The 55,832-nt window shown below is 69.3% G+C and carries 56 protein-coding genes and 2 pseudogenes (1 of these 58 running past the window's edge); 40 read left to right on the top strand and 18 right to left on the bottom strand.

Features of this window, described 5'->3' with window-relative positions; genetic code table 11:
* Positions 1-301, top strand: the final stretch of a protein-coding gene (locus ELQ40_RS16895) for a cation acetate symporter (RefSeq protein ID WP_127794736.1). The gene continues 1,313 nt to the left of window position 1, outside the view; 301 of the gene's 1,614 nt are visible here — the last part of the coding sequence; its start codon lies beyond the left edge, outside the window; the stop codon is at positions 299-301.
* A 200-nt stretch (positions 302-501) separates the two neighbouring features.
* Here the strand turns inward: ELQ40_RS16895 and ELQ40_RS16890 are convergent, their stop codons facing one another.
* The 3 genes from ELQ40_RS16890 to ELQ40_RS16880 form a co-directional block, all read right to left on the bottom strand.
* The gene (locus tag ELQ40_RS16890) at positions 502-699 is read right to left on the bottom strand and encodes a hypothetical protein (RefSeq protein ID WP_127794735.1); all 198 of its coding nucleotides are present in this window, start codon (positions 697-699) and stop codon (positions 502-504) included.
* A gap of 33 nt (positions 700-732) precedes the next feature.
* A complete protein-coding gene (lpdA, locus tag ELQ40_RS16885; RefSeq protein ID WP_127794734.1) occupies positions 733-2,133 on the bottom strand; it encodes a dihydrolipoyl dehydrogenase in 1,401 nt (466 codons plus the stop codon).
* Between the two features lie 84 nt (positions 2,134-2,217).
* A complete protein-coding gene (locus tag ELQ40_RS16880) occupies positions 2,218-2,757 on the bottom strand; it encodes a signal peptidase II (RefSeq protein ID WP_127794733.1) in 540 nt (179 codons plus the stop codon).
* Between the two features lie 223 nt (positions 2,758-2,980).
* Here ELQ40_RS16880 and ELQ40_RS16875 point away from each other — a divergent pair, with 223 nt between their 5' ends.
* Positions 2,981-3,922 carry a DMT family transporter gene (locus tag ELQ40_RS16875; protein WP_255424730.1) on the top strand — a complete coding sequence of 314 codons (942 nt, stop codon included), beginning with the start codon at positions 2,981-2,983 and terminating at the stop codon, positions 3,920-3,922.
* 34 nt (positions 3,923-3,956) lie between these two features.
* Here ELQ40_RS16875 and ELQ40_RS16870 read toward each other — a convergent pair whose 3' ends face one another.
* Complete coding sequence (locus ELQ40_RS16870; RefSeq protein ID WP_127794731.1) at positions 3,957-6,923, bottom strand: carboxypeptidase-like regulatory domain-containing protein; 2,967 nt, start codon at positions 6,921-6,923, stop codon at positions 3,957-3,959.
* A 300-nt stretch (positions 6,924-7,223) separates the two neighbouring features.
* Between ELQ40_RS16870 and ELQ40_RS16865 the strand changes: the two genes are divergently transcribed.
* Positions 7,224-7,802 carry a hypothetical protein gene (locus ELQ40_RS16865; RefSeq protein ID WP_127794730.1) on the top strand — a complete coding sequence of 193 codons (579 nt, stop codon included), beginning with the start codon at positions 7,224-7,226 and terminating at the stop codon, positions 7,800-7,802.
* Positions 7,803-8,876: 1,074 nt separating this feature from the next.
* Here ELQ40_RS16865 and ELQ40_RS19245 read toward each other — a convergent pair.
* A pseudogene (locus ELQ40_RS19245) lies at positions 8,877-9,041 on the bottom strand (IS3 family transposase); the annotation flags it as partial.
* Between the two features lie 265 nt (positions 9,042-9,306).
* Here ELQ40_RS19245 and ELQ40_RS16855 point away from each other — a divergent pair.
* Together ELQ40_RS16855 and ELQ40_RS16850 are read left to right on the top strand one after the other, a co-directional pair.
* Entirely contained in the window at positions 9,307-10,221 is a 915-nt protein-coding gene (locus tag ELQ40_RS16855; RefSeq protein ID WP_127794728.1) for a hypothetical protein, read from the top strand.
* Positions 10,218-10,571 (top strand): GntR family transcriptional regulator, encoded by a 354-nt coding sequence (locus ELQ40_RS16850; RefSeq protein ID WP_127794727.1) that lies wholly within the window; start codon positions 10,218-10,220, stop codon positions 10,569-10,571. Before ELQ40_RS16855 ends, ELQ40_RS16850 begins: the two co-directional genes overlap by 4 nt.
* Before the next feature lie 146 nt (positions 10,572-10,717).
* Here ELQ40_RS16850 and ELQ40_RS16845 read toward each other — a convergent pair whose 3' ends face one another.
* A complete protein-coding gene (locus tag ELQ40_RS16845) occupies positions 10,718-11,572 on the bottom strand; it encodes a hypothetical protein (RefSeq protein ID WP_127794726.1) in 855 nt (284 codons plus the stop codon).
* A 340-nt stretch (positions 11,573-11,912) separates the two neighbouring features.
* Positions 11,913-12,320: a hypothetical protein gene (locus tag ELQ40_RS16840; protein ID WP_127794725.1), complete on the bottom strand. Its 408-nt coding sequence runs from the start codon at positions 12,318-12,320 to the stop codon at positions 11,913-11,915.
* Positions 12,321-12,798: 478 nt separating this feature from the next.
* Here ELQ40_RS16840 and ELQ40_RS16835 point away from each other — a divergent pair, with 478 nt between their 5' ends.
* From ELQ40_RS16835 to ELQ40_RS16810, 6 genes are all read left to right on the top strand, one after another.
* On the top strand, positions 12,799-13,386 hold the full coding sequence (locus ELQ40_RS16835) for a hypothetical protein (RefSeq protein ID WP_127794724.1): 588 nt from the start codon (positions 12,799-12,801) through the stop codon (positions 13,384-13,386).
* An 85-nt stretch (positions 13,387-13,471) separates the two neighbouring features.
* Entirely contained in the window at positions 13,472-13,777 is a 306-nt protein-coding gene (locus ELQ40_RS16830; protein WP_127794723.1) for a hypothetical protein, read from the top strand.
* Positions 13,778-14,026: 249 nt separating this feature from the next.
* Positions 14,027-14,605 (top strand): RNA polymerase sigma factor, encoded by a 579-nt coding sequence (locus ELQ40_RS16825; RefSeq protein ID WP_127794722.1) that lies wholly within the window; start codon positions 14,027-14,029, stop codon positions 14,603-14,605.
* A 23-nt stretch (positions 14,606-14,628) separates the two neighbouring features.
* Positions 14,629-15,120, top strand: coding sequence for a hypothetical protein (locus ELQ40_RS16820; protein ID WP_127794721.1), 492 nt, complete (start codon positions 14,629-14,631; stop codon positions 15,118-15,120).
* A 942-nt stretch (positions 15,121-16,062) separates the two neighbouring features.
* Positions 16,063-17,658, top strand: a complete 1,596-nt coding sequence (gene murJ, locus ELQ40_RS16815) for a murein biosynthesis integral membrane protein MurJ (RefSeq protein ID WP_127794720.1) — start codon at positions 16,063-16,065, stop codon at positions 17,656-17,658.
* Between the two features lie 138 nt (positions 17,659-17,796).
* Positions 17,797-18,162 carry a hypothetical protein gene (locus ELQ40_RS16810; RefSeq protein WP_127794719.1) on the top strand — a complete coding sequence of 122 codons (366 nt, stop codon included), beginning with the start codon at positions 17,797-17,799 and terminating at the stop codon, positions 18,160-18,162.
* Between the two features lie 19 nt (positions 18,163-18,181).
* Here ELQ40_RS16810 and ELQ40_RS16805 read toward each other — a convergent pair whose 3' ends face one another.
* Positions 18,182-18,394, bottom strand: coding sequence for a hypothetical protein (locus ELQ40_RS16805; RefSeq protein ID WP_127794518.1), 213 nt, complete (start codon positions 18,392-18,394; stop codon positions 18,182-18,184).
* A gap of 1,051 nt (positions 18,395-19,445) precedes the next feature.
* On the opposite strand from ELQ40_RS16805, the gene ELQ40_RS16795 reads away from it, so the two are divergent.
* From ELQ40_RS16795 to ELQ40_RS16730, 14 genes are all read left to right on the top strand, one after another.
* Positions 19,446-19,817, top strand: a complete 372-nt coding sequence (locus ELQ40_RS16795; RefSeq protein ID WP_127794718.1) for a GntR family transcriptional regulator — start codon at positions 19,446-19,448, stop codon at positions 19,815-19,817.
* Complete coding sequence (locus tag ELQ40_RS16790; RefSeq protein ID WP_127794717.1) at positions 19,814-20,719, top strand: ABC transporter ATP-binding protein; 906 nt, start codon at positions 19,814-19,816, stop codon at positions 20,717-20,719. The genes ELQ40_RS16795 and ELQ40_RS16790 overlap by 4 nt, the downstream gene beginning before the upstream one ends.
* Positions 20,716-21,489 (top strand): hypothetical protein, encoded by a 774-nt coding sequence (locus ELQ40_RS16785; RefSeq protein WP_127794716.1) that lies wholly within the window; start codon positions 20,716-20,718, stop codon positions 21,487-21,489. Before ELQ40_RS16790 ends, ELQ40_RS16785 begins: the two co-directional genes overlap by 4 nt.
* 203 nt (positions 21,490-21,692) lie before the next feature.
* Positions 21,693-23,084: a lytic polysaccharide monooxygenase gene (locus ELQ40_RS16780; protein WP_240665842.1), complete on the top strand. Its 1,392-nt coding sequence runs from the start codon at positions 21,693-21,695 to the stop codon at positions 23,082-23,084.
* A 107-nt stretch (positions 23,085-23,191) separates the two neighbouring features.
* The gene (locus ELQ40_RS16775; RefSeq protein ID WP_127794715.1) at positions 23,192-23,965 is read left to right on the top strand and encodes an ABC transporter ATP-binding protein; all 774 of its coding nucleotides are present in this window, start codon (positions 23,192-23,194) and stop codon (positions 23,963-23,965) included.
* Positions 23,962-25,278: a permease gene (locus ELQ40_RS16770; RefSeq protein ID WP_127794714.1), complete on the top strand. Its 1,317-nt coding sequence runs from the start codon at positions 23,962-23,964 to the stop codon at positions 25,276-25,278. Before ELQ40_RS16775 ends, ELQ40_RS16770 begins: the two co-directional genes overlap by 4 nt.
* Before the next feature lie 42 nt (positions 25,279-25,320).
* Positions 25,321-25,656 (top strand): chorismate mutase, encoded by a 336-nt coding sequence (locus tag ELQ40_RS16765; protein ID WP_127794713.1) that lies wholly within the window; start codon positions 25,321-25,323, stop codon positions 25,654-25,656.
* Entirely contained in the window at positions 25,653-26,627 is a 975-nt protein-coding gene (locus ELQ40_RS16760) for an SDR family NAD(P)-dependent oxidoreductase (RefSeq protein WP_127794712.1), read from the top strand. The genes ELQ40_RS16765 and ELQ40_RS16760 overlap by 4 nt, the downstream gene beginning before the upstream one ends.
* Before the next feature lies 1 nt (position 26,628).
* Entirely contained in the window at positions 26,629-26,820 is a 192-nt protein-coding gene (locus ELQ40_RS16755; RefSeq protein ID WP_127794711.1) for a hypothetical protein, read from the top strand.
* A 120-nt stretch (positions 26,821-26,940) separates the two neighbouring features.
* Positions 26,941-28,716 (top strand): S8 family serine peptidase, encoded by a 1,776-nt coding sequence (locus ELQ40_RS16750; protein ID WP_205649370.1) that lies wholly within the window; start codon positions 26,941-26,943, stop codon positions 28,714-28,716.
* Between the two features lie 84 nt (positions 28,717-28,800).
* Positions 28,801-29,220: a pilus assembly protein CpaE gene (locus tag ELQ40_RS16745; protein ID WP_127794710.1), complete on the top strand. Its 420-nt coding sequence runs from the start codon at positions 28,801-28,803 to the stop codon at positions 29,218-29,220.
* Entirely contained in the window at positions 29,217-29,792 is a 576-nt protein-coding gene (locus ELQ40_RS16740; protein ID WP_127794709.1) for a hypothetical protein, read from the top strand. The genes ELQ40_RS16745 and ELQ40_RS16740 overlap by 4 nt, the downstream gene beginning before the upstream one ends.
* A 42-nt stretch (positions 29,793-29,834) precedes the next feature.
* Positions 29,835-30,095: a hypothetical protein gene (locus ELQ40_RS16735; protein WP_127794708.1), complete on the top strand. Its 261-nt coding sequence runs from the start codon at positions 29,835-29,837 to the stop codon at positions 30,093-30,095.
* A 116-nt stretch (positions 30,096-30,211) separates the two neighbouring features.
* Positions 30,212-30,793 carry a hypothetical protein gene (locus ELQ40_RS16730; RefSeq protein WP_127794707.1) on the top strand — a complete coding sequence of 194 codons (582 nt, stop codon included), beginning with the start codon at positions 30,212-30,214 and terminating at the stop codon, positions 30,791-30,793.
* A 21-nt stretch (positions 30,794-30,814) separates the two neighbouring features.
* Here ELQ40_RS16730 and ELQ40_RS18975 read toward each other — a convergent pair whose 3' ends face one another.
* Positions 30,815-31,183 (bottom strand): three-helix bundle dimerization domain-containing protein, encoded by a 369-nt coding sequence (locus ELQ40_RS18975; RefSeq protein WP_205649369.1) that lies wholly within the window; start codon positions 31,181-31,183, stop codon positions 30,815-30,817.
* Between the two features lie 332 nt (positions 31,184-31,515).
* Between ELQ40_RS18975 and erm the strand changes: the two are divergent.
* Positions 31,516-32,268, top strand: a pseudogene (gene erm, locus ELQ40_RS16720) (23S ribosomal RNA methyltransferase Erm); the annotation flags it as partial.
* A 28-nt stretch (positions 32,269-32,296) separates the two neighbouring features.
* On the opposite strand, the gene ELQ40_RS16715 reads toward erm, so the two are convergent.
* A complete protein-coding gene (locus ELQ40_RS16715) occupies positions 32,297-32,848 on the bottom strand; it encodes an NUDIX domain-containing protein (protein WP_127794705.1) in 552 nt (183 codons plus the stop codon).
* 226 nt (positions 32,849-33,074) lie between these two features.
* Entirely contained in the window at positions 33,075-35,420 is a 2,346-nt protein-coding gene (gene purL, locus ELQ40_RS16710; RefSeq protein ID WP_127794704.1) for a phosphoribosylformylglycinamidine synthase subunit PurL, read from the bottom strand.
* Between the two features lie 106 nt (positions 35,421-35,526).
* Between purL and ELQ40_RS16705 the strand changes: the two genes are divergently transcribed.
* Positions 35,527-36,195: a DUF6624 domain-containing protein gene (locus ELQ40_RS16705; RefSeq protein ID WP_127794703.1), complete on the top strand. Its 669-nt coding sequence runs from the start codon at positions 35,527-35,529 to the stop codon at positions 36,193-36,195.
* 21 nt (positions 36,196-36,216) lie between these two features.
* Here the strand turns inward: ELQ40_RS16705 and ELQ40_RS16700 are convergent, their stop codons facing one another.
* Complete coding sequence (locus ELQ40_RS16700) at positions 36,217-36,678, bottom strand: DUF3817 domain-containing protein (RefSeq protein WP_240665840.1); 462 nt, start codon at positions 36,676-36,678, stop codon at positions 36,217-36,219.
* 122 nt (positions 36,679-36,800) lie between these two features.
* Here ELQ40_RS16700 and ELQ40_RS16695 point away from each other — a divergent pair, with 122 nt between their 5' ends.
* The 5 genes from ELQ40_RS16695 to ELQ40_RS16675 all read left to right on the top strand — a co-directional run bounded on the left by ELQ40_RS16695 (position 36,801) and on the right by ELQ40_RS16675 (position 41,465).
* Complete coding sequence (locus tag ELQ40_RS16695; RefSeq protein WP_127794701.1) at positions 36,801-37,364, top strand: adenine phosphoribosyltransferase; 564 nt, start codon at positions 36,801-36,803, stop codon at positions 37,362-37,364.
* Between the two features lie 279 nt (positions 37,365-37,643).
* The gene (locus ELQ40_RS16690) at positions 37,644-38,390 is read left to right on the top strand and encodes a DUF5058 family protein (RefSeq protein ID WP_127794700.1); all 747 of its coding nucleotides are present in this window, start codon (positions 37,644-37,646) and stop codon (positions 38,388-38,390) included.
* A gap of 38 nt (positions 38,391-38,428) precedes the next feature.
* Positions 38,429-39,049, top strand: a complete 621-nt coding sequence (locus ELQ40_RS16685) for a hypothetical protein (RefSeq protein ID WP_127794699.1) — start codon at positions 38,429-38,431, stop codon at positions 39,047-39,049.
* A 64-nt stretch (positions 39,050-39,113) separates the two neighbouring features.
* Entirely contained in the window at positions 39,114-40,394 is a 1,281-nt protein-coding gene (locus tag ELQ40_RS16680) for an amidohydrolase (RefSeq protein ID WP_127794698.1), read from the top strand.
* 39 nt (positions 40,395-40,433) lie between these two features.
* Complete coding sequence (locus ELQ40_RS16675) at positions 40,434-41,465, top strand: Lrp/AsnC family transcriptional regulator (RefSeq protein WP_127794697.1); 1,032 nt, start codon at positions 40,434-40,436, stop codon at positions 41,463-41,465.
* 13 nt (positions 41,466-41,478) lie between these two features.
* On the opposite strand, the gene ELQ40_RS16670 is transcribed toward ELQ40_RS16675, so the two are convergent.
* Positions 41,479-43,842 (bottom strand): arylsulfatase, encoded by a 2,364-nt coding sequence (locus tag ELQ40_RS16670; RefSeq protein WP_127794696.1) that lies wholly within the window; start codon positions 43,840-43,842, stop codon positions 41,479-41,481.
* A 155-nt stretch (positions 43,843-43,997) separates the two neighbouring features.
* Here ELQ40_RS16670 and ELQ40_RS16665 point away from each other — a divergent pair, with 155 nt between their 5' ends.
* The 3 genes from ELQ40_RS16665 (at position 43,998) to ELQ40_RS16655 (ending at position 47,586) form a co-directional block, all read left to right on the top strand.
* Positions 43,998-44,489, top strand: a complete 492-nt coding sequence (locus ELQ40_RS16665; protein ID WP_127794695.1) for a Fur family transcriptional regulator — start codon at positions 43,998-44,000, stop codon at positions 44,487-44,489.
* A 103-nt stretch (positions 44,490-44,592) separates the two neighbouring features.
* Entirely contained in the window at positions 44,593-46,092 is a 1,500-nt protein-coding gene (locus ELQ40_RS16660) for a catalase (RefSeq protein ID WP_127794694.1), read from the top strand.
* A 147-nt stretch (positions 46,093-46,239) separates the two neighbouring features.
* Entirely contained in the window at positions 46,240-47,586 is a 1,347-nt protein-coding gene (locus ELQ40_RS16655; protein WP_127794693.1) for a mechanosensitive ion channel family protein, read from the top strand.
* A 57-nt stretch (positions 47,587-47,643) separates the two neighbouring features.
* Here the strand turns inward: ELQ40_RS16655 and ELQ40_RS16650 are convergent, their stop codons facing one another.
* The 3 genes from ELQ40_RS16650 to purS all read right to left on the bottom strand — a co-directional run bounded on the left by ELQ40_RS16650 (position 47,644) and on the right by purS (position 49,504).
* Positions 47,644-48,375 (bottom strand): DUF1345 domain-containing protein, encoded by a 732-nt coding sequence (locus ELQ40_RS16650; RefSeq protein ID WP_127794692.1) that lies wholly within the window; start codon positions 48,373-48,375, stop codon positions 47,644-47,646.
* A 92-nt stretch (positions 48,376-48,467) separates the two neighbouring features.
* Positions 48,468-49,166: a phosphoribosylformylglycinamidine synthase subunit PurQ gene (purQ, locus tag ELQ40_RS16645; RefSeq protein ID WP_127794691.1), complete on the bottom strand. Its 699-nt coding sequence runs from the start codon at positions 49,164-49,166 to the stop codon at positions 48,468-48,470.
* Between the two features lie 8 nt (positions 49,167-49,174).
* Positions 49,175-49,504 carry a phosphoribosylformylglycinamidine synthase subunit PurS gene (gene purS / locus ELQ40_RS16640; protein WP_164863678.1) on the bottom strand — a complete coding sequence of 110 codons (330 nt, stop codon included), beginning with the start codon at positions 49,502-49,504 and terminating at the stop codon, positions 49,175-49,177.
* A 213-nt stretch (positions 49,505-49,717) separates the two neighbouring features.
* Here purS and ELQ40_RS16635 point away from each other — a divergent pair, with 213 nt between their 5' ends.
* Both ELQ40_RS16635 and ELQ40_RS16630 read left to right on the top strand, forming a co-directional pair.
* Positions 49,718-50,332, top strand: coding sequence for a PadR family transcriptional regulator (locus ELQ40_RS16635; protein ID WP_127794690.1), 615 nt, complete (start codon positions 49,718-49,720; stop codon positions 50,330-50,332).
* The gene (locus ELQ40_RS16630; protein WP_127794689.1) at positions 50,329-51,891 is read left to right on the top strand and encodes a DHA2 family efflux MFS transporter permease subunit; all 1,563 of its coding nucleotides are present in this window, start codon (positions 50,329-50,331) and stop codon (positions 51,889-51,891) included. Before ELQ40_RS16635 ends, ELQ40_RS16630 begins: the two co-directional genes overlap by 4 nt.
* Here ELQ40_RS16630 and ELQ40_RS16625 read toward each other — a convergent pair.
* Entirely contained in the window at positions 51,881-52,516 is a 636-nt protein-coding gene (locus ELQ40_RS16625) for a hypothetical protein (protein ID WP_127794688.1), read from the bottom strand. The two genes, ELQ40_RS16630 and ELQ40_RS16625, sit on opposite strands and share 11 nt — an antisense overlap.
* A gap of 327 nt (positions 52,517-52,843) precedes the next feature.
* Complete coding sequence (locus tag ELQ40_RS16620; RefSeq protein ID WP_127794687.1) at positions 52,844-54,304, bottom strand: HNH endonuclease signature motif containing protein; 1,461 nt, start codon at positions 54,302-54,304, stop codon at positions 52,844-52,846.
* A gap of 44 nt (positions 54,305-54,348) precedes the next feature.
* On the opposite strand from ELQ40_RS16620, the gene ELQ40_RS16615 reads away from it, so the two are divergent.
* The 3 genes from ELQ40_RS16615 (at position 54,349) to ELQ40_RS16605 (ending at position 55,506) form a co-directional block, all read left to right on the top strand.
* The gene (locus ELQ40_RS16615; protein WP_127794686.1) at positions 54,349-54,948 is read left to right on the top strand and encodes a DUF2975 domain-containing protein; all 600 of its coding nucleotides are present in this window, start codon (positions 54,349-54,351) and stop codon (positions 54,946-54,948) included.
* Positions 54,948-55,151: a helix-turn-helix transcriptional regulator gene (locus ELQ40_RS16610; protein ID WP_127794685.1), complete on the top strand. Its 204-nt coding sequence runs from the start codon at positions 54,948-54,950 to the stop codon at positions 55,149-55,151. The genes ELQ40_RS16615 and ELQ40_RS16610 overlap by 1 nt, the downstream gene beginning before the upstream one ends.
* A gap of 76 nt (positions 55,152-55,227) precedes the next feature.
* Positions 55,228-55,506 (top strand): hypothetical protein, encoded by a 279-nt coding sequence (locus ELQ40_RS16605; protein WP_127794684.1) that lies wholly within the window; start codon positions 55,228-55,230, stop codon positions 55,504-55,506.
* The last annotated feature ends 326 nt before the right edge of the window (positions 55,507-55,832 follow it).

Genomic DNA, 55,832 nt, shown 5'->3' with positions numbered 1-55,832 from the left:
GAAGCGCTTCACCACGAAGGGCGCCCTCTGGAGCATGTACGGCGGCCTGATCTCGGCGATCGTCCTCATCATCTTCTCGCCGGTCGTCTCGGGCTCCGAGACGAGCATGCTGAAGACCGAGACGATCGACTTCGCGATCTTCCCGCTGTCCAACCCCGGCATCATCTCGATCCCGCTCGCGTTCTTCCTGGGCTGGCTCGGCACGGTGCTCGACAAGGGCACGGAGGACCCGCTCAAGCAGTCCGAGATGGAGGTGCGTTCGCTCACCGGTGTCGGAGCCGAGAAGGCGGTCGACCACTAGGACCGGACCGGCCGGGCAGCCCGAGGGGGCGGGCGCCCGTCCGGTCGAAGACCCCGGCGGCGGGTGGGGAGAACCCGCCGCCGGCAACCGGATCGATGCGGCAGGACATCGCCTGCCCAGCCGTGTCGAAACCTCGGAAGGGGGCGGATGCTTCGGCATCCGCCCCCTTCGCGCGGAGCCGTACCAGAGGAACAGGACGGTTATCGGCGGATGCGCCGGCGCCGGGCGACGCCCCAGAGGAGGAGGGCGATGCCGACCACGGCCACGATCGGCCCGACGATCGCCCAGAGCGTGACGCCGCTCATGGCGGAGCCGGGCAGGACGCCCAGTCCCTGGAACGTCCAGACCACGCCTGAGGCCGTCAGCAGTGCGCCGAGCACGATCAGCACCCAGTTCATGTTCGACCCGCCTTCCTCCCGGGGCATCCGCCCCTACATGTTGATCATGTGCCCGACGAGCCCGTGGAACGCCTCCTGCAGCGCCTCCGACAGCGTCGGGTGGGTGTGCACGTTGCGGGCGAGCTCGAGGGCGCCGAGGTCCCATTTCTGCGCGAGGGTGAGCTCGGGCAGCAGCTCAGAGGCATCCGGCCCGATGAGGTGGCCGCCGAGCAGCTCGAAGTGGGTCCTGTCGGCGACGAGCTTCACGAAGCCGACCGGGTCGCCGAGGCCGTTCGCCTTGCCGTTGGCGGTGAACGGGAACTTGGCGACGACCACGTCGTAGCCCTCGTCGCGGGCCTGCTGCTCGGTGAGGCCGAAGCTCGCGACCTGCGGCGAGCAGAACGTGGCACGCGGCATCATCCGGTAGTCGCCGAGCTCCATGGTCTCGGCATCGGCGATGGTCTCGGCGGCGACGACGCCCTGCGCCTCGGCGACGTGCGCGAGCATGAGCTTCGCGGTCGCGTCTCCGATCGCGTAGATGTGCGGCACGTTCGTGCGCATCCGCTCGTCGATGCCGATCGCACCGCGCTCGGTGAGCTGCACGCCGGTCGTCTCGAGGCCGAAGCCCTCGACGTTCGGCGCGAAGCCGACGGCCATGAGCACCTTGTCGACGACGAGCTGCCCCGGCTGCCCCTCGGCGCCGGTGTACGACACCGTGACGGATGCCCCCTGGTCGACGACCTGCTCGACCTTCGTCGAGGTGAGGATGGGCACGCCGAGGTTGCGGTACTGGCGCGTGATCTCCTTCGAGACCTCGACGTCCTCGTTCGGCAGCGCGCGGTCGAGGAACTCGATGACCGTCACTTCGACGCCGTAGTTGCGCAGGATGTAGGCGAACTCCATGCCGATCGCGCCGGCGCCGACGATCGCGATCGAGCGCGGCAGGTCACGGGTGAGAATCTGCGATTCGTACGTCACGACGTTCGGCGAGAGCTCGACGCCGGGCAGCAGGCGCACCCTCGACCCCGTCGCGATGATCGCGTTCGCGAACGTCAGCTGCTCGACCGAACCGTCGGCGCGGCGCACGTCGATCGAGTTGGGGCCGGTGAACGACCCGCGTCCGTCGAACTCGGTGATCCCGTTCTTCTTCATCAGGAAGTGCACGCCCTTGACGTGCTTCTCCGACACCTGCCGGCTGCGGTCGTACGCCGCGCCGAAGTCGAAGTGCACGTCGCCCGAGATGCCGAACGTGGATGCCTGGGCGTGGAAGATGTGCGCGAGCTCCGCGTTGCGCAGCAGCGCCTTCGAGGGGATGCAGCCGACGTTGAGGCAGACCCCTCCCCAGTACTTCTCCTCGATGACGGCGACCGTGAGGCCGAGCTGGGCGGCGCGGATGGCGGCGACGTACCCGCCGGGACCCGCGCCGAGGATGACGACGTCGAAGTGGTTGGCCATGCGGGCCAGCCTAGGCGCGTGGCGCGCGGAGCGGGAGGGTCTCGACGCGGCGCTCCGCGCGGGCGTCTCGATAGGGCTGCGCGCCTACTCGACGACCGGGGCCGTCTCCTCCGCCGGGGCCTCGTCGTCGTGCGGGCGCTGCTCGATGCCGAGAGCGAACAGCACGACGAGCATCACCGCTCCGGCGAACAACGCGATGTCGGCGACGTTGCCGATGAACCAGTTCAGGTAGGCGATGAAGTCGACGACGTGGCCCTGCCCGAACGAGGGCTGCCGCAGCAGCCGGTCGAGGAAGTGCGTGGTCGCGCCGCCCAGCAGCAGCCCGAGGCAGATCGCCCACGCGCGCGAGCGCGTACGCCAGGCGAACCACGCCGCGACGACGACACCGACCCCCGAGAGGATCGTGAAGATCCACGTCGAGCCCTCGCCGATCGAGAACGCGGCGCCGGGGTTGTACGCGAGCTGCAGGCCGAGCAGGTCGCCGACCAGCTCGATGCGCTCGGTCGTCGTCAGGGATGCCTCGGCCCAGATCTTCGTGAGCTGGTCGACGACGATCACGACCACCGCGATCGCGATGGCGATCCAGGGCGCGGCGGTCGTCCACTTCGGGGTTCTGGCGGGCATGCCTCCATCTTCGCAGGCGCGCCCGGGGCCGCCGAACTCCCCGGAGGCTGCAGAACTCCGCCTGGCCTCCCGGATTCCACCGCGGCTGCCGACCTTCGGCGGATTCCGGACAGCGTGCTCGGGCGGGGATGCCGTCGCCCCCGGGCCGCCGTACGCTCGACCGGTGAGCGTTCGCACCACCCCCGAGGTCTCGGCCGAGGCATCCGTCACCCGCACCGGACCGGTGTCGGCGTGGCTCCAGTTCATCGCCATGGGCATCGTGTGGGGGTCGAGCTTCCTCTTCATGAAGGTCGCGCTCGAGGGGGTCTCGTTCGGGCAGGTCGCGTGGTCGCGCACCGTGCTCGGCGGCATCGCGCTCGCCGTGATCGTGGCGGTCATGCGTCCGCGGATCGCGGGTGCCGACGGGCGGCCGGGGCCCCTGCTGCCGCGTGAGCCGATCGTGTGGCTGCACTTCCTCGTGGTGTCGTTCACGACGTGCGTGATCCCGTACCTGTGCTTCGCGTGGGCCGAGCAGTACGTGTCGTCGAGCCTCGCGTCGATCTACAACGCGACCACCCCGATCATGACCGCGCTCATGGCGACGCTCGTGTTCCGGGTCGAACGGCTGGGCGGCAGCCGGTGGTTCGGTGTCGGCCTCGGGATCCTCGGCGTGCTCGTCGTCATCGCACCGTGGCAGCTCGCCGGGCTCACCGGCAGCCTCGCCGGTCAGCTCGCGTGCCTCGTCGCGACCCTCTGCTACGGGTTCACGTTCGGGTATCAGCGCCGGTTCCTGAGCCACCGGCCGATCGCGCCCGCGACGTTCGCGTTCCTGTCGATCGGGGTGTCGGCGGTCGTGATGCTCCTGCTCACGCCGTGGCTCGCGCTCGAGCCGGTCGAGCTCGACTGGGCGGTGGTGGGCTCGCTCCTCGCGCTCGGCATCCTCGGCACCGGGCTCGCGTACATCTGGAACATCAACGTGCTGCGCGCCTGGGGGCCGACGGGCACGTCGACGGTGACGTACATCACGCCCGTCGTCGGCGTCGCATTGGGCCTGCTCCTGCTCGGCGAGCGGCTGAGCTGGCACGAACCGGCCGGCGCGGTGCTCGTGCTCGTCGGCATCCTGTTCGCGCAGGGGCGGCTGCGCCTGGGTCGGCGCCGTGCGCCGGTCGAGGCATCCGCCGGCTGATTCGTACTGCGGCCGCGGAGCGCGCAGGGTCGACTCAACCCGGCCGAGTGAGGGAACGGAGTCGGTCGTTGATGGTGGCGGCGATGCTGGCGGGGCTGCCGAGGATGATGATCTGCTTCGGCTCGAGGCGGGTGAGTTCGGTTCGGACGCTGTCCGGGAGCGAGCCGTCTGCGGGGACGAGGAGGACGGGCGAGTCGGAGGATCCGGCCGCTGCGGCGCCGGCGAGGGCGTCGGGGAAATTGGCGCCGGAAGCGATGTACGCGGTTTCCACCCCTGGGGCGAACGCGGCCGCGGAGATCGCGGCTGCCGTCGCGAACCGGTCGGGGCCTGCCAATCGGACGACTTCGCCGGAGGTGAGGGAACGGAGTCGGTCGTTGATGGTGGCGGCGATGCTGGCGGGGCTGCCGAGGATGATGATCTGCTTCGGCTCGAGGCGGGTGAGTTCGGTTCGGACGTTGTCCGGGAGCGAGCCGTCTGCGGGGACGAGGAGGACGGGCGAGTCGGAGGATCCGGCCGCTGCGGCGCCGGCGAGGGCGTCGGGGAAATTGGCGCCGGAAGCGATGTACGCGGTTTCCACCCCTGGGGCGAACGCGGCCGCGGAGATCGCGGCTGCCGTCGCGAACCGGTCGGGGCCTGCCAATCGGACGACTTCGCCGGAGGTGAGGGAACGGAGTCGGTCGTTGATGGTGGCGGCGATGCTGGCGGGGCTGCCGAGGATGATGATCTGCTTCGGCTCGAGGCGGGTGAGTTCGGTTCGGACGTTGTCCGGGAGCGAGCCGTCTGCGGGGACGAGGAGGACGGGCGAGTCGGAGGATCCGGCCGCTGCGGCGCCAGCGAGGGCGTCGGGGAAATTGGCGCCGGAAGCGATGTACGCGGTTTCCACCCCTGGGGCGAACGCGGCCGCGGAGATCGCGGCTGCCGTCGCGAACCGGTCGGGGCCTGCCAATCGGACGACAGGCTCCTTCGGTTCCGGTTCCGGTTCCGGTTCCGGTTCGATCGGGTAGGTGCGATCGATGTGCGGGATCTCAACCGCGGCCCGGACCTCGAGGATGACGGCTTCCGCCGATGAGCCGCCGCCGTGGTAGTGCTCTACGACGAACGATGACCCCTCGCCGACCCCGAACGCGACCCGATACGCACCGGGCTGCAGGTCGATCGACCACGCGCCATCGGCATCGACCGTCGAGTAGCCGGCATCAGACGACGTCGGCGACGAGTGTGCTGGGTACACGGCGATCACTCGGTCCGTGAGTGGCTTCGATCCACCGCCCGGAGCCGCAGTTCGAATCGCACCGCTGATTCTGCCGCGAGCCGCCAAGGTCTGGTGATCCAGTTCGACGGCGGCACCCCCGGCGACGGTCACGGGTGTTGCGCCGTGCAGGCTCGCGGAGTTCCGGTACCACCTCACGTCGAGACCGAATGGAGCTCGGTCGAGGTCGGGCGACGGATGGTCGAACGAGATCCGGTAGTCGCCGTCGGGGATGTCGCGGAAGGTGTACGCAAGATCCACCCCCTCAGTCCAGGTCTGTGCGATGACGTCACCGGTCGGCGTGGTCAGCGTCGCGCGAACCGACTTCCCCTGGTCCCATCCGGCCGTGACGGTGCCTTCGATGGATCCCGAACCGAGGCGAAACGGGAGCCGGTCTCGGAGGGTGATCCCCTCGCCGCCACCCGCACGGATCCAGATCGGCAGCGGCACTGCGCCGGTGGTATCGGGCACGAACCCGGAGGTCGTGTACACCCAGGTTTCGCGGCGGTGCTCGATCCGCAGTTCCGCGAGCGTGGGCAGGTAAGGGGCGGCGTGGAACGACGACCACCCGCCCTGATCGGATGCTGATCGGAAGGACTCGCCGCTCATGACGGGCGTGACGACGGTGACGGCGCCGGGCACCCGCCTGCCGTCGCGGTCCGCGATCACGATCGACGAGTGGACCGGCCCGACGGTGAGCGGTTCCGTGTCGGGATATACGGCATCGATCCCGGTCGCCCCGATCCCGGCTTCCACCGACACCACCGTCGCCTTGGACGCAGACTGCCCCACGGAGTAGTACTGATCGGGTACGAAGACCTTGTTCGCCGCGCCCAGTGGTGTCAGATAGCGGCCGAAGACGACCTGGTACCGACCCGGTTCCAGGTGTTGCGACCAGGAGCCGTCCGGCGCGGAGAGCACCTTGTACGACGCGAACTGCTTCGTCGGCGCGAATCCCTCCCGGTACACGACGACCGCGCGCGTTGGATCGACGACCGGAGAACGACTTCCCTCTGCGTTCTCGCGCACGAGCGATCCGCTGATGCGCCCTTTGGCCCGGAGCTGCACATCGGTGCCGAGAAGCTGCTCTCCCTCCACGAGGGTGACGGTGATCGGCGACGATGGCAGCGCGCCGAACGGGGCTCCGGTCACCTCACAGGTGCAGCTCGCCGTGACCTGGAATGTGCCCGGTGGGACATGCGGCACTAGGAAGGCGCCGGCTGAATTCGCCGTCACGAAACCTGATCCCCGCCCACGGACCTCGACGTGTGCTCCCGGGACCGCGTTCCCATCAGGCGCGGTCACCGTGCCGGAGACGCTCCCGGTGCCGAGCCGCACTGGGATTCGTGCCTCCAGCCGGTGATCACCCTGGCTCGAGCTGATGACCACCGTCGCAGGGGTTCCCCCGTCGGCGGAGAAGCCGTCGGCGACGCGGTACCACAGGCCCGATTGGTCGATCCATGTCCAATTCACGCGCATGCGGTACTCAGTCGGTTCCTGCGGCGCGTCCGTGAACGTCGCGATCCCGTCCGTATCGGTCTTCGCGACGACCTGGCCGCCCCCAGCGACCGGATCGAGCAGGACGTAGGCGTCGACGAGGGGGGTGCCGGCGGTGTCCATCACGGCGGTAGAGCCATACACGGATTGTTCGGGAGCGGAGGCGGACGCGGACGGCACGGGAGCCGTGAGCACGAGGAGGGAGGCGATTGCGATGACGATCGAGATCCATCGTGCGCTACGGGTGGGTGGCATCCGGGTCCTTCGAGACGGGCGGGCGGTGCGACGGCGACATGTCGGTCGGAGCCGAGCATATCCAGGGCGGGCACAGGGCGTCCTCCGGGCTCCACACCGTCCATTCGTCCTCGTCCAGCCGGCATGGGCGCCGCGCAACGATGCCAGCGCGGCAAGCTGAACTACGGCGAACGCGATCACCAGTAGCGCCGCGGTGTAGGCCCACCCGACGAGTACTCGGACTGATCTGGGCGAAATAATGCGGCACGAACACCGCGAGCATCGAGCGCTACCATCGGCGGCCGGCGATAGATTCGCCGCGTGATGAAGACTCGAACCGGCCGTGTCGCCCTCACCGCGCTGCTGATGCTTCCCCTGCTCACCGGCTGTGCAAGCGTGGACGGTTCGTTCTTGCCCTCCGCCGAAGCGATCCCGAGCGCGGCCGCCACGGCGGCGCCCGCGCCGATCGATGGGGACTCGGACGGGGACGGTGAGCTCTCCGAGCACGAGAAGCAAGTGATCGCGAGGCACGCCTCTCGCGACATCACGCTTCACGATGGCACGGTCGTCATCGTGACACCCGGTCAACCCCTCCCGCAGCCGGTCATCGACCAGATCGTCGCCGACGCAGCCGCTGGTGTGGCCCTAGCCCAGGCCGACGATGAGTTTGCGCCTACGGCGGGCGAACGAAGCATCCGCGAGGTAGCAACCTCGTACGCGGACGCGATTGGGCGCGCCGTTGTCATCGTCTACTGGGGTTGGGGTGCATGGATCACGATCTCCTCCGTCGACGAATCCGGAGGGACCGGACTGATCGGCACCAGCGATCGAGACGCGATGGTCGCCGCAGCAACCGACTGGGCCGAAGCGCACGACGCCTACATCGTGGTTGTCGAGTAGTCGCTTCAGGGAGACATGTTGCGACCGACGCGGCTGCAGCGATCACGAGTTCACGGACATGCCCTAGGTGTACCGGGCGCCAGAAGAACGGCCGACTTCCACTGTCAACCTCAACGACGATGGGGTTCGCCCATCAGAGACCGCCAACGACACGCAGCTGTTCTCCGGCTTCGCAAACTTCAACGGCCTGACGGGCGAAGTGTTCGAGGGCGAAACGAACAGAAAGTCGATCGCGTTCTCCATCCGATGGAACGACGGAAGACCGGCCGCTACACCGGATTCGTCCACGATGACGGTCGCCTACGCGGTGTAACGCGGGCGGTCGAATCTTGGTACGACTGGTGGAACCATGACCCCAAGGTGTCCTGGGGGTCATGACCTAGCGATCTCTGCCGCGACGACGTCAGGCAGTCCACCAAAGGCTAGGGCCACCCTCGAATGCTTATTGCAACCGCGCTTGACCACACGCAAGGGCCGCTGGGGGTACGTCGTCCATCTCTGACGGGCCTACGTACGAAGGTGTCAATGGCGGTGCATACGAAATCGTGGCGGTCGAGCTGCCCACGGTCACGAGATCCCCAGAAAAGTCCGTCGTAGTCGGGTTCGAAGCGGATGCCCAAACAACGAAGTATCCGCCCTCGCTCCCGCTCGTTGGCAGCACACCGGTGAGTAGCCATCGGCCGAGTTCTGGATCGGGATGCGCCGTGATCCACTCGACCTGGTTCGCGCCACCTGGCATGGAGTTGTCGATCGTGTCGTTGATCGCGGCGACCACTGCGGCCGAAGCGTCCTGACAATCAGGGGTGCTCTCCGACGCGCCATCCGGCCACACGACGGCAGCGGGTGGCTCCGTCTGTGTCGAACCAGATCCGGATGCGTTGGTCACGTCAGCGTCGAGGTCGGCGCTCGAGTTGCAGGCAGAGAACGCGAGCACAATCAGAATCGCCATTCCGAGGGGCGCTACATGGCTTCGGACCACACTGGGATCGTAGCCGCGTGAGTCGGCGTTCAACGCGCTGGGGACTGCCGAAGGTGTAGGTGACTCCTCAACCTGCCCCATGGTTTGGTTATCGGTCAGCGTGTAGCGGTCAGGCATGGGATGAATGGTTGATCCATCCGTAGTTCGTTTTCGATCGGGCTGAGGTAGCCGACGGCCGGGTGGCGTCGGCGGCGGTTGTAGAAGATCTCTATGTACTCGAAGATCGCGTTCGCGAGCTCGACGCGGGCGCTCAGTTCTTTCGGACAACCGGCACGCACGAGCGTGACCGCACGTGCCCGAAACTCCGCAGGAAAGCCTTCGGCATGATCAGAGCCTCTCAGTGAGAGCCAGATCGCCACAGCAACGCTCGTAAGTGTCCTACGGGGCAGGTCAAGCAGTCACCCACGCCTTCAGTCGTCCCGACCGGCTGTTTCTGCTGCTCCTTCCGTTCGGATATCGTGTCACCATACTAATACGATGTGTACTATCTCACTAGTACACATCAAAACAGAGAGGCGGAGGCAAGTGACCATCCCGCTCATGCAATACGGGCCCGTCGTCGTTGGATTGGCTTTCGCTTCGCTTGTATGGCTCCTTCGGCGGCGTTCGTGGCCGCTGCTGTCGCCATGGTGTCGGGGCTGGACGGCTGTTGGTCTGCTTGTCGTTCTGGTATTCGCGATCGTGTGGAACGCTTGGGTGACGTTTCCAGCCGGGAACCTGAGTGTTGCCGCGGTGTCGACCCTGTTCGATCTTCGATTCGCATTCCCATTGGTGCTCTGCTTGGTGGCGTTGGCGTTGCTGTTGCCGACCGCGCGCAATAACGACCAACGGGGCGGGGTCGAGCTTTCGCGCCGCACATTGGCAACCTTCGTGCCGCTTCCCTGGGCGATATTCACGATCGCCGCGCTCACCGCAGTGCTCGCGGTCACAGTTCTCGCCGGGACGATGTCGCGTCCAGACGAGGACGGCAGGTACTTGATCTACGAAGTCGACGCAGCCACCGGCGCGAGCGGGAGTACGACCATCTACGGGTGGTTCTACTCCGTGCTCTGCTTGGTATTGATCGCGGTGATCGTCGCCCTGGTTCTCGTCCAGCTCGAGCTAATCTCCCGTCCGGCACTCGCCATCGATCGCGACGCGGATATAACCCAGAGAACGGCGAGAGCGCGGAACCTCCTGTCAGTGAGTGCCGGCGGCCTCTTGCTCCATCTTGGAGCGGTGCTGCTTTCGCTGTACGGCACTTCCACGGTCCGTATCGGATTCGACGCCGGCACCGCAGGGTGGGCCGAGGTAGGTGCGTCCTTCGCTGACCTCGGCCCCCTGCTGCTGGTCGCCAGCTACATTTCTGTCGCGACCGGCTTCACCTTGTGGTGTTTGGTCCTGTTGAGTGTCGTCGCACCTGCCTCGAAGAGGCACATGGCCGAGATGGCGACTGCATGATCATCACCCTCACCGAAACGGGGGGGCCGATCGTCGATCAGATTCGGGACCAGATTCGGGGACTCATAGCGACGGGTCTCCTGTCCGGCGACCAGAGACTCCCGTCCGTACGACAGCTAGCGAACGATCTGCAGATCGCTCCAGGAACGGTGGCGAAGGCGTACCACTCGCTTGAGGCCGAAGGATTGCTCGTCACAAGGATCGGAAGCGGCACCCGGGTCAGCGTCGATGCCTCCGCGACACCACGAAGGTTCCTCGAAGCGGCCAGCCGCCTCGCTGGTGTCGGCAGGCGTGAAGGTATCGACCTCGACGAAGCGATTCGAGTGCTACGCGCAGTATGGCGCGGTTAGCGTGACCGCGAGCTCTCCGCGATCGCTTGGTGGGGCGTCGAGCTTCTGTGGAAAGGGTCGGGCTTGAAGAGGACGCATGGGAATTCAGGCAGGATCGGAGAGCCCGCCACGATAGCGGCAGGCTCTCCGATCCTGATCACGAACGACTACTTGGTTCCAGGAATATCGATCCAACCAGTCGTGAGATCGGGGAACGCAAATGTCTTGCCCGAGGCTCCAATGATGTTCACGGTTGCAGCGGCTCCTCGCTCCGCCCCTGACCCAGCGTCGACAACCAGGCGATTGTTGGTAGTGGCCAGCACGCCTTCCGCCCCACCGACACCAACCGCCTCTGGCAGCACGTACGCGGCCTTGACCTCGCCGGAAGCCAGCCGAAGACCTACTGCTACACCGCGCTGCAGAAAATTGGTCGCCTCGGTGCATGCCTGAGCCGTCAGGTCGCCTTCGCTGACGCTCACGCAATGCCCGCCGTCCTTTGCCACCCAGTCCCGATAGCTCGCCTCACCTGCAGTTGCCAGTTGCGTGCCCACACCAATGTCAGATGCTGCTTGGGACGCGGAACTGCTCGCGAAGTCTTCGCTGGAGCCAACTCGTGACGGAATGGGCGGGAGGCCCGTGTCTCCCTCGTAATTCTTCACGCCGCAAGTTTGGAGCGTGGTGCCACTGATCTGAGCGTTGGAATTCCAGTAGCAGTACGCGGTGACGAGGTTCTGGGACGGGTGCACGAAGTCGACCACATCGCCCGCGGCGCCAGTCCCGCCGCCGATTCGTGACCCTGCCCGGTAGTGATCAACGTACGTCTTCATGACACCACCCGTGCTGAAGGTGCGTGCTCGGCCGCCGGCCGCCGGACTGATCTGCGACGAACTGCTGATCTGCGCTTGCGCAGACTGGCTGTTCTTGTACCACTGCATTGCGGCCTGAGCAGTCGTTGGAATTGCCAAGACGATGACGGCTGCGATCGCTCCCGCAGCGAGAATTTTCTTAATGATGATGTCCAATTCTGTTCGTGTGCGATGAGAGGAGGGCTGGAACGTAGCCTGGCGTTCCTCCTCTTGTCTGGGCGCGTCCATCGCGTCCAATAGGGAATGTCCGATCGGCGATCCAGGTTCCATCTCCGTGCGAGCTCCGTGCGAGCTCCGTGCGAGCATGGGATCAACTGAGTTCCATCTGACCACGGCCTCGTTACTCGGCCGAACTCGCGCTTCGTCGGGACAGCCGACCGGGCAGGTACCGATGTCCGAGCAGGTCAGTGTCGGCAAGCTGCTTGATGGACAGGCGGTGCATGGGGTCCGGTGCGGCGCATCGCCGCCTCTAGAGCTTGCGGCGGGATCCATCGGGTCAATCGTCGGCGGGCCCAGATAGCTGTCCTGTATATGGTTCGTGACATGGATGGGCGCCTTCGCGCCGTAGCCGGGGGTTTCGGATCGTGCGAACCACGACTGTGATCGCGACGATTGCCCAGAGCACGTAAACGATCCACGTCACGAACGGCCACACAAATGCGGCGGCGAGAATCCAAGCTAGAAATCCACCAATGGCAAGGCTGATTGTCGGCGCGCTCAGTTGATCCCTCCGTGTTGAACATGCGTCTGGCTGTCCGCCCCAGATCGCGAGCATGCCGTCGATGCCTGCCTTGGCAAAGTCGCTGATGCGAGTCTGCGCCTCCCATCGAGACTTGCGATCTCCTAGACCGTGCCGATGCAGTTGGCGCGGCACCATGAGCGCGCGGTCGTTGTCACGAAGCATGATTGGGAACCAATCCTCAGTGCCGGACATCAATGAGTAGACGCGGGGTCGCGTGGAAGAGGAAGGGCAGCAGTGAGTGAGGGTTCGCAGGTGAGCAAGTCGATTTCGATGAAGGGTACGCCGAAGACGGTATTGACTTGGGGTGTGGCAGTTACGGTCGCCGCTGGAGTGGTGATTGTCCTCCTCCCAGCCGTCGCGGACCGGGCGGCAATGGGTGCGACACCGCAAGGTCAGGACGCGCGTGTCGCGCTAGAACTCGTTGTTCGACTGATCCGAGAGGTGGCGGCGCCCATTGGCGCCGCTCTAGTCGGGGCAAGTCTGGTGATGGGCTTCGTTCAAGGTCGCGCGAAGATGGAACCGAGATAGCCGATCGGACATTCCCATATAGGACTCGACGGACGAGCCCCTTGAAGGGATGAAAATGCGACGATCCATAGCTCGAGCTACTCATATCGCCCTACTCAGCAGTATCGCGGTTGTGGCCGCGATCGGTATCGCGCCGGCGGCGAACGCAGCACCGGTCTCCTCGGCTCCGACCTTGTTGCAGGCAAGCCGTCCTGCCGCAGATCGTCTGGCTTCGGTGTCCGCGGCGGTTCCTTCTGACTTCTCGAGCGCAGAGCTGTTCCCGAACGAAGGCATCGTGGAGGTGTGCGAAGGGATCACCGTCGACCTCAGCGACGAGGATGGCGTGCCGCTGCCACTCGACCTGCAGCAGAGAATGATCGACGTCCTCGAGCTCGACTGCACCGAGGGCCCGAGCGCGCAAGATTTCGGCGCGCTCGCGCAGGACTACGCGTATGCGCATCTGAACATCAAGCCCGGTTGGATCACCTACACGACGACTGCCAACGGGATGCCGTACGGACCGTACAAGACACTGGACTGCATGATCCGCTTCGGATCCGGGCCGTACCAGGCTTGCGGTTCCGCCGATGGCCACGGAACTTCCCTCTCGACCAGAAGCAACGGGTTCTGCCCAGTGCCCGGTCAGGCGGTGAACCTGAAGGCGCACCTACACATGAACGGCGTAACTTACGTAGACGACGCATTCGGCGTCACTCAGTAGAGCTCGTAACGGGCCGCCATGGGGATCATGGCGGCCCGCCCCGCTCCAAGCAGCCGTCATAGATTGAGCCCGAACGGAGAACGACTTGACGCTCATCAACCGGCGAGTACGTATTGCGTCGATCGACGCGGTAGTGCTCTTCGTGGAACGACTTCCCGACAGCACGGTGCTGTACATCAGAGCCGCGAATGAAGCTGACGCCAGGAAGCTGTTCGAAAGCCGCCCCACCCTTACCAACCATTCCGGCGAACTCGTCAGCCATATTGCAAGTCATGCCGGCGGTACCGGCCTCGAATCACTGGTGACCTACGTGTTTGACGGAACCGACTCCCCAACGCTTTGCCTGCACGCCGCAGGCCGCGAAGTATTTCGAACCCACGAGGCTGAGTAGTTCGCGCCAGAGCTCCCGTGAGGACTCGCGAGCCGCGGCGTTCGATCGGAGCGTTGGGCCGATCGCGGCGGCGGCTGCGTCGCCGCTCCGGTCGTCGCGAGGTTTCCGATGTCGATCCTGTCCCCGAGCTGACCGGGGCGTTCGCCTGGCGGACGTGAGATCAGCGGCTGCTGCACTGAGGGGGACCGCGTGCAGCAGCCGCGCACCTGATTCGGTGAACTGAGATCGCCGTGTTTTCATTGTCGTGTCATGGAGAACCGGTCAGATTCGTCCCTCTGGCTCGAGGCCATTGGGGGCACCGAGTCGTCGTTCGGCGTGATCTACGACCGCTACAAGCACATCATCTACCGCGCGGCGTTGGCCCGAGTGGCGAACACCTCCGACGCGGAGGATGTGGTGGCCATCGTCTTCCTTGAGGCGTGGCGTAAACGCGCGGACGTACGTTTCGTCGATGGGTCGCTCCGACCGTGGCTGCTGGTCGTCATGGTCAACGTCACGTTGAGCCGTCGACGCTCCACCCGCCGGCACCGGCGAGTCCTCGCAAAGATTCCGGCTGCGGATCCGGCGCCGGACCATTCGCATCGCCTCGTAGATCGGATGCATGCCCAGAGCGCAGCTGGTGCGATTCGGACTGCAATAGGGAACCTGAATGGTCGGGATCGGCAGATCGTGGAGCTCTGCCTTGTGGAAGAACTGTCGATGGCGGAGGCCGCGACGGCACTCAACGTGCCCGTTGGGACGGTCAAGTCACGGCTTTCACGGATCCGGCGACGTCTTCAAGTCGACCTCGGGGCATACGCACCAGGTCTGGAGGGGGCAACCTCTTGAACGAGCAAACGAACTCTCCGACGATGGATCCGGGCCGCGACGCAGCCATTCGAGCCTTGCTGCTCGAAGAGATTCGTCAAGAGCCCACGCGCCACAGCGTGCGGAGGCGTCGCAATTGGTGGATCGCCGGAGGTATCGCCTTCGCAGTAGCTGGGGTCGGAGCGACAGCCGGCGGGATCGTATTGGAAGCGCAGCGAGCCTCGAATGCGAAGTACGTCTTCTGCCTGAAGTCCGATACCAGGGCAGCGGATGGCAGCTATCCAGGCGCCGTTGGCGGCACCATCGCGTCCGATGATGGGCGCGGCAGAGTCGAAAACGCCGTCGAGCTGTGCAGTCAGATGTGGGTCGACGGGCTATTCGAACCCGACTACGACCCGGTCGCGACGAGCAACCCGCCGGGACGAGTGCCTGCACAACTGGAAGTCTGCGTGATGCCAGACGGCGCCGCCGCAGTCGTTCCATCAGATACACCGACCATCTGCAACCGACTTGGGATGGCGCCGCTCGAGGCGTGAGCGCGCCTTACCGGGCTACGACCGATCGCACCTGGTCATTCACCTGTGCTGGGAGCGAGCTGCATCCCACTCCGCAGTTCCACGTCGTTCCTCCGTAATTCGTGGCGGTGTAGAGCGAAAGCGAGCACCCGTTCAAGCCGCGAGCTGAGCTCACTCGGGAGTCCCACCCGCCGCCAAGCGATGCGAAACCATAGCTGGCACCCGTGCAACCACCGGTGCCATAGAGAGTGAAGGTAGACCCTCCGTAGGCCTCGTGCTCGAACAGCGTTCCCAACGCGACCGACGCAGCAAGAGCGGCCCCGGACCGGGCCGAGCGCCCATCCATGAACGTGTCGAGCGCAGCCAAGGAATCGAAACAGACTGTGTCGGTGGACTGCTCGGCAGAGCCGAGCGGGCCAACGAGCATCCCGCAATGGGTGTCGTCTGTGCCGGGGGCGGCGGTACCACCCCCCAGGGCCAAGCTCGCTGCGAGAACGGCTGTCGCAATCGTGTTCATCGGGTCTCCCTCATACTTGGCACTGACTTGCACGAGGAGATGTCCGGATATCGCCGCCGGTTCCAAATTCGGCAGAGCGCTGATCAAGGACAGGTTGACTCCATCGATTGCGTTTCAGATGAGGATCGTCACCTGAGACGTCCGCCTCTGGGCAGGGCCCTCGCGGCTCCACCGAGAGTGGTGGAGTGCCTCGAGGGTGCGATCGCCGAGAACCCATACCTTGACGGCGTAGAGGACGGTGATGATGATCGCGACCACGAGGAGCGCGACGAGTTGCGCGGGCGGCCAGTCACCGGCCCTACTGAAGGTCTTGGTGGCAGGTCAGACTGGTAACTATCCCGTGGGCAGGTCAAGCAGTCACCTAAACCTTCAGCGGTCCCGGTTTTCCCGGCGGCTTGGACGTGTCGTGGTGTGGTGGCGTGCTGCGGTGTGGTCGACTGTGGGTCGTGCCGGACGACAGGGTGATTGCGAGACGGTCGGTCGGTGGGATGGCTGCGGCGACAACGGCGTCCCGCGTGCTGGGGTTCGTGAAGGCGACGTTCTTGGTCTACGCGATCGGTGGGACGAGCGCGGCGGTCGGCGGTCAAGCGTTCGAGGTGGCGAGCTCGGCGCCGATCAACTTGTTCAACCTCCTTGCTGGCGGGGTGTTGAGCGCGATTCTGGTGCCGCAGATCGTCCGGTCCTTGCGGTTGGGGAATGCCGGTCGTGAGCAGATCGACCGGTTGGTCACGGTCGCTTTGGTCGGCGGCGCGGTCATCGCGGCCGTCTTGACGTTGGCGGCACCGTTCATCGTGTGGGTGTACGCGGCGAGCTGGTCGGCGGCGTGGTTGGATCTGGCGACGGCGATGGCGTACTGGTGCCTCCCGCAGGTGTTCTTCCTCGTCGTGTTCGCCGTGTTCTCCCAGTTGCTGAACGCGCAGGAACGGTTCTCTGCCGCAGCTTGGGCGCCCGCGTTGTCGAACGTGATCGGCATCGTCGGGATCATCGTGTTCCTCGTGCTCCTGCCGTCGGGTCTTGGGCCGGCGTCGAGTTGGTCGCCCGTGATGGTGGCGGTGTTGTGCGGTTCCGCAACGCTCGGGATCGTCGCGCAAGCAGCCCTGGTCGTGGTCGCGGCGGCCCGAAGCGGCACGCGGATCCGGTTCCGGCGCGGGTTCGGTGGGTTGGGGCATCTTGGCGGGGTCGCGGTATGGACGCTGTTCAGTGTCGCGGCAGGGCAGGGCGCGTACGTGATCGTTTCGAACGTCGCAGCAGCGGCCGGTGAGCGGTTGTACGACGAGGGGATCGTCGGCGCGAGCCTGAACTCGTTGTCGTTGGCGTATCTGATCGTGCTGGTGCCGCACGGCGTCTTCGTTGTCGCGATCGCGACGGCCGTGTACGCACGGATCAGTCACGCGGCCGCGGGTGATGATCACGAGTCATTCGGTGCGCTCACGCAGCGGACCGCCGTCAGCGTGACCTGGGTCATCGTGCTCACGACCGCAGGGATGGTCGTCCTCGGCCCGACCCTGAGCGAACTAATCTGGGACTCCCCGGTGATCGGTCAAGTCGTCGCGGTCCTCGCGGCCGGGTCGCTCGGGTTCAGCCAAGCGTTCCTCGTGAACCGGGCATCATTCGCCCTGGGCGACGGCCGCGGACCGTTCTACACCCAGCTCACCATCGCCGCGGTCACGGCGACAGGAGCGTTGCTCGCCGCATCCCTACTGCCGGCGAAGTTCGTCGTCATCGGGATCGCCTGTGGGATCTCGATCGCCAACTACCTCGGATGGGCGGTCGCTGCACGCTTCGCGTATACGCGGCTCAGGCAGGCAGGCCACCCACCGGCACCGTGGAGGACCACCGTCATCGCGAACGGACGATTGATCGTGGCCGGCCTCCTCGCAGGCGGCGCCGGGCTGTTGGCCCTCTACTTCCTCCCCGCCGGCGACTGGCTCGAGCTCCTCGTCGCGCTCTTCGTAGTCGCGATCATCATCACCGTCCTCTACGCCACCACCGCATGGGTTCTCGCTGACCGCACCCTCGAAACACTCCGCCGCTCACGATGAGGCCGATACCAGCGTCACGTCCCGGCGGGCCGGGTACCGCCCGGTGAGGGACCGGCTAGCGGGCATTCGCGGGCTGCGTCGAACGCGTCGGCTATGGTCGTTGCCATGCCGACCGCGAGGACTGACTCAGGGGCGTCAATGTTCGACGAGACGGTCGGCGAATTGTCGTGGGACGGTGAGGTCCGGGGATACGTGCTGTTCCACGTTTCGGGTCGCGGCGGTCTTTCCTGGAGTAGCGACCGGCCCTGGCGCATCACCCGCGAAACAACTGGGTGGGTCGACGTTGAACAATGGATGGTGGATGACTCCGGAGCGTTCACCTACAACCGCGATCTTTCGGGCCCCGAGTCGGCCTTCTTGTGCACTGCCACAGGAAAGATTTGGCTGGCTGCGGCGCAGGTGGGCGAGAAGACACCAGGTGCCGAGGATGAGGTCGAGGTGGATTTCCGCTGGCTAATCGGAGACGAAGCGCGACGCACGCTTGCAAAGCTTGCGGGCCAGTAAACGGCTGTTCAGGATCCCTTTAGGACGCGGGCCCGTCCTTGCGGTTGCTTCGGCGTAGGGAAAGCAAGCCACCAATCGAGGCCAAGACCAAGCAGGCCATCGCGAATACGGTGAGCCACAACGCTTCACCGGCGATGCCGACCAGGACTGAGATCGCACTGACCAGGCCGATTGCGGCTCCGATGCCAAGCAAAACCCACCAGAAGGCGAAAGAACGCGTCAGTCGGTTCATACTCGGATGGTCGCACGCCGTGGGTGCGGCGGCAATCGCACCACACCGTGTTCGATACGGGATCCCCCTGCGGGCGGCGCGAGGACGATGGACGCACGCGTGCCGTTCGGCGCGAGCTATGCCTCGAGCCGGCTTCGGACCACCGCTACGTCATGATTACGATCGCGAACGATTCGGTCGCGCCGCACGTCGAACTCGCTTTTGTGGACTACCGCAAGTCGAAGTCCGTGAGCGGGAATCAGTTCCGCCTTGCGCTGGTCATAGAGCCTCCGCTGCTCCCCGCGAGGACTGCTGGACACCGTCACTCGCCGATCGAAGATGGGGACCGCCTCGGTGTGCTGCTTCTCCTGGAACTCCACAGTCAGCGCGTTCGCCGGCCGGCAACCATCGACAGGTAGTCGGGCTGAACGCCCCAATGAAGGCGACACGTCACCACGGGCCAATCGAACCCTGCTCTCCGGAGCCCGGTCGTCCCGAGGCTTTCATCGCATCGGTCAAGCACGTAGTGTTCGTCGCTCTCGGCCTCTTCGCCACCATGTCACCGAGCAAACGCGACGTAGATGGAAGCTCGCTCGCTCGGCCGAGGTGTGTCGACTTACCGCTGCCAGGAACGCCTGTCACGACCAGTGCACCGGCCACACCATTCCGGGCGCCCGGGATCAGCGCATGCGGGCGGCCGAGTTCCCTCCACGCGGCCCAGAAATGGTGAGGACTGTATGTCGATGCGCTCAACGTAGAGCACCCGGTCCACTCCGGCACCGCCAACAACTCTCGCCGCGTCGCCATTCAAGAACGCAATAGGTGGCGAATCACTCGATCAACATGGCTTAGCTGTCTTTCGCAGTCCCAAGTAACTTGCGAAAAGTCTCAACAAGCTTGCTGATTCACAGAAACCTTTTCGCGAATCGATGCTTGACAGATCCGCGCGCGCATGGTTGGTTAGTTAGTGAAGTAATGAACCCACCAAGGTTCGCACACCGGATGCCACGCCGGCGACGTCGGCACCAGGCATCCGGAACCCCGAGCACGAGCACCGAACGAAAGGGGCGGTATGGACGAATCGCGTCCGATCTTCATCCAGATCGCCGAACAGGTCGAGAACGACATCATCGACGGCGCACTGCCGGAAGGCAGCCAGATCCCGTCGACGAACGAGTTCGCGGCGTTCTACCGCATCAATCCGGCAACCGCACTGAAGGGAGTGACCCGCCTTGTCGACGACGGCATCGTGGTCAAGCGAAGGGGCATCGGCATGTTCGTGACCGACGGCGCCCGGGACCGTCTCATCGAACGGCGGCGGGCCGACTTCGCAGCCCAGTACCTCAAGCCCCTCATCGTCGAAGCCGAGAAACTCGGCATCGGCGTCGACGAACTCGCGGCACTGCTCCGCGCGCAGACCACCTCCGAAAGGATCCCCTCATGACCCGCACCGTCGTCCGTGCGAGCGGACTCACCAAGCAGTACGGCACCTTCACCGCCCTCGACCGCGTCGACTTCACGCTGGAGGAGAACCGCATCTACGGCCTCCTCGGCCGCAACGGGGCCGGCAAGACGACCATCATGCAGCTGCTCACCGGCCAGCTCTTCCCCAACGGCGGGGAGCTGGAGGTGTTCGGCCGGACGCCGGCCGAGCACGCCGAGGTCCTGCGGCAGATGGCGTTCATCGCGGAGTCGCAGCGCTACCCCGAGGACTTCATGCCCGCGCACGTCTTCAAGACCGCGCCGTGGTTCTTCGAGAACTGGGACGCCGAGTTCGCCGAGCAGCTCATCGCAGACTTCCGCCTCCCGGTGAAGCGCCGCATCAAGAAGCTCTCGCGCGGACAGTTGAGCGCCGTCGGCGTCATCGTCGGCCTCGCGAGCCGTGCGCCGCTGACGTTCTTCGACGAGCCGTACCTCGGCCTCGACGCGGTCGCCCGGCACATCTTCTACGACCGCCTGCTCGAGGACTACGCGGAGAACCCGCGCACGATCGTGCTCTCGACGCACCTGATCGACGAGGTCGCGAACCTCCTCGAGCACGTGATCCTGATCGACCAGGGCCGGATCCTGCTCGACCGCGACGCCGACGAGGTCCGCGGCAGCGCGACCACCGTGGCCGGAGCGGCGAGCGTCGTCGACGGGTTCGTCGCCGACCGGCCCGTCATCGGGCGCCAGGTGCTCGGCGGCCTCGCCTCGGTCACCATCGACGGCCGGCTCGACCAGGCCGAACGCGTCAAGGCGGCCGAACTCGGCCTCGAGCTCGCCCCCGTCTCGCTCCAGCAGCTCATCGTCCACCTCACCGGCACCGACCTCGCCGGCTCCGCAGATCAGGAGGCCGCAGCATGACCGCCATCACCGCCACCGTCGCCGACGCCGAAGCGACCACGAGTCGATTCCGCGCGCACGACCTCTGGCGCATCATCCGGCTCCAGGCCGTCAACCCGTACGTGTTCTTCGGCGTGCCGTGGCTGATCCTCGGCACGGCATGGCTCATCTCGATCATCATCGGGCTCATCATCGTCGGCGCCGGCGGCCCGCAGGAGGAGATGGCGAAGGGCATGCGGTACAGCTGGGCGGTGCTCTCGCCCCAGTGGTACCTCGTCGTGGTCGGCGTGCAGGCGATCACGTACACCTTCCCGTTCGCCCTCGGGTTCGGGGCGACCCGCCGGGACTACTGGCTGGGCACCTCGCTCATGTTCCTGCTCGTCTCCGCCGAGATGGCGGTCGCGATCGCGACGCTCGTGCAGCTCGAGCAGCTCACGAACGGCTGGTGGATCGGCATCTCGATGTTCGACGCGCTCTGGTACGGGCAGCAGGGTTGGCTCTTCGACTTCTACTCGACGTTCGCCCTGCAGTTGCTCGTGCTGTTCATCGGCGCGGCGGTCGCGACGATCTACATGCGGTGGCGCATGAAGGGCTCGCTGAGCTTCTTCATCGGGCTGGCCGCCCTGCTGCTCGGCGCGATCGCGCTCTTCAGCTTCACCGAGACCTGGCCGGCGGTGTTCCAGTGGTTCGGCGCCATCGGGCTCACGGGCACGTTCACGCTCGTCCTCGGGATCGCCGCCGGGTTCGCGCTGACCGGCTACCTCGTGATCCGCAGGGCGACGGTGAGGTGATCGCCGCCGGTGCGACTCGCACCGGTGCATGAGACCGCGGCGCGGCATCCGTTGGGGGACGGGATGCCGCGCCGCACTCGTGCGCCCGGCCCGAACTACGTGGAACCGCGTACGACCCCTGCGGGATCCCCGGACGACCGCGCGATGGGGCGTCCGTAGCGTGTCGCCTGGAGCGGCGGCCACGTCGCGGAAGGGTGGCGAAGATGCGCACGACGACGAGGGCCCGGACGACGAGGCGGCGGCGCGGGCCGACGCTGGCGGTGGCGATGGCCGTCGCGACGGGCCTGGCGATGCTCGGGATCGCGGGCCCCGCGTTCGCGCACGGCTGGATCGGCGGGTCGGGGTCCGACCTGATCGCCAGGCAGGCCATGCCGGGCAACAGCGACATCGGACTCGTCAAGTGGGAGCCGCAGAGCCTCGAGGCGACCGGCGGGTTCCCCGAGACCGGCCCGGCCGACGGGAAGATCGCGTCGGCCGGCATCGCGCAGTTCTCCGAGCTCGACGTGCAGTCCGCGACGCGGTGGGCGAAGAACGAGGTGAGCCCGGGTCCCCACCGGTTCGGCTGGACCTACACGGCGCCGCATCGCACCGCGGAGTGGCGGTACTTCATCACGAAGCGCGGGTGGGATCCGAACCGGCCGCTCGAGCGCTCGTCGTTCGAACTGCTCCAGGTCGTCGCGCACGACCACAGCGCCGCGAACACGAACCCGGTGCACACCATCACGATCCCCGGCGACCGGAGCGGGTACCACATCGTGCTCGCCGTGTGGGAGGTCTACGACACCCCGAACGCCTTCTACAACGTGGTCGACCTGGACATCTCGGGCGGGCCGTCGACCCCCGACACGACCGCGCCGACCGCGCCGTCGGCCGTGCACAGCATGGCGACCACGGCGTCGAGCGTCGAGCTGATGTGGGATGCCTCGACCGACGACGTCGGGGTCACCGGATACCGCGTGGAGCGCGCGACCGGCTCCGGCGCGTTCGCGCAGCTGAAGGCCGTGCCCGGCACGTCGACGCTCGACACCGGCCTCGCAGCGTCGACGACGTACCGGTACCGCGTCGCGGCACTGGATGCCGCGGGCAACGCGTCGGCATGGAGCCCGGTGTTCCAGGTCACGACCGGCAGCGCGGACCTGCCCGACACGAGTTCGCCGACCGTGCCGGCCGACCTGCACAGCATGTCGACGACCGCTTCGGGCGTCGAGCTCATGTGGTCGCCCGCGATGGACGACCGCGACGTCGTCGCCTACCGGGTCGAGCGCGCGACGGGTTCGGGCGCGTTCGGGCAGGTCGCGCAGGTCGCCGTCGCCCGCCACGTCGATACGGGCCTGAGCGCCGCGACCGCGTACCGGTACCGGGTCGCCGCGGTGGATGCCGCGGGCAACGTCTCCGCGTGGAGCGCCGTGTTCTCGGTGACGACGGCGAACGGCGGCGGGACCGGTTCCCCGCCGGCCTGGAACCCGAGCGCGGCCTACGCCAAGGGCGATCGGGTGAGCCACGGCGGCGCCGTCTACGAGGCGGTGCAGGCGCACCAGGGCGTGGGCGACCCCTCGTGGATCTCGGCGCGTTCACTGTGGGCACCGGTGGGGTGAGCCGCGATGGCGTCGCGGGCGCACGTCAGCCTTCGGAATGACGGAACGCCGCGAACGTCAGCCGCCCGGGCGACGCGTCCGCCCGCGGCGCCGACGAGGCTCGGAGCATGGGTACCTTCGTGCTCGAGGCCACCGGCCTCGTCAAGACCTTCGGCCAGGCCCACGCGCTCGCCGGTGTCGACCTCGCGGTCCGCACCGGCGAGGCGGTGGCGATCATGGGGTCGTCCGGCTCCGGCAAGACGACGCTGCTGCACTGCCTCGCGGGCATCATCGCCCCGGACTCCGGGAGCGTGGTGTTCCGCTCGGGTGCGGGCGGCGTCGACGTCACCGGCCTGGGCGAGGGCGAGCGCTCGCGATTGCGTCGCGAGGCGTTCGGCTTCGTCTTCCAGGAGGGACTGCTGATCCCGGAGCTCACGGCATCCGAGAACGTCGCGCTCGCCCTGATGCTCAACGGGATGCCCCGCCCGCGGGCCGAGGAGCACGCCCGCGGCTGGCTCGCCGCGCTCGGGCTGGCCGGCTTCGAACAGCGTCGCATCGGCCAGCTGTCGGGCGGGCAGGCGCAGCGGGTCGCGATCGCCCGGGCGCAGGTGACCGGGGCATCCGTGGTCTTCGCCGACGAGCCGACCGGTGCGCTCGACTCGGCCACCTCCGCCGAGGTGATGACCGCGCTCCTGCATTCTACCGTCGGCCAGGGTCGCACGCTCGTGCTGGTGACCCACGACGCGGGCGTCGCGGAGCGGTGCGGACGCATGGTCGAGATGCGCGACGGCCGGATCATCGGCGAGCGGGCGGGGGCGTCCGCTCCGGCGCCGTCTGCTCCGACGTCGGCCGCGCCCGCGGCGACCGTTCCGGCGACGCCCGCCCCCGAGGCCGGCGCATGATCGCGCGGATCGCCTGGCTGCTCGCGCGCCCGGGTCGCTCGGGTGCCGCGACCCTCGTCCTGCCGATCGTCGCGTTCGCGATCGTCACCGCGTTGCTCCTCACCGTGCTGGGTGGGGCGCAGTCGTTCTGGACCTGGACCGACGACACGGCCTTCACGTACCAGCTCCTCGCGGTCGTGGCGCTCGTGCTGCTCGTCGTGCCCCTCGGCTCGCTCGGTGGTGCGGCGGCGCGCCTCTCCGCGCGACGGCGCGACGATCGCCTCGCGACGCTCAGGCTCCTCGGCGCGACCCCGGCGACCGTGTCGGCGCTCGCCGTGATCGAGGCCGCCGCGCTCGCCGCATCGGGCGCGCTCGTCGGCGTGGCCGGGTACTTCGCGCTCGTCCCGGCGATCGGGCTGATCCCGTTCCGCGGCGAGCCGCTGGGCGCGGCCGGGGCGCTGCTGGGGTGGCCGGCGCTCGTCGGGGTGCCCGTCGGCGTGGTCGCACTCGCGGTCGTCAGCGCCGTGGTCGGGCTGCGCGGCGTGGCGATCTCGCCGCTCGGCGTGCGCACGAAGCAGGAGGCGCCGCGCATCCACTGGATCCGGTTCGCGATCGGCGCCGTCGTCGTGGTGGTCGGGTTCGCGCTCATGAGCGCGCTGCAGGTCGCCGGGTCGACGCTGCTGATCGCCGGGTTCTTCGTCGCCGCGTTCGGCGGAACCCTCGCCGTGCTGAACCTCGTCGGCCCGTGGGTGATCCGGCTGGTCGCGACGGGGCAGGCTCGGCGAGCCCGGACCCCGGCCAAGCTGATCGCGGCCCGGTTCGTGCTGGAGTCGCCGAAGGCTGCGTGGCGGCAGGTGTCGGGCGTCGCGATGACGAGCTTCATGGCGGTGTTCGCGGGCACCGGCGTCGCGCTGATGGAAGCCGCGGGCACGGCGGGCGACGCGGAGGCCGCGCAGCTGATCGCCGACATCCGCACGGGCATCCTGATCACCGTCGTGGGGTCGTTCCTGATGGTCGCCTGCTCGGTGGGCGTCAACCAGGCGGCGGGGGTGCTCGACCGGGCCGACCTGTACCGCTCGCTCGGGATGCTGGGGATGCCGCTGTCGACGATGGATGCCGCGCGGCGACGCGCCGTGATGTCGCCGCTGCTGCTCACGGCGATCGGTTCGGCCGCGTGCGCCGTGGTCGTGGTGCTCCCGCTCGCCGGCCTCGCGCTGATCTTCGCGCCGCTGTCGCACCTCGTGATCGCGGCGGTGCTCGTCGCCGGGATCGGCATCGTGCGTGCCGGGCTGGCGGCGACCCGGCCGGTGTTGCAACGCGTCGCTGTGGTCTGAGGGCGCTGTCGTCGAGGTGCACTGTCGCCTAGGGTCGAAGGCATGAGTGCCATCGACGACCGCGACGCGGCGATGTCGGAGCTGCTGGGCATCCGCTCCAGCATCGACAACATCGACGCCGCCCTGATCCACCTGCTCGCCGAGCGCTTCAAGTTCACGCAGCAGGTCGGTCGGCTGAAGGCCGTGCACGGGCTCCCGCCGAGCGATCCCGACCGTGAGCAGCGGCAGATCCAGCGGTTGCGCTCGCTCGCCGAGGACGCGCACCTCGACCCGGCGTTCGCCGAGAAGTGGTTCAACTTCGTGGTCGCCGAGGTGATCCAGCACCACGAGGAGCTGGCAGGAAACGCCGCGGCCGCCGACGACACCTCCGCACGGTGAGCTGGTATCCGGCGCCGCTGCCCGACCTGACCGGCCGCTGCTACGCCGTCACCGGAGCGAACTCGGGCCTCGGGTTCTTCACCGCGGCGCGGCTCGTGGGCGCCGGTGCGCGGGTCGTGATGACGGGGCGGAGCCCCGAGCGACTGGATGCCGCGGCCTCCGTGATCCGCGAGCGCGTGGCCGCAGGCGCCTCGCTCGGCGAGGTCGGCGGCTCGGTCGAGACCCTCGTGATGGACCAGTCCTCGCTCGAGTCGGTCGCGGAGGGCGCGGCGCGGCTCGCATCCGGCGCCGCGACCGATGGTGCACCGCTCGACGGGCTCGTGCTCAACGCCGGCGTCGTGCACACGCCGAGGCGCCGCGAGGTGAGCGTCGACGGGCATGAGCTGGTGCTCGCGACGAACGTGCTCGGGCACTTCGCGCTGCTGGGGCACCTGCTGGGCGACGACGGCCGCGACACCTCCGTCGTCGCCGACGATGCGCGCATCGTGACGCTCGGGTCGCTGTCGACGCTGCTCACCACGTTCCGCGTCGACGACCTCGAACTCGAGCGCGGCTACGACTTCTGGCGGGCGTACGCGCAGTCGAAGATCGCGTCGGCGTCGATCGCGTTCGAGCTCGATCGGCAGCTGCGTGCGTCGGGCTCGTCGATCCTGAGCCTCGTCGCCCACCCCGGCTATGCGATCTCGGGGCGGAGCCCGTTCGTGCCCGGGGTGAACGAGCCGTCGCGCGGCTCGCGCTTCGCCGACGAGCTGCAGGGGCTGTGGGCGCAGGGCAAGCACCGCGGCGCCGAACCGATCCTGCACGCGCTCACGGCCGTCGGCGTCGAGGGCGGGCAGTTCTGGGGACCGAGCGGTCTGACGAAGGGCCGGCCGACGCTGCAGCATCCGGCGAGGGTCTGTACCGATCCGGCGATCGCGGCCCCGGTGTGGGCGTTCGCCGAGGCGGCGACCGGCGTGGACGTGGCGATCTGAGATGAGCGTCGTGCGGCGATGGTGGCGGACCCCTCGCGTGCGTCGCGCCGTCGCACGTGCGGTCGTCGTCATCGGCGTCGTGATCGTCATCCTCGCCATCGCCACCGCGCGATGGGGGTGGCTGTTCGCCGGGATCGTGATCGTCGGACTGGGTGCGGCGGCGGGGCCGACGCGCATCCGGGGCGACCGCTGACCCCGCCCGGCTAGCCCAACTCGGCGACCTACGCAAGTCTTGACCCCCGTTCGGGGGGCATGGAAGGATCGCGCCCATCATCCGTCCACGAGGCGGATCCGTCCAGGAGATGGGAATCCCATGAAGACACGCACGATGCGACGCGCCGCCGGCATGGCCGGCGCCTGCGCGGCCGCACTGGTCGTCACGACGCTGGCCGCCACCCCGGTCAGCGCGACGACCCAGGACGAAGCAGGGGCGCTCGAGTACGTCGTCCTCTTCACCGAGGGCACGTCGGAGGCCGACGCGGCGGCCGCGGTCGAGGCAGCCGGCGGCACCGTCGTCAGCCAGAACACCGATGTCGGCGTCGCCACCGTGACCGCGCCCGACGCCGCATTCGCGGAGGCTGCGGCCGCGCAGGGCGTCATCGAGGGCACCGCGCAGAACCGGATCATCGCCGACGTTCCCGAGCTGCGCAAGGCCAACGGCGAAGCGCTCAAGGAAGACCAGGCAGAGGCCGACCTCAAGGCCGACGCCGACGCCACCGCGGCGACCGAGGCCGGCGCGAACGGCCGCGGCAAGGGCCACTCCCCGGCGGCCGATCCGCTCGCACCGCTGCAGTGGGACATGGAGGCGATCAGCGCGACCGCCGACGGCTCGTACAAGGTCGAGCAGGGCGACGGCGTCGTCGTCGGCATCCTCGACACCGGCGTCGACGGGTCGCACCCCGACATCGCCCCCAACTTCGACGCTGAGAAGAGCCGCAACTTCACCGTCGACATCCCGCTCGACGCGAACGGCGCGGTCGTCGACGGCCTCTGCGAGGAGGACCCCGACGGATCCTGCGAGGACCCGGCCGATGTCGACGAGAACGGCCACGGCACCCACGTGGCCTCCACGATCGCCTCGCCGCTCAACGGGCTCGGCATCGGCGGCGTCGCCCCCGAGGCGACGATCGTCAACCTCCGCGCCGGCCAGGACTCGGGCTACTTCTTCCTCCAGCCCTCGGTCGACGCGCTGACCTACGCCGGCAAGCAGGGCGTCGACGTCGTCAACATGAGCTACTACGTCGACCCGTGGCTGTTCAACTGCGCGAGCCACCCGGCGGACTCGCCCGAGGACCAGCAGGAGCAGCAGACGATCGTGAAGGCGATGCAGCGTGCGCTCGACTTCGCCCGCATCCGCGGCGTCACCCTCGTCGCAGCCGCCGGCAACGGGGCATCCGACTACACGAAGGTGCTGTCCGACGCGTCGAGCCCGGACTTCGCCGACGTCCCCGGTGAGGTGGCGTACGCGCGAGACCTGCTCGACCCGGCCTCGTGCGTCTCGATGCCCTCCGAGGGTCGCGGCGTGATCTCGGTGTCGAGCACCGGTCCGAGCGACCGCAAGTCGTACTACTCGAACTACGGCAACGGCTACGTCGACGTCGCGGCGCCCGGCGGTGACACCTACGACACCGCCGACGGCACGCGCGACTACGGCGCAGGTATCCTCGCGGCCTACCCGACGGTGGTCGCCGAGGCCGAGGGCGCGATCGACGAGAACGGCGACGTGGTCGTGCCGTGGGCGCTGGAGAGTTGCGACGCGAACGGCGAGAACTGCGCGTACTACCAGTACCTGCAGGGCACGTCGATGGCCTCGCCGCACGCGGCGGGCGTCTCGGCGCTGATCGTCGGCAAGTACGGTGTCCGCGACTTCATCCGCGGCGGCACGTACCTGCCGCCGGCACTCACGCAGGCCCGCCTTGAGCAGAGCGCGGTCGACACGGCCTGCCCGGTCCCCGCGGACTTCACCTACACCCGCACGCTGCCGACCGGCCAGGTCGTGACCTCCACGCACACGTGCGAGGGCTCGACCGGGTCGAACGGCTTCTTCGGCAAGGGCATCGTGAACGCCCTCAAGGCGGTCGGCCGCTGACCGGGACACCAGCGCGCTGATCCGTCGGGGTCGGTTCCTCCGGGAACCGGCCCCGTCGCCGTGCCGGTAGGCGATGATGGATCGATGATCAGCCGCCAGCTCGCCGTCGAGCTGAAGGCCGCCGGGCTCACGTGGCATCCCGAGTCGGGGGACCGGTTCCAGCTCGACCTACCCGACGACGTCGAGCTCGAGGTGGAGGCCGATGTCTACACCGTCAGCGAGATGACGATCGAGTCGCATCGCACGCCGACCGGCACGATCCTCGGATTCAACGGCACCACCGAGTGGGCGCTCGACTCGCTGACGCTCGGCGACGCGGTCTGGCTCCCCCGCGAGGACCAGCTCCGCGACCTGCTGCGCAACACGTTCCGCGCGCTCCGCCGGGTCGGCGACACGCACGAGGTCGAGATCGAGATCGCGGGCGCGCGCATGCGGTTCGAGCACCCGGACGCCGCCGAGGCCTACGGCCTCGCGCTGCTCGAGCTGATCGGCAGGTCGCGATGACGGATGCCCCGGGCACGGATTCCCCGGGCGGCGCCGAGCCGTCGGATGCCGCGATCGCGCGCGCCCGCGAACTGCTCGCCGATGCCGCGTCCGCGCTGCGGGAGGCATCCGCTCGTCAGGAGTTCCTCGCCGAGTACGTGCCGGAGCGACGCGTGCTCGGCATCCCGAGAGCGGCCCGCATGGCGGCGACGGGGCGGGTGTGGCGGCTCGGAGCGCTCGTCGTCGACGAGGCCGGTGTCGCGTACACGACCGGTCGGGTGGTGCGCGCCGAGCGGCCCGCGCGGAAGAGCATCACCGCCGAGTCCGTCGCGGAGCAGCGCGCCCTGCAGGCTGCAGCGGTCAAGGGCGGGATCCCCGAGGGGGCGACCGTCGTGTTCGACGCGCCGGAGATCGACCTCGACGCGCTCGGTCGGCAGGAGGTCGGTCTCGAGGTCGCATCCGGGCCGCTGGTGCTGCGCGACGGCGTCGTTCACGTGCGCTGGAGTCCGTCGATGCCCGACGCGCTCATGCCGCTCGACGCGTACCTGCGCGACCGGGTCGACCTGCTCGTGCACCCTCCCCAGGGTGCGTAGCCGCGTCGATCCCGGCAATGGCCGGGCAGGTAGGCTTCCGGGGTGAACTCGAAGCTCTCCTGGCCGCCCCTGCTCTCCGCCCGCTCCATGTTCTGGATCGGCCTCGCGCTGATCGCGGTGTGGCTGCTGGTGCAGGTGCTGTCGGCGATGATCTCGTTCGCGATGGCGAACATCCCGTGGGTGCACGGGGTGCCGGCCGGCTTCCCGTTCTTCAGCACCATCGGCGAACTCGCCCTCGTGCTCGGCGCGATGCTCGTCGGTGCGGGCCTCGTCACGCGTCACCTGGAGCGCCCGGCCGCCTGAGAACCGGGGCGCCCGTGCGCATGATGGCTTGAAGCGGGTGATGCCGCAACCCGTTGCCGTGGGGCGCCCGGGCGCGGTGGACTTCTCGCAACCCCGCCGAGGAGGCTCGATATCCCATGGACAGCACCACAGTCATCTGGATCGTGATCGCCGTCGTCGTCGTGCTGGCGATCATCGCGGTCGTCGTCGCCCTGAACTCGCGACGTGCGCGCGCAGCCCGCGAGGCGCAGCAGCGTCGACGCGCCGAGGAGGTCAGGTCGGAAGCGCAGCGGACCCAGGAGCGGGCCGCCGAGCACGAGGTCGCCGCCGCTCAGGCATCCGCCGCCGCCGCGCAGGCGCAGGCCGACGCTCGCGCGGCGCAGGTCGAGGCGGACCGGCTCGCGAGAGCCGGCGCCGAGCGGCAGGAGGAGGCCGCGTCGCTGCGCTCCGAGACCGAGGAGCAGCTCCGCAAGGCGGACAAGCTCGACCCCGACGTGAACGCGGATCGACGCGCCGTCGCAGACGATCGCCGACGTCCCGGCGACCCCGACTCCGACCCCGACCGCGATGGTGAGCCGGACGTCGCACGCCGCGGCCCGGAGCGGAACCAGGACGACCGACCGATCGACGACCGCCCGATCGACGACCGCCCGATCGACGACCGTGCGACCCGACGCGCTGCAGACGACCCCCGCAGCGGCGATCGCCCCCGCACCTGAGCGTCATCCGGAGGACCGGCGTCAGTCGATCGCGCTCTCCTGCACGCGCTCCGGGAGCAGCGAGACCGGATCCTCGTGCTGGAGCTCGGCCGCCCGCTCGACCTCGTACGGATCGGGGGCGGCGTGGGCGGTGGCCGCAGGCCCGGCGGACTCGTCGGCCGTGACCGCACGCGTCGCGACCTGGAACCCCTCGTCGCGCAGCCGCTCACGGGCCTCGTGCTCGACGAGCACCGGCACGAAGTCCTGGATCGGGTTGCCCTCGAGTCGGTCGTGCTCCTCGCCGACGATGCGCTCGATCTCGGTCCGGTTCGCATCGGGGAAGTGATCCTGCAGTCGCACGACCACCTGGTCGAAGAGCTGTTCCTGGTCGATGCCCGTCTCGTTGCCCATCGCCCCAGTCTCCGCCTCGGGGTGTCGGCCCGCTGTCCCCCGCAGGGTGACCATCAGGTGAACGCGCCGAGCGGGCACCGCTGCACTCGGGTACACTCGACGACCGTGTCCTGCATGGAATTCGCGATGATCATTCGGCCCCGCACCGCCTGAGGCGGAGCGTCCGGCCCACTTCCGCGACCCCTCCGCCTCGGCCCCGACCCATGGCCGGTGCGCGTTCGGCGTGCCCGGCTGCCAGGTTTCTCGCCAGCGGAGCAGCAGTGCGCACCCATCGAACACGTCCATCGTCCACGCCCGACCACCGTCGCCATCAACTCCGACCGCAGGTCGGCGGCCGGCATGAACTCGGGCAGAACTTCCTCGTCGACCGCAGGGTGATCTCCCGCGTGGTCGACCTCGTCCGGTCCGCCCCCGGTCCCGTCGTCGAGATCGGCGCCGGCGGCGGCGCCCTCACGAGACCCCTCGCCGCGCTCGGGCGCCCGTTGACCGCGGTCGAGCTCGATCCGCGCCGCGTCGCGCACCTCAGGAGCGACCTCGGCGAGTCGGTGCGGGTCGTCCGGGCCGACGCGCTCGCGTGGCGGCATCCGGAAGCCCCGCACGTCGTCGTCTCGAACGTGCCCTTCCACCTGACCACCGCGATCCTGCGGAAGCTCCTCGGCGAGCGTTCCTGGACCGACGCCGTGCTGCTCACGCAGTGGGAGGCCGCCCGTCGTCGCTGCGGCGTCGGCGGGACGAGCCTGCTCACCGTGCAGTGGACGCCCTGGTACGAGTTCGCCCTCGACCGGCGGGTGCCGGCGTCGGCGTTCCGCCCTTCGCCGTCGGTGGACGGTGGGCTGTTCACCGTGCACCGCCGTGCGACGCCGCTCGTGCCCGATCGCGAACGGACCGCCTACCAGCGCTGGGCCGCGGAGGTGTTCGGCGGGCGGGGGAGCGGGCTCGCGCAGGTGCTCGCGCGCACGGGGCATCCGATGCCGACCGCGCGGGCCCGGCGCTGGCTCGCCGCGCGCGGCATCGCGGGCGACGCGGTGCCGAAGCGGCTCAGCCCCGAAGACTGGGGCGCGCTCTGGCGAGAGGTGCGGCGGTGACGCGGTGCGGAGCGTCAGCGCGGGCGCATCAGGTCGCGGTCGACGCCGGGCCGGATGCCTCGCCGAGCGGAGCGTCGTTCGGGTCGTGCCCGCCGAACCCGTACGCCGTGATGGGCGGGAGGTCGCCCGCGGCGAACCGCTCGAGCACCCACCGCTCGTGGTGCACGACCAACTCCGGCAGGTCGTCGAGGTCGAACCAGCGCAGGTCGTCGGCCTTCGTCTCGCGCAGGTGCGGCGTGCCGCTCCACGAGCGTGTGCAGAAGAAGAAGTCGACCCGTTGCTCGACGGCCGCCGATGTCGGGCCGGTGCGGTGCATCGCCGTGAGCGGGGCGAGGTCGGCCGGCGCGATGACGACGCCGATCTCCTCGTCGGCCTCGCGGACGGTGCCGTCCACGACGGACTCGCCCGCGTCGACGTGTCCGGCGGCCGATGCGCCCCACCATCCGTCGTAGTACCCGGTGCCCGCTCGTCGCTGCAGCAGCACCCTGCGGTCGTCGAAGAGGAACACGTACCCGGCGGGGATCACCGAGAACCGGCCGTGGGCCGACGCGTACTCGTCGGAGTAGGACTGGCGTGGCATCCGTTCAGTCTCGCACCGATGCGCAGGCGCACCCGCGCCAGCCCACCCGCGCCAGCCCACCCGCGCCAGCCCACCCGCCCGCCGGCCAGCCCATCTGCCTGCGCGCCTTCCACTCGAAATGTTCAGGAGAAGTGCGAAGATGGCGGCGCCACGGGTGCCGTCGGCACGCATCTCCTGAATTTCTGCGGTTGGGCGCGACGGGAGCAGGCCGCAGGCGCGCCCTGGATCAGTACCCGAGCACCGGGCCGAACGCGTCGGCGAGCGGGGCACGGTTCACGCCGCGGAGCTCGTCGATCGAGACGGTGAACGCGTCCTGCACCTCGAGTGCGCCCGACTCCGCGTCGGTGACGCCGATGCGGCGCACGGGGTAGCCTCGACCCTCGCAGAGTCCGCGGAACTTCACGTCGTCCTCGCGCGGCACGGTCACGATGACGCGGCCTGACGACTCCGAGAAGAGCGCGGTCGCGAGGTCGATGCCGGCGTCCTGCGTGACCTCGCCGAGGAACACTCGCGCGCCGATGCCGAAGCGCGACACCGCCTCGCCGAGCGCGATCGCGAGACCGCCGTCGCTGAGATCGTGCGCCGAGTCGATGAGGCCCTCGAGCGAGGCGGCCCGCAGCAGTTCGGCCAGGCGCTGTTCGGCGCCCAGGTCGACGGCCGGCGGGCGTCCGCCGAGGTGGCCGTGCACGACGCCGGCCCAGGCCGACCCGTCGAGCTCGGCCGCGGTGTCGCCCAGCAGGTAGATGTTGTGGCCCTCGTCCTGCCACCCCGACGGGATGCGCCGCGCGACGTCGTCGATCACGCCGAGCACGGCGATGACGGGCGTCGGGTGGATCGGCACGTCACCGGTCTGGTTGTAGAACGAGACGTTGCCGCCCGTCACGGGGATGCCGAGCTCGAGGCATCCGTCGCTCAGCCCCTCGATCGTCTCGGAGAACTGCCACATGACCTCGGGGTTCTCGGGCGAGCCGAAGTTGAGGCAGTCGCTGACGCCCATCGGCACGGCGCCGGTGACGGCGACGTTGCGGTAGGCCTCGGCCAGGGCGAGCTTCGCACCCTGGCGCGGGTCGAGCTGCGAGTAGCGGCCGTTCGCGTCGGTCGCGACGGCGACGCCGAGGCCCGACTCCTCGTCGACGCGCACCATGCCGGCGTCGTCGGGGTAGCTGAGCGCGGTGTTGCCGAGCACGTACTTGTCGTACTGGTTCGTGACCCACGCGGCATCCGCCTGGTTCGCCGAGCCGACGAGCTGCAGGAACTGCTCGCGGAGCTCGTCGGCCGTCTGCGGCCGGGCGAGCGTCGCGGCCGTGTCGGCCTGCAGTGCGTCCTGGAACGAGGGATACGCGACGGGGCGCTCGTAGACCGGGCCGTCGACCGCGACGGTACGGGGGTCGACGTTGACGATCTCCTGGCCGTGCCACGAGATCGAGAGGCGGCCGGTGTCGGTGACCTCGCCGAGCACGCTGGTCTCGACGTCCCACTTCTTGACGACCTCGAGGAAGCCGTCGAGCTTCTCGGGGCGCACGATCGCCATCATGCGCTCCTGGCTCTCGCTCATGAGGATCTCCTCGGGCGTGAGCGTGGGGTCGCGCAGCAGCACGTCGTCGAGCACGATCGACATGCCGCCGTCGCCGTTCGACGCGAGCTCGCTGGTCGCGCACGAGATGCCGGCGGCCCCCAGGTCTTGGATGCCCTCGACCAGGTCGCCCCGGAAGAGCTCGAGGCAGCACTCGATGAGCACCTTCTCGGCGAACGGGTCGCCGACCTGCACCGCGGGGCGCTTGGTCGGGCCGCCCTCGGCGAACGTGTCGGACGCGAGGATGGAGGCGCCGCCGATGCCGTCGCCGCCGGTGCGGGCGCCGAACAGCACGACCTTGTTGCCCTGGCCCTTCGCGTTCGCGAGGTGCAGGTCTTCGTGGCGCAGCACGCCGACCGCGAGCGCGTTGACGAGCGGGTTCGCCTGGTACACCGGGTCGAACCAGGTCTCGCCGCCGATGTTCGGCAGCCCGAGGCAGTTGCCGTAGAAGCTGATGCCCGAGACCACGCCGTGCACGACGCGCGCGGTGTCGGGGTGGTCGATCGCGCCGAAGCGCAGCGCGTCCATGACGGCGACCGGGCGTGCGCCCATCGAGATGATGTCGCGGACGATGCCGCCGACGCCGGTCGCGGCGCCCTGGAACGGCTCGATGTAGCTCGGGTGGTTGTGCGACTCGATCTTGAAGGTGACGGCCCAGCCCTCGCCGATGTCGAGCACGCCGGCGTTCTCGCCCATGCCCACCATCAGGTGCTGCTTCATCTCGGGCGTGACCTTCTTGCCGAACTGGCGCAGGTAGATCTTCGACGACTTGTAGGAGCAGTGCTCGCTCCACATGACCGAGTACATCGCGAGCTCGGCGCTCGTCGGGCGACGGCCGAGGATGTTGCGGATGCGCTCGTACTCGTCGGGCTTGAGGCCGAGCGCCGCGTACGGCTGCTCCTTCTCGGGCGTGGCGGCGGCGACCTCGACGGTGTCGAGCACGGGCCCTGCGGGGGCCTCGTCGTGGGCAGCGGTCGTGGCGGTGGATTCGGTGGTCACGAGTGGCGAGCTCCAGGAAGGGCGGTACGGATGCCGCGGGCGGATGCCTGACCCGAGAAGTCTACCCGCGGTGGCGGCCGGACCTTCGCTCTGCCAAGCTGCGCGCGTGCGGGCGCGAATCGGAGGGACGACGTGCGGGGCGGCGGTCGTGCTGCTGCTGGTGCTGCTGGGAGGATGCGTCTCCGGCGGTGAGGTCGGCGGCGAACCCGGCGGCGGTCGCGCCGATGGCCCCGGCACGGCGCAGCCCTCGGAGGCGCCGGTGCTCATGCTCGCCGATGCCGACCCCGACGGCGAACTGCGCGACGAACTGCTCGCCATGCTCGAACGCGACCAGGCGGGACGCACGGGCGGGGTCGACGAGGAGGGCGACGCCGCGCGCACCGAGCGACTCGGCGAGATCATCGACACGTTCGGCTGGCCGACCGCCTCGGCCGTCGGCGAGGAGGCGGCGACCGCTGCGTGGGCCATCGCGCAGCATTCCGACCTCGACCCCGCGTTCCAGGAGCGCGCGCTCGGACTGCTCGAGATCGCCGTGGCTGAGGGAGAGGGATCGCCCGGCGACCTCGCGTACCTCACCGATCGGGTCGCGGCCGGCGCCGGAGATCCGCAGACGTACGGAACCCAGATCGGATGCTCACCCCAGGGCGCCGCACCGTCGGTTCCGATCGTCGACGAGGCGAACGTCGACGCGCGCCGGGCCGAGGCCGGGCTGCCGCCGCTGGCGGACTACCTCGCCGAACTCGACGCCGTCTGCGCCGAGGAGGCGACGGGCTGAGCCCGTCCGGGAGTCAGGCGGTCACGCCTTGTCGCCGCCGGGCGGGCCGATGACCAGCAGTGCGGTGAAGACCGCGGCGATGCCGACCGCGGCGATCACGGTCAGCAGCACGGGCCGGGCGAGGAACCAGCGCAGCATCCGGTTCACGACGCCGCCGTCGGCCGGGTGGTCGGATGCCTCGCGCCGCCACTCGCCGTCGAGTCGTCCGCGGCGGTGCATGACGATCTCGAACGGGATCGTCGCGTACGGGATCACGGCGGTGACCACGCCGAGCGCGATCGTGCCGACGGTCCAGCGCTGGTTGACGCCGACGAGCAGCACGGTGAATGCGTAGGCGAGGAAGACGAAGCCGTGGATGCCGCCGCCGATCGTGACCGCGAGGCCGAGGCCGGCGGCGTACTTCAGCACCATCGCCGTGATCAGGATCGTCCAGGTGATCGCCTCGGCGATCGCGAGCGTGCGGAACAGGCGCAGCGGTGACACGGGTGGGCTCCTGGGGTCGGTGCGGGGCGGGGCGGTGCCGGGCGGGGTGCCGGGCGGGATGCCCCTCATCCTCGCCGATCTCGCTGAGGGTCCGCATCAGGTGCACGCGGTAGCCTGTCGCGGTGAACGCCCCCGCCGTCGACGACCTCGCACCCGACGCCCGCTCCCTCGTCGAGTCCCGCCTCGCGGTGATCCCCGACTTCCCCGAGCCGGGCATCGTGTTCCGCGACCTCACGCCGGTGTTCGCCGACCCCGAGGCGTTCCATGCGCTCGCCGAGTCGTTGACCGAGCCGTTCGCGGGCCGCTTCGACGTGCTCGCCGGCCTCGAAGCGCGCGGGTTCCTGTTGGCCGCGGCGGCCTCGGCGCTGTGCGGAGCGGGCGTGCTCACGGTGCGCAAGGCGGGCAAGCTGCCGCGCGCGGTGCTTCGCGAGGAGTACGCGCTCGAGTACGGCACGGCCGCGCTCGAGGTGCACGAGGGCGAGTTGCCGCCCGGCACCCGCGTGCTCGTCGTGGACGACGTGCTCGCGACGGGCGGTACGGTCGGGGCATCCGCTCGGCTGATCCGCCGCGCCGGGTGGGAGGTCGCCGGCGTCTCGGTCGCGATCGAGCTCGACGGTCTCGGCGGGCGCGAAGCGCTCGCGAGCGAGTTCCCGGGCCTCGAGGTCCGCACGCTGCTGACGTACTGAGCGACCTGACGCTGACGTCCTGACGTCGTGAAGTCCTGACGCTGACGTACTGACGTCTGCGCCGCCGAGGCGGGCCCGACCGGTCTCGGCGCACCTCCGGTGCGCCCCGCGCCGCCGGCCGGCACGGGTGGCCCGTAACGCGGAATTTACGCGTCCACGCGTCCTCCGAAACATCCAGACCATTGAATATCGGCCAAGTAGTGCTTTCTAAATCACACTTCTGGCCGTAGCATCCCTCATACTTCGGATTATCGGTCAATGGAGATCGGAGCAGCATCCATGTCGTCCACCATCGTCGTCGCCGCCAGCGGCGAACTCACCGCAGTCGCCTTCCACCCCGTCATGTGGGCGATGGTCGTCGGCGTCTTCGGCGTGATCATCCTGCAGTCGGTGATCTACCTGCGGGCCATCCGCCGGTCGGCCACCGCGGCCGAACTCAGCCAGGGCGAGGTCACGCAGGCCGTGAAGACCGGAGCCGTCGCCGCGATCGGCCCGTCGCTCGCGGTCGCGCTCGTCGCGCTGTCGCTGCTGCCGTTGTTCGGAACGCCCGCCGTGCTCACCCGCGTGGGCCTCGTCGGATCCGCGACCTACGACGTCGCGTCCGCAGGGATCGCCGCGGCAACGCAGGGGGCATCGCTGGGCGGTGAGACCTACACGCCGAAGGTGTTCGCGATCGCGTTCGCCGCGATGACCATGGGCGGCCTCGTGTGGATGCTGACCGCCCTCATCCTGACGCCCATCCTCAGCAAGGGCGGCTCCGCGATCCGGAAGATGCCCAAGGTCAACCCCAAGGTGCTCGCCGCGGTGCCGATGGTGATCCTGCCCCTCGCGTTCGTCTTCCTCATCGTCAGCGAGCTCGGCAAGTCGCCGTTCAACGGCATCGTCCTCCTCGTCAGCGCTGTCGTCGGCACGCTCTGCGCGCTCGCCGCGAAGTTCTGGAACCTGCAGTGGCTCCGCGAATGGGGGCTCGGCATCTCGATCTTCGCGTCGCTGATCGTCGGCTACCTCATCTCGACCGCGCTCTGAACCGAACCCGACCAGAAGACCAAGGACAGGTACCCATCATGGCGAACCCCACGCTCACCCGTTCCGCGTCGGCCGGAACCGGCACCATCGCCGACTTCGACCGCACCACCTCGATCTGGGGACCGATCACCCTCGGCCTCGGATTCCTCGTCAGCCTCCTCGCCGCGCTGTTCATGGCATTCGGCACGGGGCTCGGCATCACCGCCGGCGAGTTCTGGACCGCGGTCCTCGCCGTCGTCGCCGTCTTCGGCGCAGTCGCCGTCTTCGAGCCGATCATGTACTACCCGATCCTCGGGAAGTCGGCGATGTACCAGGCCTTCATGATCGGGAACATCGGCAACAAGCTGCTGCCCGCGAGCATCATCGCCCAGAACCGCATCGGTGCGCAGCCGGGTACCAAGCGCGGCGAATTCGTCGCAGGCTCCGCCATCATCGGCGCGGTGGGCGTGCACATCGTCAGCCTCGTCGTGATCGTCGGCCTGCTCGGCACGTGGCTGCTCAGCCTCCTGCCGGCCGAGGTGATCGAGACCGTGCAGGCGTTCATCCTCCCCGCCGTGTTCGGCGCGATGGTGCCCCAGCTCGCGTCGCTGCTCATCAAGCCGAAGAAGACCGCCGAGGCCGAGGTCCAGGCGACCGCGGACGCCGGCGTGACCGACTGAAGGGGCCACCCGACGCCACGAACACCCACCGCACCGCCACGTCGACCTTCAGGAAGATACATCCATGAGCAACATCATCGAGACCATCGCCGCCGCGGCCGCCCAGGGCGTCACCGGCACCACGCCGACCGACCTCTCCGAGGAGTTCGTCGCCGAGCACGTCGAGATCTACCGCTACCTGCACGCGCACCCCGAGCTCTCGTCGAGCGAGGTCGAGACGGCGGCGACGATCACGCGCCGGCTCGAGGAGCTCGGACTCGAGCCGTTCGCGTGCGGGGGCACCGGCGTCGTCGCCGTGCTCCGCAACGGCGACGGGCCCGTGATCGCGTTCCGCGCCGACACCGACGGGCTGCCGATCCTCGAGCAGACCGGTCTGGAGTACGCGAGCACGGCGACGGGCATCCTGCCCTCCGGTGACGTCGCGCCCGTCATGCACGGCTGCGGCCACGACACGCATGTGACGGCCGCGCTCGGTGCTGCGCAGCTCCTGCTCGAGCGACGCGACGCGTGGAGCGGCACGGTCGTGTTCGTCTTCCAGCCGGCCGAGGAGACGGCCGCCGGCGCCCGGGCGATGCTCGCCGACGGGCTGTGGGAGCGGGCGCCGAAGCCCAGCGTCGTCCTCGCGCAGCACGTCGGCCCGATGCCCGAGAACCTGACGGCCCTCTCGGCGGGCCCGATGGCGATGCTCGCCGACTCCTGGCGCATCACCGTGCACGGCCGCGGGTCGCACGGCTCCATGCCCGAGACCTCGATCGACCCGATCGTCGCGGCGTCGGCGATGGTGCTGCGCCTGCAGACGATCGTCGCGCGCGAGCTGTCGCCCCGCACGCCCGCCGTCGTCACGGTGGGCACGTTCCACGCCGGCCTGAAGGAGAACATCATCCCGGCGTCCGCGGAGTTCACGGTGAACGTGCGCACCCCCGATGAGCAGACTCGCGACCAGGTGCTCTCCGCCATCCGCCGGATCGTGTCGGCCGAGGCCGTCGCCTCGAACGCGCCCGAGCCGACGATCGAGGAGATCAACAGCTTCCCGCGCCTCTACAACGATCCGGCGATGACCGCCCGGGTCGCCGCGGCGCTCGAGGCCGAGTTCGGCGTCGGGATGGTACTCGACGAGAAGCTCGGCATGGGGTCGGAGGACGCGGGCCTGCTCGGCGACGCGATCGACGTGCCGGTGGTGTTCTGGGGTTTCGGCAGCCTTCCGCTCACCGAGTTCGCGACGGGCGAACTGCCGGCCGCGAACCACTCGCCGTTCTTCAGGCCGAACGATCGCAGCGCCGTCGTCACGGGCACCCGCGCCGCGATGGCGGGCATCCTGTGCTTCGTCGGCAACCCGGCCGACTGACGGGACGACGTCCACGGCGGCGCATGGGACGATGAGCCCATGACCGACGTGCCCACGATCGACGCGCTCGACGAACTCGATCGTCGCATCGCCGCAGCCCTCGTGCAGGACGGACGCGCGCCGTGGCGGCGGATCGCCGCAGCCCTCGGCGAGCCGGAGCGCAGCGTCGCCCGGCGCGGCGCCCGCCTGCTCGACGACGGCATCGTGCGCGTGCTCGCGATCCCGAACCCGGTCTCGACGCTCGGCGCGCTGCCGCACACCCTCCGGGTCGCAGCCGCGCCGAACGACCTCGCCGAGGTGGCCGAGGCGCTGGCAGGCCGCGACGACGTGCCGTGGGTGTCGGTGCTGGCGACTTCCAGCGAGTGCATCGGCGAGGCGTACCTGCCGATCGGCGGCATGCCGGGATTCCTCGACGCCGTGCGCGGAATCCCGGGTGTGACCGGGTACCAGCTGGAGCCGATCACCCGCTACCGCCAGACCTCGTCGGGATGGCGGCCCGGTGTGCTGACCGCGGCCGAGCAGGCGTCGCTCCACGATCCCGGCGAGCACGCGGCGCTCTTCACCTCGGGCGAGGTCGATGTGGACGAGGGGGCGCTCGAACTCCTGCGGGCGCTGGCGCACGACGGTCGCGCCACCGCGGAGTCGGTCGCCCGTGCGCTGTCGATCACGAAGGCGACGGCCGGCAGCCGGATCGAGCGCGCCCGTACGCACGGGCAGATCTTCATCCGCGGGCTGGTCAGCCCGTTCATGCTCGGCTACCCCGTCGAGGCGCACATCCGGATCGAGCCCGGCCTGGCCGAACTCGATGCCGTCGCCGACGGTTTGACGGGGATGCCGCACACCCGGGTCTGCGCCGTCGCAGGGACCGGGGTGATCGCCAACCTCGTCGCGACGGATCCCGCCGACCTCGAGCGCATCCTGCGGGAGCTCGTCGACGCGCACCCGAGCGCAGAGCCCCTGCACGTCGATCTCGTCGCGCGGAGCCTGAAGCGCTCGGCAGTCAGGTTCTCGGACGAGCGCCCGGAGGCGGCGATGGGCGACGCATTGACCGAGCGCCTGCGTTCGGCCTGACGCGGGTCGCGTCCTACGACCCCGTGCCCGTGTAGGCCACGTGCACGGCGTCGATCCGTCCGTCGAGGGCGAACGGCATGCGGTCGGCGTAGGCGCGCGAGACCGCGCCGCCGTAGGCGCGGCCGATGTCGAGGCAGTCGTTCGCCGTGAACAGCAGCGGTGCGCTCACCGGCACGACGCCCGAGGCGATCTCGGTGCCGTCGGCGAGGATCGAGATCGCCAGCGGCCCGGCGGGTCTGGGCTCGACGAGCGTCGTGCGCACCTCCAGTTCGACGGAACCGGCGGGCAGCGGGGCATCCGCGGCGATGATGGTGCGCTGCACGAGGAACAGGTTGTATTCGTAGTGCATTACGCCGTCGACGAGGTAGGCGGTGAGCCCGCCGCCCGCTCCGCCGAGCTTGTAGAGCACGCCGTTCGCCTGCGCGTGCAGGTCGAGTCGCATGGTGACCGAGTTCGGCCGGTTGCCGAGGGCCGGGGCGCAGAATTCGGGGATGCGCACCGTCTCGCCCGTGAAGTCCCACGCGGTGTAGACCGGGCCCAACCGGTATTCCGGATGGAAGGCGGGGACCCAGAGCCCGCCGCCGACGGGCAGCACGTCGTTGCGCGCCGCCTCGATCGCGAAGAGCTCCTTCAGCTGGGCGACCTTCTCGGGGTGCTCGGCCGCGAGGTCGTGCGCCTGGCTCCAGTCCTCGTCGAGGTGGTAGAGCTCCCACCGGTCGGCGTCGGGCGTCCACGTCGCGAGGCCTGCGGGTGCGCCGGGCACCCACGGCAGCCGGGGCCCCGTCGCGCTCGCGATCCATCCGTCCTGGTAGATCGACCGGCTCCCCATGATCTCGAAGTACTGCACCCGGTGGCGGCCGTCGGCGGCCGCGTCGTCGATCGCGTAGGCGAAGCTCGTGCCGTCGATCGGATCCTGGGGGATGCCGTTCACGACCTCGGGATGCGGGATGCCGAGGATCTCGTAGACCGTCGGCGCGAGGTCGATGACGTGGTGGAACTGCGTGCGCGGCACCGGGTCGTGCGCGATCCTGCCCGGCCACTGCACGAACATCGGGTTCCGCGTGCCGCCGAGGTGGGAGGCGAGCAGCTTCATGCCCTGGTACGGGCTCGAGCCGGCCCACGCCCAGGCTGCGTGGTACTGGTTGTCGGTCGCGGGGGTGCCGAGCGCGTCGAGGCCGCCGAGCTCCTCGAGCGCCGCGAGGTGCTGGTCGACCGTGGTGGGGATCTGGTTCTGCGCGAGCAACTCGCTGATCGTGCCGTTCTGGCCCTCGCCCGACGACCCGTTGTCACCCCAGATGTAGACGATGATCGTGTCGTCGGCGTACCCGAGGCGGTCGAGCTCGTCGACGACCCGCCCGGCCTGCACGTCGGCGTGCTCGCCGAAGCCCGCGCACACCTCCATCAGTCGGCGCTGGAACGGGCGCTGGTGCTCCGGGATGTCGTCCCACGCCGCGAGGCTGTCGGGGCGCGTGGTGAGCTCGGCCGATTCCGGGATCCATCCGGCCGACTTGGCGCCGGCGAACGCCTGCTCGCGGTAGGCGTCCCAGCCGTCGTCGAATGCGCCGGAGTACCGGTCGGCCCACTCCTTCATGATGTGGTGGGGGCCGTGGATCGCGCCGGTGGCCCAGTACATCAGGAACGGCTTGTCGGGGGCGTTGGCGCGGTGTTCGCGGAGCCATCGGATAGCGTCGTCGGCGAGGTCCTCGCTGAGGTGGTAGCCCTCCTCAGGAGACTTGGGCGGGAGCACCGTGGTCGTGTTCCGGACCAGGTTCGGTTCGTACTGCGACGCCTCGCCGGCGAGGAACCCGTAGAAGTACTCGAACCCGTAGCCGGTGGGCCAGCGGTCGAACGGCCCGGCGGCGGTCGTCTCCTCTGCCGGGGTGTTGTGCCACTTGCCCCACGCGCCGGTCGAGTACCCGTACTGCCTGAGGACCTCGGCCATGGTGGCGCTCGAGGCGGGGATGTGGCCGGAGTAGCCGTCCCAGTCGTTCGCGAGTTCGGCGATCTGGCCGTTGCCGACTCGGTGGTGGTTGCGCCCCGTGAGCAGTGAGGCGCGCGTGGGCGAGCACATCGCGGTGGTGTGGAACCGGTTGAAGCCGATCCCGTTGGAGCGGATGCGGTCGAGCGTGGGCGTCTCGACGAGGCCGCCGAGCGGTTTCGGGAGCGCCGGCCCGGCGTCGTCGATGAGGATGACCAGGATGTTCGGGGCATGCTCGCCGAGGTGCTTCGTCGGCGGCAGCGGGGAGTACGTCGATTCGGCGAGCGTGCGACCGGCGAAGCTGCCCGACCGCTTCGGTGCGAACGGCAGGGTCCGCGCCGGCGGGAGCGGTTCGCCGATCACGGACTGCGACGGCTTCGATGCTTCGGCTGCAGGCATGTGCCGGATCCCCCAATCCACGGCCGCGGTGCGAGCGGCGGCCGCATTCAGCCTTTCGCCGCGGTCACGTGCCCGCCAACCCCCCGAACGGGTGACGTTGCTGACGGCGGCTCAGTTGTTTTGAGTGGTTCAAAACAACTGCTAGCGTGGATGCCATGAGCCAGAGGGATGCCGCAGCGCCCGCCGCCGCGGCCACGGCGCAGCCCGGCGAGCGCCTCCGGGCGGCCGGGCTCAAGGTCACGGCGCCGCGGGTGGCCGTACTCCACGCCGTGCACGACGGGCACCTCGACGCCGAGACCGTGCACGAACGCGTGGTCTCCGAGCAGCCCGGCGTCTCGCTCCAGTCGATCTACAACGTGCTCGGCGCCCTGACCGACGCAGGCCTGCTGCGTCGTATCGAACCCGCCGGCTCGCCGGCGCTCTACGAGAACCGCATCGGCGACAACCACCACCACGTCGTGTGCACCCGCTGCCGCGCGGTCGCCGACGTCGACTGCGTCGTCGGCCAGCCGCCGTGCCTCGCGCCGAGCGAAGCGAACGGCTTCGCCATCCACACCGCCGAGGTCACGTTCTGGGGCCTCTGCGGCGAGTGCAGATCCGCCGTCGAGGCATCCGACCTCGACGCCGCGACCCGGGCGACCGCCTGACCTGAACCGGTCGCGACGTTCGTCGCGACCGCCGCGAACGACCGCCCACCCGGGCGGTAATCGGCGTGCCCGCACGCCACTCCACCACGAAGGAAGAGGACGTATGACCGACTTCACGACGACGCAGACCGGCACCCCGGTCGCCAGCGACGCGCACTCCCTCACCGTGGGCGCCGACGGCGCCACCGTGCTCCACGATCGCTACCTGGTGGAGAAGCTCGCGCAGTTCAACCGCGAGCGCATTCCGGAGCGCATCGTGCACGCCAAGGGCGGCGGCGCGTTCGGCGAGCTCGTGATCACCGAGGACGTCTCGGCATACACCCGCGCGGCCGTGTTCCAGCCCGGCGCCACGAGCGAGACGCTGCTGCGGTTCTCGTCGGTCGCCGGCGAGATGGGCTCGCCCGACACGTGGCGCGACGTGCGCGGCTTCGCGCTGAAGTTCTACACGACCGAGGGCAACCTCGACATCGTCGGCAACAACACCCCCGTGTTCTTCATCCGCGACGCGATCAAGTTCCCCGACTTCATCCACTCGCAGAAGCGCCTCCCGGGCTCCGGCCTGCGCGACGCCGACATGCAGTGGGACTTCTGGACCCTCTCGCCCGAGTCGGCCCACCAGGTCACCTACCTGCTCGGCGACCGCGGCCTGCCGAAGTCGTGGCGGCACGTCAACGGCTACGGCTCGCACACCTACCAGTGGATCAACGCCGAAGGTTCGCGCTTCTGGGTGAAGTACCACTTCATCGCCCGCCAGGGCGTCGAGAACATCGAGGCGGCGGAGGCCGAGGCGATCGCCGGCGCCGACGCCGACTTCTACCGTCGCGACCTGTACGAGGCGATCGAGCGCGGCGAGTACCCGACGTGGGACGTCAAGGTGCAGGTCATGCCGTACGAGGAGGCGAAGACGTACCGCCACAACCCGTTCGACCTCACCAAGGTGTGGCCGCACGCGGACTACCCGCTGATCCCGGTCGGCCACTTCACGCTGAACCGCAACCCGCAGAACCACTTCGCCGAGATCGAGCAGGCCGCGTTCTCGCCGGCGAACCAGGTGCCCGGCACCGACATCAGCCCCGACAAGATGCTGATGGCCCGCGTGTTCAGCTACCCCGACGCCCAGCGGTACCGCGTCGGCACCAACTACAACCAGATCCCGGTGAACGCGCCGCACGCCGCACCGGTGCACAACTACTCGCAGGACGGCGCGCAGCGCCATGGCTTCAACTCGCCGTCGACGCCCGTGTACGCGCCGAACAGCTTCGGCGGCCCGCAGGCCGACGCCGCGCGCACGGCCGAGGGCTCGTGGGAGAACGACGGGGCGCTCGTGCGCGCCGCCGCGACCCTGCACGCCGACGACAGCGACTTCGGCCAGGCCGGCACGCTGTACCGCGACGTGTTCGACGCCTCGGCGAAGGCGCGGTTCCTCGAGACCCTGTCGGGTCAGGCGAACGCGATCACGATCGACGACATCCGCGAGCGCTTCTTCCAGTACTGGACGAACGTCGACGCACAGCTCGGCGCGTCGGTGCGCGAGGCGTACGCGGCCGGCGTGAACGCGGATGCCCCGCAGCAGCCCGAGGCCCAGGAGGACGCCGCCGCGTAAGCGCGTCCCCGCTGCACTCGATCGGATGCCCCGGGCGCGAGCCCGGGGCATCCGGCATCTGGGGATGCCCTGCGGAAGCCGGGCATCCGCTGTCAACCCGTCCGCCTCGTCTTGCGTCGCCGTGCGCGCTGCCGTGAACCTGAGGTGATGACACCGACCTGGCAGTCCTGGATCTCGTTCGCGGTCGCCGTCCTCGTGGTCGCCGCCGCCGTGGTCGCCGTCTCGGCGATCGTCTCGCTCATCGTCCGCAGCATCGCGCGCCGGAAGGAGTGGGCGGGCATCCTCATCCGGCGCACGCGATGGCCGTTCCGGTCGTTCCTGCTCGTGCTCGGCGTGTGGGCGGCGTTCACGGCGACCTTCCCGGAGTCGAGCTGGCTCCCCACGATGAACCACGTGTTCCTGATCGCGTCGATCGTCACCGGGGTATGGCTCGTCGCGCAGGGATTCCTGTTCCTCACCGACCTCGGGATGCGCCGCTACCGCATCGACGTCGCCGACAACCGCGACGCGCGGCGTGCCCGCACCCAGCTCGCGATCGTGCGACGGCTGGTCGTCGTGGCCCTCGTGATTCTCGCGATGGGACTCATCCTGTTCTCGTTCCCCGAGGTGCGCGCGCTCGGGGCATCCCTGCTCGCCTCGGCCGGCGTGGTCTCGATCATCGCGGGCCTGGCGGCGCAGTCGGTGCTCGGCAACCTCTTCGCGGGCGTGCAGCTCGCCTTCAGCGACGCGATCCGCGTCGACGACGTCGTGATCGTCGAGGAGGAGTGGGGCCGCATCGAGGAGATCACCCTGAACTACGTGGTCGTCGGGCTGTGGGACGACCGGCGGCTCGTGCTGCCGTGCACGTACTTCACGACGAAGCCGTTCCAGAACTGGACGCGCACGTCGAGCCATCTGCTCGGCTCGATCGAACTGGACCTCGACTGGCGCGTGTCGCCTGCCGAGCTGCGCGAGCACCTCGACGTCGTGCTCGAACGCACCGACCGGTGGGACGGCCGCGCCAAGGTGCTGCAGGTCACCGACGCGGTCGGCGGGTTCGTGCGCGTGCGGATCCTCGTGACCGCGGTCGACGCGCCCACGCTGTTCGACCTGCGCTGCGAGGTGCGCGAGGAGATGGTGCACTGGATCCAGCAGCACCAGCCCGATGCACAGCCGGCGCAGCGCGTGCTGCTGCCGGTGGGGGCGTCGGCCGGGCCGGGTGGACGCGCGGTGACGACCGAGGCAGGCGACTCGTCGGTCGCGCCCTCGAGGCGGCGCCCGGCGGCGAAGCAGCCCGCGCGATCGGATGCCTCGGCCGGCGGTGACGGCGCACGCGCGGGGCTGTTCACCGGAACCCCCGAGGCGGAGGAGCGTGCGCTGCAGTTCACCCAGGCGATCCCGATCGTGCGCGAGGACGAGGACGACGACGACCCGTACGGCGCCGAGGACGGTGTCGGCCGGCCACGGCGCGACGAGCGGTCGCGGATCGGGGACGCGAGCCCGGACGGGTCCTGACGCACGCTCCGGCATGGGCGCCCGTCAGCCGGCCGGCCGCGGTGGCAGGGGCGCCCGTCAGCCGGCCGCGGCGGGTTCCAGCTCGAAGCCGAGGATCGTGTTGATCGCGAGCACGATGAGCAGCGCATTGAAGAAGAAGCTCAGCGTGGTGTGCCAGATCACCGTCCAGCGCATGCGGCTGCTGGTGACCACGACATCCGACACCGAGAACGCGGTCGCGTTCGTGAACGCGAAGTACACGAAGTCGATGAGCGTCGGCTCCGGCGTCCGCGGGAACTCGAGCGGTGGCTCGCCGGCCGCCCGGTGGAATCTCGCGAAGTAGATCCGTGCCCACCCCCAGTGGAACAGGCACCAGGACACGAGCATCGCCCACACGGCGAAGAACTGGATGTAGCCGCCCCACTCGGGATCGTTGCGGAAGAGGAGGAGCTCGGTCGCCGCGAACACGCCGACGGCGGTCGACGAGAACGTGAGCACGCTCGCCGAGATCCTGATGACGGGATTGGAGAGGAACCGTCGGGCGCCCTGCCGGCCGGCGAGCCGCGGATGCCGCGCCACGACGTTGAGTGCGAGCATCGTGAGGACGAGGTAGCCGGTTCCGACGAGACACCAGGTCGCGAGCAACTCGGACTCGTCCTCGGTGAGGATGAACGCGATGCCGATGGCCACCAGCCAGAGCTGGAGCAACACGCCGACGGACTCGACGACGATCGCGCCGATCTCCGCCCCGCGCCGACGCGGGATCGCCTGGGTGCGCTCGTCGGTGCGCTGGTCCGTGCGCTCGTCCATCCCGCCTCCCCTCGGCCTTCGCGCGTCGCCGAGATCACGGCGCGGATTCCAGCCTGCCGCAGCGGGCGGGCGGAGGGGAAGGACGCGCCGGGCTACGCCTCGACGAGGCTGCGGCGGATGACGCTCGTGAAGAACGCGAGGCCGTCGACGCCCGAGCGCATCGCGGCGGGGGTGTCGGGACCGAAGCCGGGCTCGACCGCGTGCTCGGGGTGCGGCATGAGGCCGACGACGTTGCCACGCGCGTTGGTGATGCCGGCGATGTCGCGGAGGGACCCGTTCGGGTTCACGTCGACGTAGCGGAACGCCACGCGCCCCTCGCCCTCGAGCCGGTCGAGCGTCTCCTCGTCGGCGATGAAGCCGCCCTCGCCGTTCTTGAGGGGGATCGTGATCTCCTGGCCGGCCTCGAAACCGCTCGTCCAGGCCGTCTCGGCGTTCTCGACGCGCAGGACCTGGTCGCGGCAGATGAACGCGCCGTGGTCGTTGCGGATCAGGCCGCCCTCGAGCAGGTGCGCCTCGACGAGCATCTGGAACCCGTTGCAGATGCCGAGCACCGGCATCCCGGAGTTCGCCGCATCGACGACCTCGGTCATGATCGGGCTGAGCGAGGCGATCGCGCCGCAGCGCAGGTAGTCGCCGTAGCTGAAACCACCGGGCAGGATCAGCGCGTCGACGCCGTCGAGGTCGTGCGAGCCGTGCCAGAGCGCGACGGGCTCGCCGCCCGCGAGCCGCACGGCGCGCTGCGCGTCGCGGTCGTCGAGCGAGCCGGGGAAGGTGATGACGCCGATGCGCACGGCGGGCCTCAGTGGGTCTCGCCGGCGGGGGCCGGGAAGCCGTCGGATGCCTCGGCGGAGGCCGCGGTCTCCTCGACCAGCTCGGCGTTCGTGACCTCGTAGTGGATGCCCACGACGTCCTCGATGACCTGGTTGGAGAGGATGTCCTCCGCGATCTCGCGCACCTGCGCGCGGAGCGCGTCGTCGACCGGCCCGTCGACGGTCAGCTCGAACCGCTTGCCGACGCGGACGGCGCTGATGCCGCTCCGGCCGGTGCGGGCCAGCGCGCCGGCGACCGCCTTTCCCTGGGGGTCGAGCAGCTCGGCCTTGGGCATCACGTCGACGACGATGGTGGGCACCGCGGTTTCTCCGTCCGGTGTCGAGGGGATGGGGATGCCTCGATTCTATCCGGCGTCGGAGGGTCGGCGTACCGTGCGCCTCCGGCGTCCTCCTCGACGGGTCGCGCTGCGGTGTCGGCCGGTTCGGGGCCGTGGCGAGATTGCCCGCCTGATCCTCCGCATGTATTATTCCGATCGGAATAGTTCGATCGGAATCATGCAGGAGGGAGCACGATGGCAGACCGCACGGCGATACCCGAGCCGACGCAACCCACGCAGCTCACACCGCTCGCGCTCGCCGCGCTCGCGCTGCTCGCCGAGCGTGAGATGCATCCGTACGAGATGTTCCAGCTCATGCAGCTCCGGCGTGAGGAGCGGGTCGTCAAGGTCAACGCCGGTTCGCTGTACCGCGCGGTCGAGCGGCTCGACCGCGACGGCCTGATCGAATCGACCGCGATCGAGCGCGACGGCAACCGGCCCGAACGCACCGTCTACCGCGTGACGGATGCCGGACGCGACGCGATGCTCGAGAACCTCGCCGCGCTCCTGAGCGCCTGGCGCAACGAGTACCCGTCGTTTCCGCTCGCGATCGGCGGCGCCCACCACCTGCCGCTCCCCGAGGTGATCGACCTGCTCGAGCAGCGCCGGGCCTCGATCGCCGAATGGCTCGACGTCCTCGACACGTCGCGTCGCGTCGTCGCCGAGAAGGGCGTCCCGCGCCGGTTCGTCCTCGACATCCACTACCTGCGCGCCATGATCGCGGCCGAGGACGACTGGCTCGCGGGCCTGCTCGTCGAACTCCGGGCCGGCGACATCGACTGGCCGGCGCCACCCCGGAAGGAAACATGAACCCCACCGCCGAACGCACTCCCTGGCCCGCCCTCTGGGCGCTCGTCATCGGGTTCTTCATGATCCTCGTGGACTCCACGATCGTCTCGATCGCGAACCCCGCGATCCTGAAGGACCTCGACGCCGACCTCACCGCCGTCATCTGGGTCACGAGTGCGTACCTGCTCGCGTACGCCGTGCCGCTGCTCATCACCGGGCGCCTCGGCGACCGCTTCGGACCGAAGAACCTCTACCTCGTCGGACTCGCGGTGTTCACGCTCGCGTCGCTGTGGTGCGGGTTCTCGGGCAGCATCGAGATGCTCATCGCCGCCCGCGCCGTGCAGGGCCTCGGCGCCGCGCTGATGACGCCGCAGACCATGGCGGTGATCACCCGGATCTTCCCGCCCGACCGCCGCGGTGCCGCCATGGGACTCTGGGGTTCGGTCGCCGGCATCGCCGCGCTCGTCGGCCCCATCCTCGGCGGCGTCCTCGTCGACTCGCTCGGCTGGGAGTGGATCTTCTTCGTGAACGTGCCGGTCGGCGTGATCGGCTTCATCCTCGCGATGCGGTTCGTGCCGTCGCTGCCGACGCACTCGCACCGGTTCGACTGGCTCGGCGTCGTGCTCTCGGCGGTCGGCATGTTCCTGCTGGTCTTCGGCATCCAGGAGGGCGACACGTACGACTGGGGCACCATCGTCGGGCCGATCAGCGTCTGGAGCCTGATCATCGCCGGCATCGTGGTGCTCGTCGGCTTCGTCGTGTGGCAGCGGTTCAACCGGGCCGAGCCGTTGCTGCCGCTCAGCCTGTTCCGCGACCGGAACTTCTCGCTCTCCGCGGTCGGCATCAGCCTCGTCGGCCTCGCGATGACCTCGTTCCCGCTGCCGCTCGCGTTCTACTTCCAGATCGCGCGCGGGCTCGACCCGACGCAGGCCGCGCTGATGCTCGCCCCGATGGCGGTCCTGGCCTTCGTGATGGCGCCCATCATCGGCAAGCTCAACGACCGTTTCGACGCGCGCTGGTTCGCGGTGCCCGGGTTCCTGCTCGTCGCCGCATCGCTCGCGCTGTACGCGCTGCTGCTCACCCCCGACCAGCCGTTCTGGCTGCTGCTCATCCCGTCGGCGCTGCTCGGCATCGGCCAGTCGGGCATCTGGGCGCCGCTGTCGTCGACCGCGACGCGGAACCTTCCGCCGGCTCAGGCCGGCGCGGGAGCCGGCGTCTACAACATGACCCGACAGGTCGGGTCGGTGCTGGGGTCGGCGGCCATCGCGTCACTGCTCAACGCGCGCCTCGCGGCCGAGCTGCCGGGCTTCGACGCGTCGGCGGCCCAGCAGGGCGCGGGCGGGTCCGCCGGGGCGTTGCCGCCCGCGGTCGCCGACGGATTCAGCACCGCGATGAGCCAATCGCTCGTGCTCGCGATCGCGGCGTTCGTGGTGGGCGCGGTCGTCGTCGCCTGCTTCGCCAAGCCGAAGGTCACGGTCGCCTGGGGCGCCGCCGCGGGAGACGCGGTCGTGGGCGACGCGGTGAGGTCGGGCGGCCCGTCAGCCGAGCCGCCGCAACCTCAGGAGCGCATCACCGCTTGAAGACCGCGCGGACGATGACGCCGATGCCGACCAGTGCGGCAGCGCCCACGGCGATCACGAGCGCCGGGTTCTCCCGGTACTTCCGCTGCACGAACGTGATGCCGTCGCCGGCGACGTCGCGGCCCTTGTCGATGAAGTCGCCGAGCTGGTCGCCGCCGTCGCCGAAGGCGTCCTTCGCGGCGGAGCCGAACCGGTCGGCGTACTCCTTCGCGGTGCCGGCGGCGTCATCGATCGCCGCCTTCGCCGAGTCCGCAGCGTCCGATACCGCCGCCTTGGCCTTCTCGGTCAGGTCCGCAGCCGTGTCCTGCGCCTTGTCGGCGAGATCGGAGACCTTGGCCTTCGCGTCGTCCGCCGCGTCGGCGACGGCGTCCTTGCTGCGATCGAATGCCTCGTCGGCGGCGTCGGCCGTCTTCGATGCGGTGCTCTTCGCGTTCGCGGACGCTCGTTTCGCCGAGCTCGAGACCTTCTTCGCGACGTCGTCGGATGCCTGCTTCGCCGCGGACACGGCATCGCCGACGGCGTCGGCTGCGCCGTCGGCGGCGGATTCCGCAGCGCCGCCCGCCCGATAGGCCGCCTTGCGAGCGGCTTCGGTCGCCTCGTCGATGATGTCGTCGTCGTTCGCCATGCGTCCACCCTCTCGATCGGTGCGGGCCCCCGTCGACCCGTACGTCCGCTCGCCGACCCGTACGTGGTGTCGAGCCGTACTTCGTGTCGAGCTGTTCTTCGTGTCGAGCCGGCTCGTCGGTGCGATCCGGCCCGTCGGTGTGTCGGTTTCTCGGTCGGTGGCCAGCCTACGTCGGGCCGCCGCCGCCGCAGAAGGGGAAGGCGCGGGGTTGCCGTGCGACGGGCGCGGTGGTAGCGCGCGCGAGTGAGCACGGGGGCACCGGGGCGTGCTGGCGTGCTCGGGTGCGCGCGTTCCGATGCATTCCTGCGCGCTCCGGACGGGCGGTGTTCAGAACGGCGGCCGCGCGTGATCGTGATGGTGTGGGGAGGCGGGCGTTGGCGTTTCCATGTCGCGCGGTGGACCGGGCGGCACTCCGTGACCCGTATCGCCGTGACGTACTGAACGTCGGACGGCTGGGTGGGTGCGGTGTCGTCGTCCGGTCGGTGACCGCCACTCGAGGGCGCCGTCGTAGTCGCCGCCGGCGCCGTAGCCGTCGTCGGTTGCGCGCCTGACCGTCCAGGAGGTCTCGTGCTTGAGGTGGTGATGGTGCGGGCAGAGCAGGGCGAGGTTGTCGTGGGTGGTGGTTCCGCCGTCGGCCCAGTCGTGGGTGTGGTCGAGGTCGCAGGTGCGGGCGGCGCGGTTGCAGCCGGGGAAGCGGCAGGTCTCGTCGCGCAGCCGGACCCATCGGATGAGGTCTGCGGGTGGCCGGTAGCTGGTGCGGTCGACGTCGAGCACGGTGCCCGTGACGGGGTGGGTCAGGATGCGCGTGAAGGACGGCGCGTGCGCGGCGAGCCTGCGGGCGGTGTCGGGGTCGATCGGGCCGTATCCGTCGAGGTGTCCGGGTTGGTCGCCGCCGAGGAGGGTGAGGACCGGGACGGTGACCGCGACGGTGGGGCTGATCGGAACCGGGCTGATCGGGCCTGGTACTGCGCCCATGGGCGCGCCGAGGAGGAGGTCTCGGGCGACGTCGGCGCGGGTCTGGTCGAGCGTGCGGGGTTCGTCGCCGGGCTCGAGGAGACTCCGGGCGGTGCGGTCGATCCGGTCGTGGGCGAGCAGGGCGTCGGCCGCAGGCAGGTGCAGGTGCAGCCAGGCCATGCCATCGCGGGCGGGTTCGAGCTCGACCCGGCGTTCGGCTGCCGCGTGCCGATGCCGTTCGGCAGCGGTCTCGGCGAGGAGCGCTTCGCGGGAGCGACGTGCGTCACGACGCAGCTTGGCGACGGTGACGGTCGCCGCGAGTTCGGCGAGGGCGGTGTCGAGCTCCGCGGCGATGGAGTCATCGTCGACACCGTCGACCGCCTCGATGATGACGCGGGCGTGCGCGAGCGCGAACGCGCCGCGGCTCATCGCCCGGAAGGTCGCGGGCAGCCGGGTGGTGAGCACCCAGGCGTCGGACGCGAGGCGTTGCACGGTGCGTTCGGGCAGGCGCATCGCGGTCGCGAACTCCGCGATCACCGCCCGGATCGCGAGGTCGCGTCGCCGCTCGGACGAGAGCCGGGGGGACGTGAACGCGTCGGATGCGGCGACCGCGTGATCCATCGCGAGGCGAAGCAGTTGAACCTGTACGGCGGCGTGCATCGCCTCGATGCACAGCGCCGCGGCGGCCGCGTCGACCAGGTCGGACAACGTGTCCGCCGCCCGGGCGTAGTCACTTCGATCGTCGAGTCGGCCGGCCTGCTGCACCCGGACTGCACCCGGGCGAACGTGCGCCCCGACCGGCGGGTCCAGCGTCGTGACGGCGACTTCGGGCATACCCTCAGCCTACCGGAATTCGAACGTATGTTCGAGTGGAATCCATGATCCGCGAGTTCTGCAGCTCCAGTCCAGCGGCGCAGGCCACAGCGATGCGGGCGCGATCGATATCTATTGACTTTCGATTGATTTCCATCGAAAGTCGATGCATGGATCTCGAGCTCCCGCGTCCCTCCCTCGGCCTCGTCATCGCCACGCAGGTGCTGCTCGGCCTCCTGTTTCTCATCGGGGTCGCGGCGATCGTGCTGCTGCCGGGGATATCCGAGGGTCTCGCGGACATGTTCCCGGAGTTCACCGACCTGCGTGCGCCGCTGCTCGCCGTCGCGATCGCGATCATCGTGCTGGCGCTCATCACGCTCGCGATGATCTCCTTGCTCGTTCACCGCATCCACCGCGGTGCGGTCCTCACCCGGTCGTCGCTGCTGTGGGTCGATGTGATCATCGCCACGCTCGCCTGCGGGGTGATCCTGGTGATCACCGGGATCGTGCTGATCGGCAACGCGCAGGCGGGTGGACCGTTCATCGGCCTCGTCCTCGTGACGACCTGCCTGATCCTGGTCGCGCTCGGGTGCATCAGCCTCGTGCTGCGTTCGCTGCTGCGACGCGCGACCCTGTTGAGCCGCGAACTGGAAGAGGTCGTCTGATGGCGATCCGCATCTCGATCGACCGCCTGCTCGTCGAACGCGGGATGAGCGTCGGCGACTTCGCCGACGCGATCGGCATCACGCCGGCGAACGTCGCCGTGCTCAAGAACGGTCGGGCCAAGGCCGTGCGGTTCTCCACCCTCGACGCGATTTGCCGGGTGCTCGACTGCCAACCCGGCGACCTCCTCCACTACGACGAATGACTCAACGAATCCGATCAGGTCCCCGGGAAGCCGTCCGAGAATCGACCGTGACGGGCCCGCAATGAGTGGGCCGATCATGGAACTCTCAGGGGAGGACGCCCGTGCCGCCCTCCGTGTCGAGGTCGTCGCCGTTGTTCGAAGCGACCAGGAAACGAGCTGGGATGTCACGCTCCACTCGCTCGCGAACTCGGAGCCGATCGCTCACGATGTCGTCAACCTCCACGGGCAAGGGCTGTCGGTGATCACCGAGTACGTCGACGTGATGATCGCGCGTGTGGGCCTGCGTCGTGCGACTGAGCTTGCCCCGACGCGTCCCTCCGGCCGGCTCGCCGCTCGCCTGGAGCAGTCGGCCTAACCGTCGTCAGGGAGCGATTCGCGGTCGAGCCCCGCGCCCGAGCTCTGCCCAGGTTCCGCGGTTCGGCGGACTCTCTGACTGGCACGCGCCAGGGTCGAGGTGACGCGAGCGCTTCGACCGCTGCGCGACCGGAGAGGGTCGGACCAGATGATCGGGGTCGAACGACGCCCGTGCGTCAAGGTCGACGCCGGGCTCACGCCTGCGCGCGAGCGAGACTGATTCGGCAACGCTCGGGGCCAGCCTCTTGTAGCAACCCCACAACGAATCGCGCGCCACGGCTGAAGAACCCTCGCCTTCTCACGGACTTTCAATCCGGCGCTGTCGCA

The organism is Agromyces sp. LHK192 (assembly GCF_004006235.1).
Taxonomy (GTDB): domain Bacteria; phylum Actinomycetota; class Actinomycetes; order Actinomycetales; family Microbacteriaceae; genus Agromyces.
The sequence above is the reverse complement of the archived record's forward strand: the minus strand, read 5'-3'. Positions and strand labels throughout refer to the sequence as shown.

Bases quoted from the DNA above. Each gene is read 5' to 3' on its own strand.
- ELQ40_RS16730 (WP_127794707.1), top strand. From the start codon at position 30,212: ATGGACAGCACCACAGTCATCTGGATCGTGATCGCCGTCGTCGTCGTG.
- ELQ40_RS16610 (WP_127794685.1), top strand. From the start codon at position 54,948: ATGGCGATCCGCATCTCGATCGACCGCCTGCTCGTCGAACGCGGGATG.
- ELQ40_RS16625 (WP_127794688.1), bottom strand. From the start codon at position 52,516: ATGGCGAACGACGACGACATCATCGACGAGGCGACCGAAGCCGCTCGC.
- lpdA (WP_127794734.1), bottom strand. From the start codon at position 2,133: ATGGCCAACCACTTCGACGTCGTCATCCTCGGCGCGGGTCCCGGCGGG.
- ELQ40_RS16880 (WP_127794733.1), bottom strand. From the start codon at position 2,757: ATGCCCGCCAGAACCCCGAAGTGGACGACCGCCGCGCCCTGGATCGCC.
- ELQ40_RS16685 (WP_127794699.1), top strand. From the start codon at position 38,429: ATGGCGAACCCCACGCTCACCCGTTCCGCGTCGGCCGGAACCGGCACC.
- ELQ40_RS16635 (WP_127794690.1), top strand. From the start codon at position 49,718: ATGGCAGACCGCACGGCGATACCCGAGCCGACGCAACCCACGCAGCTC.
- ELQ40_RS16750 (WP_205649370.1), top strand. From the start codon at position 26,941: ATGAAGACACGCACGATGCGACGCGCCGCCGGCATGGCCGGCGCCTGC.
- ELQ40_RS16675 (WP_127794697.1), top strand. From the start codon at position 40,434: ATGACCGACGTGCCCACGATCGACGCGCTCGACGAACTCGATCGTCGC.
- ELQ40_RS16795 (WP_127794718.1), top strand. From the start codon at position 19,446: ATGGACGAATCGCGTCCGATCTTCATCCAGATCGCCGAACAGGTCGAG.
- ELQ40_RS16650 (WP_127794692.1), bottom strand. From the start codon at position 48,375: ATGGACGAGCGCACGGACCAGCGCACCGACGAGCGCACCCAGGCGATC.
- ELQ40_RS16890 (WP_127794735.1), bottom strand. From the start codon at position 699: ATGAACTGGGTGCTGATCGTGCTCGGCGCACTGCTGACGGCCTCAGGC.
- ELQ40_RS16670 (WP_127794696.1), bottom strand. From the start codon at position 43,842: ATGCCTGCAGCCGAAGCATCGAAGCCGTCGCAGTCCGTGATCGGCGAA.
- ELQ40_RS18975 (WP_205649369.1), bottom strand. From the start codon at position 31,183: ATGGGCAACGAGACGGGCATCGACCAGGAACAGCTCTTCGACCAGGTG.
- ELQ40_RS16620 (WP_127794687.1), bottom strand. From the start codon at position 54,304: ATGCCCGAAGTCGCCGTCACGACGCTGGACCCGCCGGTCGGGGCGCAC.
- ELQ40_RS16780 (WP_240665842.1), top strand. From the start codon at position 21,693: ATGCGCACGACGACGAGGGCCCGGACGACGAGGCGGCGGCGCGGGCCG.
- ELQ40_RS16630 (WP_127794689.1), top strand. From the start codon at position 50,329: ATGAACCCCACCGCCGAACGCACTCCCTGGCCCGCCCTCTGGGCGCTC.
- ELQ40_RS16825 (WP_127794722.1), top strand. From the start codon at position 14,027: ATGGAGAACCGGTCAGATTCGTCCCTCTGGCTCGAGGCCATTGGGGGC.
- ELQ40_RS16850 (WP_127794727.1), top strand. From the start codon at position 10,218: ATGATCATCACCCTCACCGAAACGGGGGGGCCGATCGTCGATCAGATT.
- ELQ40_RS16740 (WP_127794709.1), top strand. From the start codon at position 29,217: ATGACGGATGCCCCGGGCACGGATTCCCCGGGCGGCGCCGAGCCGTCG.
- ELQ40_RS16605 (WP_127794684.1), top strand. From the start codon at position 55,228: ATGGAACTCTCAGGGGAGGACGCCCGTGCCGCCCTCCGTGTCGAGGTC.
- ELQ40_RS16870 (WP_127794731.1), bottom strand. From the start codon at position 6,923: ATGCCACCCACCCGTAGCGCACGATGGATCTCGATCGTCATCGCAATC.
- ELQ40_RS16690 (WP_127794700.1), top strand. From the start codon at position 37,644: ATGTCGTCCACCATCGTCGTCGCCGCCAGCGGCGAACTCACCGCAGTC.
- ELQ40_RS16765 (WP_127794713.1), top strand. From the start codon at position 25,321: ATGAGTGCCATCGACGACCGCGACGCGGCGATGTCGGAGCTGCTGGGC.
- ELQ40_RS16665 (WP_127794695.1), top strand. From the start codon at position 43,998: ATGAGCCAGAGGGATGCCGCAGCGCCCGCCGCCGCGGCCACGGCGCAG.
- ELQ40_RS16615 (WP_127794686.1), top strand. From the start codon at position 54,349: ATGATCCGCGAGTTCTGCAGCTCCAGTCCAGCGGCGCAGGCCACAGCG.
- ELQ40_RS16805 (WP_127794518.1), bottom strand. From the start codon at position 18,394: ATGAACCGACTGACGCGTTCTTTCGCCTTCTGGTGGGTTTTGCTTGGC.
- ELQ40_RS16770 (WP_127794714.1), top strand. From the start codon at position 23,962: ATGATCGCGCGGATCGCCTGGCTGCTCGCGCGCCCGGGTCGCTCGGGT.
- ELQ40_RS16655 (WP_127794693.1), top strand. From the start codon at position 46,240: ATGACACCGACCTGGCAGTCCTGGATCTCGTTCGCGGTCGCCGTCCTC.
- ELQ40_RS16715 (WP_127794705.1), bottom strand. From the start codon at position 32,848: ATGCCACGCCAGTCCTACTCCGACGAGTACGCGTCGGCCCACGGCCGG.
- ELQ40_RS16660 (WP_127794694.1), top strand. From the start codon at position 44,593: ATGACCGACTTCACGACGACGCAGACCGGCACCCCGGTCGCCAGCGAC.
- ELQ40_RS16755 (WP_127794711.1), top strand. From the start codon at position 26,629: ATGAGCGTCGTGCGGCGATGGTGGCGGACCCCTCGCGTGCGTCGCGCC.
- ELQ40_RS16745 (WP_127794710.1), top strand. From the start codon at position 28,801: ATGATCAGCCGCCAGCTCGCCGTCGAGCTGAAGGCCGCCGGGCTCACG.
- ELQ40_RS16680 (WP_127794698.1), top strand. From the start codon at position 39,114: ATGAGCAACATCATCGAGACCATCGCCGCCGCGGCCGCCCAGGGCGTC.
- ELQ40_RS16840 (WP_127794725.1), bottom strand. From the start codon at position 12,320: ATGCTTCGTGACAACGACCGCGCGCTCATGGTGCCGCGCCAACTGCAT.
- ELQ40_RS16785 (WP_127794716.1), top strand. From the start codon at position 20,716: ATGACCGCCATCACCGCCACCGTCGCCGACGCCGAAGCGACCACGAGT.
- ELQ40_RS16810 (WP_127794719.1), top strand. From the start codon at position 17,797: ATGTTCGACGAGACGGTCGGCGAATTGTCGTGGGACGGTGAGGTCCGG.
- ELQ40_RS16820 (WP_127794721.1), top strand. From the start codon at position 14,629: ATGGATCCGGGCCGCGACGCAGCCATTCGAGCCTTGCTGCTCGAAGAG.
- ELQ40_RS16790 (WP_127794717.1), top strand. From the start codon at position 19,814: ATGACCCGCACCGTCGTCCGTGCGAGCGGACTCACCAAGCAGTACGGC.
- ELQ40_RS16775 (WP_127794715.1), top strand. From the start codon at position 23,192: ATGGGTACCTTCGTGCTCGAGGCCACCGGCCTCGTCAAGACCTTCGGC.